We start from the raw sequence: 53881 nt of genomic DNA on the forward strand, positions 1-53881 counted from the left end.
GCCCAGTGCGGCCGCCATCCCCACCTCACCAGATCCGCCCGCAGGCCTGCGTCATCCATTCGCAGCACGGCTACCTGCGAGCTGGGCGCCACGTTGTAGCACTCCATGGCTTGGTCGCCAATGGTGTTGCGCCAAACCCCAGGCATGCTCAGCGTGTCGACGAAGTCGTGTATGCCACGGTACTGGCTGAGCCTTCCGCACATCTGACTTCCCTCCCGGTTAGGCAATAAGCATAGCCTTCTGCTCAACCTGCCCGATCTCTCGCCTCGCTGTCTTCGCGGGTCAAGGGTTTAGCCGTCCTGGTCAGGCCTATGCTTTACGGGCACCGCAGTGGGTGAATTAGCGTTTCGTCGTCGCAGCTCCTATCATCGCCAACGCTTTACGCAGGGATGATCCTCACTGGCTTGAAGGGATTGCTTAAATGGAAAGAAGCTATTTTGTCACGATGCTTGCGCTCATCCTTCATCAGATAGATGCCGCGTACTGGCAGGAATGGGAGATGTTTTTCCTGCCTGGCGGGGTGCAGGGCTTTTTGCTGTTCAATAGCTTGGCAATCCCCGTATTGCTGGTTGGCTATCGAAATGTTTTGCTGGGTACGGCCAACGCCATGGTCTTCGCTAAAGTGTGTGCCGGCCTGGGCCTGCTGACGGTCCTTATCCATACCGGTTTCGGCTTGGCTGGCTTTCATCAGTTTCACCTGCCTGCTTCGATCTGCATTCTCATTCTGTGTTTGGCCAGCGCTATATGGCTGATGGCCAGAATACGATCCGCATTGCAATGAAGGCCGGCGCTTGCCTCCCTGGCGTTTTCGCGGGAAACCCCACACAGGATGTGGCTCGAACAGGCAAAAAAAGCCCGCCAAGGAGGCGGGCAATAGGGGCTTGGGAGCAACGCACAACAAATTCGGTCAAGCCAGCAGGCTTGCGGCCTGCAAACGCTCGGCAAGGGCCTGGGCGGTGGCACGGGAGGTCAGCGGACCGCTGACGGTCTCGCCATTGCGGATCAGGTACCAGCAGGCCAGTAATCCTTGTTCACGCAAGGTGGCCGGGACGGCGCTGCCGATGACGGACATGATCTGGATAGTGGCCATTTGAGAACCTCCTGTGTGACATGGGGCTACCTTATCGGGCATCCGGCGCGGCTTGAAATCAACTTCCTCAATAGTGCTAATCAGTTATATCAACGTTAACTCGGGTGCGAGGCAGTCCCTCTGTTACGCTACGTAAACGATTCAGCCTAGGAGAGCGGGGCAATGACGATTCCACCGAGCAGAGACACCGTGTTGTGCATTTCCCTGGCCGGGCGCCCCGGCACGTTCGGGGTACGCTTTCACAACCACCTCTACCGGCAGTTGGGGCTGGACTACTACTACAAGGCCATGACCACCCAAGATCTGCCCGCCGCGGTCGCAGGGATCCGCGCCCTGGGCATTCGTGGTTGTGGTGTGTCGATGCCTTACAAGGAAGCGTGCATGGCCCTGGTCGATGAAATCGATCCTTCGGCGGCGGCTATCGAGTCGGTCAATACCCTGGTCAACGAAGGCGGGTATTTGAAGGCTTACAACACCGATTACCTGGCGGTGCGTCAATTGCTCCAACGCCATCAGGTCGACCCCAGCACTGCGTTCGCCCTGCGCGGCAGCGGTGGCATGGCCAAGGCGGTGGCCAGTGCCTTGCGCGATGCCGGATTCGCCGAAGGCATCATCGTGGCGCGCAACGAGCAGGCCGGGCGGCAACTGGCGGATGTGTGCGGTTATCGCTGGCTGCCACAGCTGGGCGACCTGTGCCCGCCGATGCTGGTGAACGTGACGCCAATCGGCATGGCCGGTGGGCCCGAGGCAGAGGAATTGGCATTTAGCCCGGATGCCATCGCTGCAGCGCAGCAAGTGTTCGATGTGGTCGCGATGCCGGCGCGCACGCCGTTGATCCGCCATGCCGAGGCGCTGGGCAAGCCCGTGATAACTGGGTTGGAGGTGATCGCGTTGCAGGCGCTGGAGCAGTTCGTGCTGTATACCGGCGTACGTCCGACGGACGCGCAGGTGGCGGCGGCGGTGGAGTATGCGCGGCAGGCTTAGGGCCGTGCAGACGTTGTGGGAGCGGATTTTGCCCGCGAAAGCGGTAGTGGATCAGTCGACGTTTGGCGGATAAACCCGCTCCCATCGGTGCAGCAGCCTTCGAACCGTCAGAACACCTGGCGGTCACCGTCGAGCTGTTGATCGACCAGCCAGCGGCCATGGGCCAGCGCGGCGTGCTGGGCGTTCTCCAGGTCGGACAGGAAGGCCATCTTCATCGGCAGCGACAGGCGGCGGCTGGTGTGTCCTTGGGGATCGGTGATCAGGCAGCCGGCAGCGAACGGCAGCGGCGACCCAGGGTGGGTCATGACGCTCGCGGTGATGGTGTGGTCGCGGTATTCACAGTGAAGGGTTTGCATCGTCCTTTACCTCGCTGTGGCTTGGAAACGGTTTATTCCATATACCACAGCGAGGGGCCGGGAGTTCCCGGCCCGACGAGCGTGCCCTGGCGGGCGAGGCTTAGAACGTGGTCGGCTGGATCACTTCGACCCAGTAACCGTCCGGGTCCTTGATGAAGGCCAGGTGCTTCATGCGGCCGTCCGACAGGCGCTTCTGGAAGGGCACTTCCAGGGCTTCGAAACGCTCGCAGGCGGCGCGTACATCCGGCACCGAGATGCAGATGTGGCCAAAACCGCGCGGGTCGGTGTTGCCATCGTGATAGGCGAACTCGGGATCGTTCTCGGTGCCGTGGTTGTGGGTCAGCTCTAGAACGCCGGGGATCGACTTCATCCACTGGTGACGCTCGGCGTCATCGGCCGGGATCTGTGCCGGATCGACCAGTGCCAGGAAGTACAAGCTGAAGGCGGCTTCAGGGAAGTCGCGCTTGTCCACCAGGCTGAAGCCCAGCACGCGGGTGTAGAAGTCCAGCGACTTTTCGATGTCCTTGACCCGCAGCATGGTGTGGTTGAAGACGAAGTTGGCGGTGGCGGCATCCGGTGTGGCGGTGACGCCTGGCAGGGCGTGCAGATCGTGCAGGCTCATGGGTACTCCAGAAGAGAGGCCGGGACACAAGGCCCCAGCGGGAAAGACAGGTGAGCCATGATACGGCAGTGAGGCGTGAGCGCAAACGAAAGCGCCCTGCACGAGTGCAGGGCGCTGGAATTAGAGGCCCGCATGTGCGGGCGCGTGATGGGGTCGCTAGTCCTTTAGCTGGTTCGATACTGCGCGTGTCGATGTGAAAAAAGTGTGAAGTGGGTGTTGATGTTTCATGGGCGTACCCAACTTTCCACTGTCTTGGCGCCGTACTGCTCTTTCCAGGCCTTCAACCCGCGGTGGTTGCCACCTTTGGTCTCGATCAGCTCGCCGGTGTGCGGGTTCTCGTACACCTTCACCACACGGGGGCGGCGCTGCTGCTTGGGCGCCGTGGTCGGTGCCTTGGTCACTGCCTTCGGGTCGAGGATGGCGACGATGTCGCGCAGGCTCTTGTCATAGCTTTTCATCAGGCCGACTAGTTTCTGCTCGAATTCGATTTCGCGTTTTAGGCCGGCGTCCTTTTTCATCGCCTCCAGTTGCGCCATTTGTTCCTGGAGAGCTTTTTCGGCAGCACGAAACTCTGCAAGTCTGGACACTGTCATCACTCCTGTAAGTGTCGTGGCAGGGCGTGACGAACATACAAGAAGCAATAAACGCCGGCCACGGGGATGGGTACAGCTGTTCGCTGATATCGATTGTAGTCGTCGACCTCTACTGGGTAAACCGCAAACTTTTTATAAGTAATCGCGGAACTTTGTTAGTTTTTCGCGCCTTATTCGCAGCGCGTTGCAAACTGCTCTTCAGAGGTGCTTAGACTATCGTCCAATGGCTCATGCTAGAGCGGTTGCACGATAATTCAAGATGATGGCCGTCGTGTTTGTCGGCTGTTCCGTAGTGCCGGGGGCAATGCTGCCCCGGATCGTTTTTCGCCTTCTTCCTGGATGTTTCTTTCGCATGTTTCCCCCGTTTTCCCCAGCCCCCGGGCGCCGTTTTACCGGCTTGTTGTTCCTGTGTGTCGGTGCCCATGCCCAGGCCGCCGGTTTTCTTGAAGACAGCAGCGCCAAGGTCGAAGCGCGCACTGTCTACTTCAACCGGGATTTCCGTGATGGCCACAGCAGTTCAAGTCAAGGCGCATCCAAACGCGAAGAAACGGCTCAGGGTTTCATTCTGAATGTGCAGTCCGGTTATACCCAGGGACCGGTGGGGTTTGGTGTCGATGCACTGGGAATGGTCGGCTTCAAGCTCGATTCCAGCCCGGCCGATAGCAACAGTGGCTTGCTGCCCTCGTCGGGCCATGACCCGCGCGGTTCGGCCGATCAGTACGCCAAGCTTGGCCTGGCCGGCAAGGTCAAGGTGTCCGACACCGTGCTGCGCTACGGATCGATGATGCCGGATATGCCGCTGCTCAAGTACAACGATGGCCGTCTGCTGCCAACGATGTTCCATGGCGCGATGCTTACCTCCGAAGAAGTGCGTGACCTGAAGTTCACCTTGGCTCGCCTGAACCAGTACACCGCTCGGGACTCCACCGACCGCCAGGACATCCGCGTTCACTGCAAGAACAAGCGCTATGCCTGCAACATCGAGGCCGACCACTTCGACCTGGCCGGCCTTGACTACCGTTTCAATGATCGCCTCAGTGGCCAGTACCAGGTGTCGCGCCTGGAGAACATCTATCGCCAGCAGTTCCTGGGCCTGGTGGCCAGCCAGCCCCTGGCGGTGGGCAGCCTGTCGGCCGACCTGCGCCTGATCAAGAGCGACGATATCGGCAACGCCCGCGCGGGTGAAATCGACCACCGTGCCTTCAGCGGGATGCTCGGTTACAGCCTGGGTGGGCACAAGATCAGCGCCGGCTGGCAGCGCATGTATGGCCAGAGCGCCATGCCGTATCTGGATGGCAGCAACCCTTACTTGGTCAACTACGCCCAGGTCAATGACTTTGCCGCCGCTCAAGAGCGCTCCTGGCAACTGCGTTATGACTACGACTTCAAGGCCCTTGGCGTACCGGGCCTGACATTCTTCACTCGCTACATCAACGGCGACCATATCAAGGTTCCCGGCAGCAGCGCCGAAGGCAAAGAGTGGGAGCGCGATACCGAGCTCAAGTACCAAGTGCAGAGCGGCACCTTCAAGGACGTGAGCGTGCGCCTGCGTAACTCCACCTACCGCAGCAACTATGAAAAATGGGCGCGGGACATGGACGAGACGCGGGTGATCGTGAGCTACAACTTCTCGATCCTCTAGCGTTTTGCCAAATGCCGCCGGCCGCTCGACAATGGCGGCTGGTTGGCAGGAGGACAGGGCGATGAAACGTGTGCTGCTGATAGGCATCGGTCCGGGCGACCCACGCCAGATCACCTATGAAGCGGTGGATGCGCTGCGGCGCGCCACGGTGTTCTTCGTCCTCGACAAAGGCGACGACAAGGATGAACTGGTGCAGTTGCGCAGGGACATCCTGGCGCGCTACGTGCCACAAGGCGGTTATCGCCTGGTGCAATTGAGCGACCCGCGGCGCGATAGCCAGGCACTGGATTATCTCGGCGCGGTGCAGCACTGGCATCGCCAGCGCGCGGCCTTGTATGGCCAGTGGCTGCAGGACGAGCTGGGCCCTGACGATGTCGGCGCCTTCCTGCTCTGGGGCGAGCCGGGGTTGTACGACAGCACGTTGCGTGTGCTCGACCTTGTTCGCCAACAGGGCATGGCCTTGATGCTGGAGGTCATCCCCGGCATCAGCAGCGTGCAGGCCCTGGCCGCGCGCCATCAGATTCCCCTCAATCGTATCGGCGAGCCTCTGACTGTTCTGCCGGGCCGGCGCCTGGCCGAGCAGACACTCATCGACAACGTGGTGGTGATGCTCGATGGGCAGTGCGCCTTCGCTGCATTGGAGGATGCACACCTGATGATTTATTGGGGCGCCTACCTGGGGACCAAGGATGAGGTGCTGGTCGCTGGGCCGCTGCAAGAGGTCAAGGCACAGATTCTCGAGTCGCGGGAGCGATTGCGGCGACGCAAGGGATGGATCATGGATACCTACTTGCTGCGGCGCGAATGCTGAGGTGGGACAGATCGGGAATCGGGGTCGCTTTGCGTCCCCGGTTTCAACGCCGACGCAACATGGCCCCAGTGAAGTTGTACAGACGCTGTTCATCCAGATGCGCCAGGCTGTGCTCGATCCGCTCGGTCAGGGCCCAGGCGTGGCGGTTGCGGTCGTAGCGGGTCTTGAGCAGGGGGGCGCAGGCCGCCTGGGCTTGTTGCCACGCCGCTTGGTCGCTGTAGAGCCGCACGCAGGCTTTCGCCAGTGCCTCGGCGGTCCCGGCGACGGCGCCAGGCCAGGGCAGGGCGCCGTGCATGGCCTCGGCGCCGATGGGGGTGGTGACGCTGGGGGTACCACAGAGCATGGCGTCGGCCAGCTTGCCCTTGATCCCGGCGCCAAAGCGCAGCGGCGCCAAACACAGGCGTGCGTTGCTCATCACCTGCAAGGCATCCTCGGCCCAGCCGAGCAGGTGGAAACCTTCGTCTGGGTTGTGCAATGCCAGGGCCTTGGGCGAGGCGTAGGCGCCGTAGATGTGCAATTGGGCTCCGGGCAAGTGGCGGCGGATCATCGGCCAGAGGTTGTGCTTCATCCACAGCACCGCGTCCCAGTTGGGTGCATGGCGGAAGTTGCCGATGGTCACGATGTGCTCGCGCTCGGCGAAGGGGCGCAACGTCTGGGCCGCAGGGTCGAGCATCAGCGGACACCAGTGTAGCAGGTAGTCCGGCACACCAAAGCCGTTGACCAGCAGGTCCGTTTCCACGTCCGAGATGATCAGCGACAGGTCGCAGCGGTAGATCGCGGCCAGCTCACGCTGGGCCAGCGCGCTCGGCGCCATCTGGCGGAACAGCTCGGGGCCGCTGGTGTTGAACAGGGCGCGGAAGTCGTTGGGGTCCAAGCCTTCGATCAGTCGCCGACGCAGCAATTGGTGGCGGGCCTCGCGCAGGCTTTGCAGGTCTGAGGTTTCCAGCACGCGCAGGGCGTTGGGGCAGTGCCGGGCCACGATGGTGCCGAATTGCTCTTCCATTTCGAATCGGTCGAACAGCACCAGGTCCGGCGCCTGTTCGGTGAGAAGGTGGGCAATGCTTGCGTGGTCGCCGGCGAGGGCCAGCTCGGTGATGCCCAGGGCGCTGAGGTCGGCCTTGTGCTCGGCAGGCTCGGTGGTGCTGGCAAAGGTGATGCGCCAGCTGCGGGCGAGAAAACTCTCGAGGATCTGCATCATGTGACCGCCGACGGCGGAGGAACGTGGTTCGGGCCAGGCTTGGCCGATGACCAGGACGTGGAGCATGGAGGAGGGCCTTGGGCTGGAAAAGGCGCTATTTAATCATGTCCGGGGGCATGGGGCCGCAACGCAGCCCCATGCCAGCCTTTAGAAGGTGTAATCCACCGTCGCAAAGTACGAGCGCGGTGCCCCCAACAGCCACTGGTCGCTGGTATAGACGTAGGACGCCGCGTACTCACGGTCGAACAGGTTGTTCACTTGCAAGCCCAGGCGCACATCCGGCAACACCTGCCAGCCCAGATTGGCATCGACCACCGTATAGCCAGGTACGCTGTTCTCATTGACCGCGCTGTCGTAGCGCTGGTCCACGTAACGCACACCCAGGCCGGCATCGACCTGTTGGCCAAACCCCTTGCTCAGCCACAGGTTGGCTGTGCGCCTTGGCACGTTGCCCGGTCTGTTGCCAGCGCGATCCACCACGCCGCTGCCGGTGTTCTCGAGGTAGTCATCGAACTTGGCGCGCACCACTGCAGCATTGGCCGAGACCTGCCACTGGTTGGCCAAGGCCAGTTCCACCGTCGCCTCCAGGCCATCGGAGGTCTGTTGGCCCGCTTGCTGTACGCCGTGATTCACGGGGTCGGCAACCAGCAGTTTCTTCTTGACGATGTGGTAGGCCGCCAGCGTCCACTCGCCACGGCCCTCCCAGAACCGTTGCTTGAGGCCCAGCTCGGTCTGCTTGGCTTCGGTCAGGTCGTAGCGTTGCTCCGGGCGCAGGGTCAACAAATCGCCTACGCCATCCTCGCTGGTCGAGTATTGCCCGTACAGCGACAAGTCGTCGTTGACGGCGAACACCAGTCCGGCGCGCCAGTTTCCGCCTGGCAGGCTGCGCTCGCTGCGGGTGTCGTTGACCAGATCGTTACGCTCGATGTGATTCTGGTCGCGGCGGAGACCAGTCACCAACGACAGGCGTTCGGTCAGCTCGGTGCGGTTCTCGGCGAACAGGGCAAAGGTGTGAGTGGTGGACAACGTCTGGGGGCGTGTCGGCGACAGGCTATGGAACCTGCCAGGGGCAGGATGCCAAGGGTCGAGCGGGTCCGTGATGCCATCGTCGTAGGGCGCGTTGCTGTCGACGTTGAAGCGGATCTTGTTGTATTCGGCGCCGACCAGCGTCGTGCTGGCCAGGCCAAACAGATCGTGGTCGAAGGTCAAGCTCTGGCGGTCGCCGATCTGCTCTTGGTTGTGCTTGATCTCCAGGAAACTGCCGCGCTCCAGCCGGTCTTGATCACCATTCCAGGCATAGGTTTCGGCATTGCGCCAATGCCGGCGGCTTTTGATGTAGTACAGCTGGTTGCTGGCCGACACGCTATCGCTGAGGGTCCAGTCGGTGTTCAGCCGGGTCCATTCGTCGTGGTAGCGCTGGACGTCGTTTTGGATGTTGTAGTTCTTCTTGCGCAGACTGCTGCGGTAATGCCCGTCGATCAGCGGCGTGCCGTAGTAATTGGCAGGTTCTGCATCGCCGCGCTCGTGGGCCAGGGTGAAGCTCAGGTCATCGGTGGCGTCGAAACGCAGCGCGGCGCTCAAGGCCAGGCTGCGCGAGTCGGTACGGTCGACCCAGCCGTTGCCGGCCTGCTGGTTGACCGTCATCCGGTAGCTCAGACGCTCGCTCAGGCTGCCGCCGCTGTCCAGGCCGAGCTGTTGACGGTCCCAGGACCCGTAGCCCAAGCGCAGCCGGTTGTGGACGTCGCCGGCGAAAGGTTTTTTCGGAATCACGTTCACCACCGCCCCGGTGGCGCCTTCGCCATACAGGACCGAGGCGGGCCCGCGGAGGATGTCGATGCGCTCGACCATCCACGGATCGACCGGGAAGGTCAGCGTACCGGCGCCGCTATACAGACGCGAGCCGTCGAACAGGGTCATCACCGAGCTATGGCCTTCGAAGCCCCGCGCCGAGAGGCCGGTGCCGCCGTCGCCGGGGCTGCCGGTGAAGCTGATGCCTGGCGAGCGGGTCACGGCGTCCTGAACGGTGAGGTTGTTGCGCCGCTCGATCTGTTCGGCGCTGAGGGTGCTGGTGCTGGCTGGGGTTTGCAGGGCACTCAGGTTCAGGCGCGATCCGGCATCGGTCGGGGTGGCCAGATCGATGGCCGGCGCGTCGTGGGTATCGGTGATGGTCGTCGAAGGCAGGGCCAGCACGGGATTGTGCTGTTCATCGGCCACTGCCGGGAGGGCAACGGCCAGGCAGGCCGCCAAGGTATGAAGCGTGTAGGTACGGGACATGTCGTTCCACTGCTGCAGGAATGAATGGATCCCGGTGGAAACAACGCAAAGACAAGCGAACGCGCACGCAAGGGGCGTGCGCGAAGACCGGCCTGCGCCCGCCCACCGCGGGTTTGCCAATGTTAAGTTCCAGGCCGGTCTCCGGGCTTGCGAGGGTCATGAAGCCTTCACCTTCCCATGCAGGCGCACAGTGGTCTGTCGAAGGATTCGCTCGCTTACCGTTGCGGGGGCAGCGCCGGACTTGTCGTAGGGACGACTCACCGGCTTCCCGTTTCACCCTGCGCGCGGCGGCGCAGGACACCTGAAACTGGCACGCATCTGACCATCGATCGGGTGGGCAGTCAATGCGCGGGGGAAAGGCGAGGGCTCAGCGACCGCGTCGGCGCGAGACCCGCGCCTCGATATTCTTGCGCCCGATCAGCAGTGCGGGCTTTTCCACCACCGGCTCGTCCGCCAGCCATTTGTACATCACCAGGCAGTCCACCAACCCCAGTTGGGCATGGCGGTACGCCTTGGGCAGCCGGCCGACGGTCTCGAAGCCGAGCTTGTGCCACAGCGCCACCGCCACTTCGTTGGTAGCCACCACCGAGTTGAACTGCAGCGCCAGGAAACCTTCCTGGCGGGCCAGCTTCTGTGAGTGTTCGCACATCAATCGGGCCACGCCACGGCCACGAGCGGCCTCGCTGACCATGTAGCCGCAGTTGCCCACATGGCTGCCAGGGCCGGCGGCGTTGGCCTTGAGGTAGTAGGACCCCAGCAACTCGCCGTCCTGCTCGGCCACCAGGGTGCGCAGGGGCAGATCCAGCCACAGCTGGCGGGCCTGCTCGAAGGTCAGTTCGGGGTCGAAGGCGTAGGTCTGGCGGGCCTGGACGATGGCCTGGAAGGTCGGCCAGAAACGGTCGAAGTCTTCCGGGGTCATGGGGCGGATCTGGATCATGGCGGCTCCTGCGGGCTGGACCGCCAAGTCTGGGTGGCTTGGCGCCGCCGCGCAAGGGCGACGACGCCGGTCGGGTTCAACTGCCGGCTTTGCCCACGGCGTCCATGGCGCGGGCCGAATAGACCAGCGCGGCGCCGGCGTTCATCGCCACGGCCACGCCGAGTGCCTCGGCGATCTCTTCACGGGTGGCGCCGTGCTTGACCGCCTGTTGGGAGTGCACGGCGATGCAGCCGTCGCAACGGGTGGTCACGGCGACGGCGAGGGAAATCAGCTCGCGGGTCTTGGCATCGAGGTGGTTGGTCTTGGCACCGGCGCCGCTGGCGGTCATGTAGCCGGCCACGGTGTCCGGAGACAACTGCTTGAGATCGCCGATGCCGGCCATCAACTGCTTACGGTAGGCGTCCCAGTCCATCATGCTCATCGTCTTCACCTTGGGAAGGTTGCGGAGTGGAGCTTTCAGGCTAGTCGAAGTTTTCCGCGAGGGACGGGCTTGTGTCGCGATGGGCCGCGAAGCGGCCCATTGGCGTTTCAGATGTAGATGAAGAACAGCACCAAGGCTGCGACCACCGCCCACTTTTCCAGGTAGTAGCGGGTGCGGTTGCGCTTTTTCAGCGCTTTGCCGCGCTCGCGGATCTTGTAGATACGGGTGAACAGGCGATTGATGCCGCCGGTCTTGTCATTGGCGTCGTTGGGCGCGGCGGCGGCGGCCATGACGTTGCGGCTGAACCAGCGGTTGAAGGCGGTCGCCCAGCGGTACTTGAGCGGGCGCTCGACGTCGCAGAACAGAATGATGCGATTGTGCTCGGTGGTGTTGGCGGCGTAGTGGATGTAAGTCTCGTCGAACACCACCGCTTCGCCGTCGCGCCAAGCGTACTTTTCGCCATCCACATCGATGTAGCAGCCGTCGTCGTTCGGCGTGTCCAGGCCCAGGTGGTAGCGATAGGAGCCGGCATACGGATCGCGGTGACGCACGAGCTTGGCGCCTGGCGGCAGGGTGGCGAACATGGCGGCCTTGACCGTGCCGATACCCTGCAGCAGCTCGGTGGTGCGGGGGCACAGCTTCATCGCAGAAGGATGGCTCTCGCCGTACCACTTCAGGTAGAAGCGCTTCCAGCCGGTCTTGAAGAACGAGTTGAAACCGACATCGTCATAGTTGTCGGATTTCTTGATCTCGCCGACGTGCAGTAACTGCTGGGCTTCTTCGCGGATTTCCTGCCAGTGGTCCTTGAGCGGTTGCAGCTCAGGGAAGGCCTCCACCGGCAAGTAGGGCTTGGCCGGGTGTTTGGAGAACAGGTAAAGGAAGGCGTTGACCGGCGCCAGGAAACTGGAGTGATCGCCCAGCTGGCGGGTCAACTTATGGCGAACCCGACCGCGCAGGTGGACATAGGCGATCGAGAGGACGAATAGAAGTACTAATGCAATTTTCATGGACGGCTGCTTGTCAAGATGGCCATGCTTCGTGGCTTGAGCCCGCCAGCATAAACAATCATGCGTCGGCTTTATAGAATTAATCTCACATTGCCAGGCAGACATTCGTACGATAAGCCCCGTTCGTGCCGTGTGCCCCGGCCTAGACCTTTTCCAGGAGGGAATGACCAATGGCATTCGTCGAACGCGACAAGGGCCAGCCCTTCAAGCGCCTGTTCTTCGCCCTGACGGTCAGCGATGCCCAGCGCCGCGCCATTGCCCAATGGCGGCGCGCGCTGGCGCTGCGCAGTGGCAAGCCGGTGCCGGCGCAGAACTTTCACCTGACATTGTTGTTTTTGGGCGATGTGGATGTTGCCCAGGTGCCCGCCCTGTGCGCCGCCGTGGATCAGCTCAAGCGTCCAGAGGCGCCGATACGTCTGGTGCTGGATCGTCTGCAGGTGTGGCATCGCGCCAGTGTCTTGGTCCTTGAGCCCCAGCAGACGCCTCCGGCCTTGCGCCAGTTGGTCTACGCCCTGCAACAGGCGGCCTTGCCGTTGGGCGTCGCCGAGCAGACCCGCGAGTACCGGCCACACCTGACGCTGTCCCGCGATTTTCGCGCCCAGGTGCCGGAGTCTCCCACGGCGCCGGAGTTTTTCCTTGCCGCGCGCTCGTTCGTGCTCTACGAGTCGCGCAAGGGCGCCTATTGGCCACTGGCCGAGTGGCCTTTGGAAGGCTGAGGCCAGCACATGCTTCATGGTTGTGAGACAGGGGCTTGACGCGTACCATGCCGAGCATTCCTTTCAATAACAAACCGCACGGCACTGGCCAGCATCGGCACGTGGCGTGTGGCTTTTCGTCTTGCCTGCGGAGATCAACAACCCATCCATGAACGGACCTACTCCAAGCGTCTTGCCCACCACCGCGCAAAGCGGCAGCTGGCTCAGTGTCATCGCCCTGGCGCTGGCGGCCTTCATCTTCAATACCACCGAGTTCGTACCGGTGGCGCTGCTCAGCGACATTGGCCACAGCTTTGACATGAGCACCGCCCAGGTCGGTCTGATGCTGACCATCTATGCCTGGGTCGTGGCGCTGGCCTCGTTGCCCATGATGCTGATCACCCGCAACATCGAGCGTCGGCGCCTGCTGTTGTTCGTCTTTTTGGTGTTCATCGTCAGCCACCTGTTGTCGTGGCTATCCCAGAGCTTCGCCATGCTGCTGGTCAGCCGTATCGGCATCGCCCTATCCCATGCGGTGTTCTGGGCCATCACCGCGTCGCTGGCGGTGCGCGTGGCCCCCCCAGGCCAGCAGGCCAAGGCCCTGGGCCTGTTGGCCACCGGGACCACCTTGGCCATGGTCATGGGCATTCCGCTGGGACGCGTGGTGGGCGAGGCTTTGGGCTGGCGGGTGACCTTCCTCAGCATCGCCGGTGTGGCGTTGGCCACCCTGCTGTGCCTGGTGAAGTCGCTGCCGCTGCTGCCGAGCCAGAACTCCGGTTCCCTGCGCAGCCTGCCGATCCTGTTCAAACGCCCGGCACTGGTGATCACCTACCTGCTGGTGACGCTGGTGATCACCGCGCAGTTCACTGCCTACAGCTACATCGAGCCGTTTGCCTTGCACGTGGCGCAGATCGGCGGCGAGCGCACGACGCTGTTGCTGCTGCTGTTCGGCGGGGCCGGGGTGTTCGGGTCGCTGCTGTTCAGCCGCTACAGCGACCGCTTCCCCCATGGGTTCCTGGTGGCGGCCATCGCATCCCTGGCCGCGTGCCTGCTGCTGTTGCTGCCGCTGTCGGGCAATTTCTATGTGTTCGCGGCCTTGAGCATGGTCTGGGGCGTGGCGATCCTGAGCTTCAGCCTGTCGTTGCAATCGAAGACGCTGAAGCTGGCGTCGGACGCCACCGATGTGGCCATGGCGCTGTTCTCGGGGATCTACAACATCGGCATCGGCGGTGGTGCCCTGCTGGGCAGTATCGTCAGCAGCCAACTGGATGTGGCGTACATCGGCGTGGTCGGTGGCAGCGTCGCGGTGGTGGGTCTGGTGCTGGCGGCGGCGAGTACGGCGCGGTTTCGTCAGGCGTTAGGCAAGTAGACGCAGGCGCTCTTGAATCCGGCGGCGAAGCAGACGGAGCTGAGCAGGCTGATCGCATCAATGGTCGTCGGGCTGTAACGCCGCGAAGCGCTCGCGTAGCCATAGATGCAACTGCGAAACCGCAGGCGACAATTGCTTGCGGTGGGGGCACACCAGGGTCACGGGTGTGAGCTCGCCGGGGTGTTCGGGCATCAGGATTTCCAGCTCGCCCGCCGCCACGTTGGCACTCACATCCAGCCAGGACTTGTAGACGATCCCTTCACCCTCCAGGGCCCAGCGCCGGACCACGTCGGCATCATCGCTGAACAGTGGGCCGCGTACCTGCACGGTGCGGCTGCCCAGGCGCCATTTGTCGTAGACCCGCCCCAGTTGCAAGTAGAGCAGGCAGGCATGCTGCTGGAGCTCCTCGGGCGTGCGCGGACGGCCGTGGCGGGCCAGGTAGTCAGGAGAGGCCACCAGTACCCGACGGTTCCAGGGCGCCAGGGGCAGGGCAATGTAGTTGGCCTCGGCGTTCAGGCCGTAGCGAATAGCCACATCCACCGGATCGCGGGAAAAGTCGGCGACCTGGTCGGAGAGAAAGAACCGCAGGCTCAGTTCTGGGTGTTCGCGGCGAAACGCACTGAGCCAGGGCAGCAGGATGTTGCGCCCAAGGTCCGAAGGCGCCGACACCTGCAGCACGCCACGCAGGCTGCTGTGGGCGCCGTGCAGGTTGTCGCGCCCTTGGCGCAGGGTGTCCAGCACGCTCTGGGCGGTGGGCAGGTACAGCTCGCCCTCGGCGGTCAGGCGCAGGCTGCGGGTGGTTCGGGCGAACAGGCGCACATCCAGCTCGCGCTCCAGGCGCTTGATCGCTGCCGCCACTTGTCCCGGCAGCAGACCCGCTTCATGGGCGGCGGCGGTGAAGCTGCCCAAGGCGCTGCTACGCACGAACAGTTCGAGATCGGTAAGACGCAGCATTTTCACTCCAGCGATGAAAGTGTTGCTGCATTGTGCGGGTTTTTCTTTTTAACGGGAAAGATAAGATGCGCGACACATCCGTTCTCTTGAGGAGTTGTCATGATGGATACCGTTGCCCTGGCCAAGCGCCGCTACACCACCAAAGCCTACGATGCCGCTCGCCGCATTCCCCAGGCCACTGTCGATGCGCTGCTCGAACAATTGCGCCACAGCCCGTCGTCGGTCAACTCGCAGCCCTGGCACTTCGTCGTCGCCGACAGCGCCGAGGGCAAGGCGCGCCTGGCGAAGGCCGCTGATGGGCGTTTTGCCTACAACTCGCCAAAAATCCTCGACGCCTCCCATGTGATCGTGTTCTGCACCCGCACCGACATGACCGAAGCGCACCTGAATGCCTTGCTCGAGCAGGAACAGGCCGATGGACGATTCCGCGACGAGCAGGCCCGTGCCGGGCAAGATGCCAGCCGACGTGGCTATGTGAATCTGCACCGCTTCGACCAGAAGGATCTGCAGCACTGGATGGAGAAGCAGACCTACCTGGCCTTGGGCACCGCGTTGCTCGGCGCCGCTGCCCATGGCCTGGACGCAACGCCTATCGAAGGGTTCGACAGCAAGGTGCTGGATGCGGAACTGGGCCTGCGCGAGCAGGGTTTCACCAGTGTGGTGGTGCTCGTCCTGGGCTATCGCAGCGAGCAGGACTTCAATGCTGGGCTCAACAAGTCGCGACTGCCGGCTTCCACGGTGTTCACCTTCCTCTGAGCCGAGGGGCTAGTCGTCAGGCTCCTGTGACAGGGGCCTGGCCACATGCTCCAGCGCGCGGCGTTCGGCGGCGATGCCCCAGCGTGCTTGCACCAGCGCGGCGATGATCATCAGGCTGGCGCCGATCAGGTAGCCGTACAGCACGTTGATGCGCTCGCCAGTCTCGATCAATGCACCGAACAACGCAGGTCCGATCAAACCGCCCAGCCCGGTGCCGAAGGCATAGAACACGGCGATGGCCAAGGCACGGATTTCCAGGGGAAAGGTCTCGGACACGGTGAGATAGGCGGAGCTGGCGGCGGCGGAGGCGAAAAAGAAAATCACCATCCAGGCCGCCGTTTGCTCCGTGACATCGAGCAGGCCTTGCTCGAACCCATACCCGCTGATGGCCAGCAGCACACCGGATACCAGATAAGTGGTGCTGATCATCACTCGCCGGCCCAGCACATCGAACAGTCGCCCCAGCAGCAACGGCCCGCAGAAATTGCCCAGGGCGAACGGCAGCACGTACCAGCCGATACGCTCGGACGGCACGCCATAGAAATCGGTGAGCACCAGTGCATAGGTGAAGAAAATCGCGTTGTAGAAGAACGCCTGGGCACTGAGCAACGTCAGGCCGACCAAGGCCCGGCGCCGATGGACGACGAACAGGCTGTGCATGACCTCGCCCAAGGGCGTGTGGTCGCGTGTGCGCAGGCGCAAGGGCGGGGTGTCGATGGATGGCAGTACGGCGCCGCATCCGTGCAGCTGATGTTCGATGTCGCTGACGATGCGTTCGGCGCGCTCGGGTTGGCCGTGGACCATCAACCAGCGCGGGCTCTCCGGGATCCATAGGCGCATCAGCAGAATCGCCAGGCCCAGCAGCGCACCAATACCGAAGCACAGTCGCCAGCCCAGATCGCCGCCGATCCAGGCCGGATCGAGCAGAATCACCGCGCCGATCGCACCCAAGGCAGCCCCCAGCCAGAAGGTGCCGTTGATCACCAGGTCTACCCAGCCGCGATAGCGCCCGGGGGTGAACTCCTGGATGGTCGAGTTGATGGCGGTGTACTCGCCGCCGATGCCGGCCCCGGTGAGAAACCGGAACAGTAGGAAACTTGCCAGGTTCCACGAAAACGCCGTGGCCGCTGTAGCGCCGATGTACAGCGCCAGGGTGACGAAGAACAGCCTGCGCCGGCCCAGGCGGTCGGTCAGCCAGCCGAAGAGCAGGGCTCCGAGCACGGCGCCGGCGATGTAGGCGGCGCCAGCCAGACCGATATCGGTGTTGCTCATGTGCAACGCCGGGCTGTCTTTGAGGGCTCCTGACACCGAGCCTGCCAGGGTGACCTCCAGCCCGTCCAGCAACCAGGTGATGCCCAGCGCCATCACCAGCAGTGTATGGAAGCGGGTCCAGGGCAGGCGGTCGAGACGGGCGGGAATATCGGTATGGTAAAGGCGCCCGGTCGAAGAGCAGGGCGAGCGTTGGGTCACCAGGAGGGGCTCCGAGGCTGGCGGTGTGTGCCTGGCAGTGGAGCCCTTTTCAGGGGGCGGAGTTCATTTCAGTTCGCGGATAAACTCGCCCCACCTGGTCCGCTGTGCCTTTGGGAGCGGGTTTACCCGCGAACAGGTCGGGACTGTCACCACAGGGCGACAGATGCAGCGTTCACCACCCGCCCGAACACCTCGATGGCCTTGTCCACCTCGGCCTCGCAGGTGAAGCGCCCAAGGCTGATCCGCACGCTGTTGCGTGCCTGGGCTTCGTCCAGACCCAGGCTCAGCAGGACGTGGGAAGCGGCATTGCTCGCCGAGTTGCACGCCGAAGTCGAGGACAGGGCCAGCTCGCTGGCCAATGCCGCGCTGTTGAACCCCTTGGCGTCGATGGACAGGTTCAAGGTATGGGGAATGCGTTGTTGCGGGCAGCCATTGAGGCTCACCCCGGGCAGTGCGAGCAGGCCACGGCGCAGGCGTTCGCTGAGCTGGGCGATGCGTTGGTGTTCGCTGTCGCCGGGCCCGCCGGCAAGGGCGAAGGCGCTGCCCATGCCGACGATCTGATGGGTCGCCAGGGTGCCCGAGCGCAGGCCGCGCTCATGGCCGCCGCCGTGCATCTGGGCGCGCAGCACCGGGCGTGCGCGCGCGCCGACGTACAGTGCGCCGATACCCTTGGGTCCATAGACCTTATGCGCCGAGAACGACATCAGATCGACTGCCTGACGCGCGAGGTCGAGGGCGACCTTGCCTACTGCCTGGGCGGCATCCACGTGCAACAGGGCCCCATGGGCGCGCACGTGTTCGCCGATGGCGGCGAAATCGGTAAGGGTGCCCAGTTCATTGTTCACCGCCATCAGCGACACCAGGCGGGTGTCGTTGCGAAGCGCCGCCTGCACTGCCTGGGGGTGGATCAGGCCGCGTGCATCCGGTGCCAGGCGCGTGACCGCCCAACCGAGACGTTCGAGCTCGGCCACGGTATCGAGCACCGCTTTGTGCTCCAGTTCGCTGGTAATCAGGTGGCCTGGTTGGCCGACGCCTTGGGCAATGCCCTTGAGCGCCAGATTGTTGGATTCGGTGGCGCCGGAGGTCCAGACCAGGTCGGTCGGGTCTGCGCCTACGCGCTCGGCTACCTGGCGGCGAGCCTGTTCCACGAGCTCGCGGGCGGCCTGGCCATAGGCATGGCCGCTGGATGCTGGGTTGCCGAAATGCGCTTGGTGGCCAAGGCAGGTGATCATGGCCTCGATGACGCGGGCATCGACAGGAGTGGTGGCGGCGTAGTCGAAGTAGAGGGGGGCGCTGGGCATGATGGGCGGGTCCGTGCAAGTTGCCGTGAAGTGGCGATCGATGTCCCATCGTACCCAGCGGGCGGAGATGCTTTTTGCCTTGTTGGCCGATTGTGCTCTGGCTTGAGGATCAATTTTTCTCCGGAGTCGATTCGTGTAGGAAAAATTTCTCCAAGTACCGGGCAGGTGGCCTTGCGGGCAGGGCTTCAGGCCGAGAGAGGCTGCTTTTCTTCTTCCATCGTCACCCGCTCGCACAAGTCGATGATCTGCTCGCGCATCCAGCGGTTGGCCGGGTCCTGGTCGGTGCTTTCGTGCCAGTACAAGTGGGTTTCCAGCGGCGGCACTTCGACCGGCAGCGGCAAGTGGCGCAATTGATGGCGGCGGGCGAAGCGCTCGGGGACGGTCATCACCATGTCGGTCTGTTGCAATACCTGCGAAGCCATCAAGTAATGCTGTGAGCGCAGGGCGATCTTGCGCTGCAGGCCCATCTTGCCCAGGGCCAGGTCCACATAGCCCAGGCCGTTGCGGCGGCTGGAGATGTGGATGTGGGTCAGGGCAAGGTAGCTGTCGAGCGTGAGCTTGCCTTCGGTCAATGGGTGGCCGGGGCGCATTGCGCAAACGAAGCGATCTTGCATGAGCTTGACGTGGCGCACCTGCGGGTCGATGTTCAGCGGGGCGTCCACGGCGAAATCCAGGTGACCGGCGGCCAGTTCCTTGGTGGTCTCGCGCCGTTTGCACAGGAAACTTTCGATCACCAGCGCCGGGGCCAGGCGCCGCAGGCGCTGGAACAACGGCGGCAGGATCACCGCCTCGGTGAGGTCGGTCATGCTGATGCGGAAGGTCTTGTTGGCCAGCTGCGGGTTGAAGGTACGGCTTTCCTGCACCGAGGTGCGCAGCAAGGCCAGGGCGTTGCGCACCGGGCCGATGATGTTCTGCGCCATTGGCGTGGGCACCATGCCTTGGGCCGTGCGCACGAACAGCGGGTCGTTGAAGGTTTCGCGCAGGCGCGAGAGGGCGTTGGACACGGCAGGCTGGGTAATGCCGACGATCTGCCCGGCACGGGTCAGGTTGGCTTCGGTGTAGATGGCATCGAAGACGATGAACAGGTTGAGGTCGACCTTGCTGAGGTTCATGGCGCTGCTCTTTATAGGAATTATCGGCCGATCATATATTGCTTATGAATGTTAATACACGCGGAAAATAGACTAGGTGGATAGCGCCTCGGTGCTCTAGGCTCTGGCTCATGTTCTCAAGCCTGTGAAGGTAGCCCTGATGGATTTCGCCTATTCGCCCAAGGTCCAGGCATTGCGTGAGCGTGTCACTGCATTCATGGACGCCTATGTCTATCCAGCGGAGCCGGTGTTCGAACGCCAGGTCGCCGAGGGCGATCGCTGGCAGCCCACCGCGATCATGGAAGAACTCAAGGCCAAGGCCCGCGCCGAGGGCCTGTGGAACCTCTTCTTACCCGAGTCGGAGTACGGTGCAGGCCTGTCCAACCTCGAATACGCCCCCCTGGCCGAGATCATGGGGCGCTCGCTGCTGGGGCCGGAACCGTTCAATTGCTCGGCGCCCGATACCGGCAATATGGAGGTGCTGGTGCGCTATGGCAGCGAGGCGCAAAAGCGCCAATGGCTGGAGCCGTTGCTGCGCGGCGAGATCCGTTCGGCGTTCGCCATGACCGAGCCGGACGTTGCGTCCTCCGACGCCACCAATATGGCCGCCACGGCCGTGCGCGAAGGTGACCAGTGGGTGATCAACGGGCGCAAGTGGTGGACCTCAGGTGCCTGCGACCCGCGCTGCAAAGTGATGATCTTCATGGGCTTGTCCGACCCGCAAGGGCCGCGTCATCAGCAGCACTCGATGATCTTGGTGCCTACCGACACGCCGGGTGTGAAGATCGTCCGCCCGTTGCCGGTGTTCGGTTACGACGATGCGCCCCATGGCCATGCCGAGGTGCTGTTCGAGAACGTACGGGTGCCCTATGAGAATGTGATCCTGGGCGAGGGCCGTGGCTTCGAGATCGCCCAGGGTCGCCTGGGCCCTGGGCGCATCCACCACTGCATGCGCTCGATCGGCATGGCCGAGCGGGCCCTGGAGCTGATGTGCAAGCGCGCCGTCGAGCGCACGGCGTTCGGCAGACCGCTGGCTCGGTTGGGGGGCAATGTCGACAAGATCGCCGATTCGCGCATGGAGATCGACATGGCGCGGCTGCTGACCCTCAAGGCCGCCTACATGATGGACACCGTCGGTAACAAGGTCGCGCGCAGCGAGATCGCCCAGATCAAGGTGGTGGCGCCGAACGTGGCGTTGAAGGTGATCGACCGGGCGATCCAGATCCACGGCGGGGCCGGTGTCAGTGGCGACTTCCCGCTGGCCTACATGTACGCCATGCAGCGCACCCTGCGCCTGGCCGACGGGCCGGACGAAGTGCATCGGGCAGCGGTGGGCAAGTACGAGATCGGCAAGCATGTGCCCAAGGAGCTACTGCGTAGCGGTCACTGAACTGGGGCCGCTTACGCGGCCCCGAGGCGGGTTATGGACCAGATGGGGGTGAACCGGCGCGTTCGTTCTTTTCTGCAAGGTCCCGGTGGTCTTGCGCCGGGTCGTGATGTCGGTCGCGGGTCTTGAACAGTGACAACAGCACCCCGCCGAGCAGCAAGCCGAACGTCACGCCCAGCGACAGCAAGGCGGGCACCTTGCCCACCAGGCCGTGGTAGAAGATCTTGCAGCCGATGAACACGAGCACCAGCGCCAGGGCGTACTTGAGGTAGACGAAGCGGTGCATCAGCGCCGCCAGGGCGAAGTACAGCGAGCGCAGGCCGAGGATGGCGAAGATGTTCGAGGTGTAGACGATGAACGGGTCTTGGGTAATGGCGAAGATCGCCGGGACGCTGTCGACGGCGAACACCAGGTCGGCCAACTCGATCAGTACCAGTGCCAGGAACAGCGGCGTCGCATGGCGCACGGCGGTGTGCTGCCCGGGTGGGGTGAGGCGCACGAAAAAGTGTGCGCCGTGGATCTGGTCGGTGACCCGCATGTGCCGACGCACGAAGCGCAGCACCGGGTTGTTGGCAAGGTCTGGGTGGCTCTCCTGCCGAGCCAAAGCCATCTTCACCCCGGTGAACAGCAGGAAGGCGCCGAACAGGTAGAGCACCCAGGCAAAGTGCTGCACCAGCGCCGCACCCACGCCGATCATGATCGCCCTCAGGAACACCACGCCGAGAATGCCCCAGAACAGCACCCGGTGCTGGTAACGGCGGGGAATGGCGAAGAACCCGAAGATCATGGCCATGACGAACACGTTGTCCATCGACAGCGATTGCTCGACCAGGAAACCCGTGTAGAACTCCAGCGCCGACTGCGCACCCAGCTCGTACCAGACCCACGCGCCGAACAACACGCCGACGCTGAAATAGCCGGCGTACAGCAGCAGGCTCTCGCGCATTTCGATCTCGCGGTTCTCGCGGTGGAGCACGCCAAGGTCCAAGACCAGCAGGCCGATGACGATAGCGATGAAGACCAGCCACAGCCAGGCGCTGGTTCCGAGGAACGGGGTGGTGAGGAATGTGTGCAGAGCCATCATGAGCCCCTCCTTTAATGTCGACGTTGCATGGCAACAGTGATCCGACATGGCGGCTGGGTAGCCGTCAGAGGGGCCCGGTATCACATAGGCTTGAGCGTAGTCCCGATCGGTGAGCCTGCCGAATGGCGCGCTGTTACATTTCTTTGCGAGGCTGCCCAGTCCTTCAGTACACCCACACTTCCACCCGTCGATTGCGCAACCGCCCTTGTTCCTGGTCGTTGTCGGCCACTGGCAGTTCGTCGCCCATGCCAGTCACTTCCTTGATTTCCACGCCATCGCGGGCGAGCTCGCGGCGCACCGCCATGGCCCGCAGGCGCGAGAGCAGGGCGGCGCGGCCCTGGGTTTCCTTGGGATCGCCAAACCCCACCAGTACCACCTTGTGCTGCAGCTTGCCGGCCTGGCGCAGGTAGTCTGCGACCCGGCGTACGTCGCGCAACGCCTTGTTGTCCAGGTTGGCGCTGCCGGGCTGGAAGCGAAAGTTCACGGTCAGGCGCCGGGCCTCAGCGGCCAGGGTCCGATAGCGTGGCGGCATGTCGGCCTGGGCGGGTACGGGCAGGGCCTTGACCTGCTGGGCCACGAAGCCTTGGCGGGCGACGATGGCCTGCCCGGCGGGGGTTTGGGTGTACTCGGCCAGGGCGACCGCCAAAGGGGCGGCGCGAGCAGGCAGGTAGAAGAACAAGCGGCGCGACAGCGGATAATCCTCGCTGGCGACCAGCGTTGGAGTAGGCAGCATGGCCGGCGCGTCGCCTTCGGCGATGGCCAGCACCTTGGCGCCATGCACGGCGGCCAGGCTGCTGAAACCGATGGCCTGGCGGTCAGCCTTGACCCGCTCGGCCAGCGCTTCGCTGGATTCGAAACGTTGCGCCTGACCGGCCAGCGTCTGCTGGCGTGGCTCCAGCACCAGAGCCTTGAAGGTTTCGAAGGTGCCGGAGCGATCGTCACGGGCATACAGACGGATCTCCCCGCCGGGCACGCCGAGCTGTTCCCAGCGTCGTACCTGGCCGCAGAACACTTGGGCCAATTGCGCGGTGGTCAGTTGGGCCAGCGGATTGTCCGGGTGAACGATTACCGCCACTGCGTCCAGGCCGATGACCTGTTCGGCGCCTTTGCCGCGAAGATCGCCTAGCGCCCGAAGACGTCGGGCTTCGTCGTCGGTGATGGGGCGGGACGCGGCCGCCAGGTCCGCTTGGCCATCGCCCAGGGCTGTGAAGCCGGTGCTCGAGCCGTGGGCGGCGATGGTGATGCGCAAAGGCTGGCCCTGGGCATCGAGTGCGTTGATTTCGGTTTCGTTGGCTTGGCGGCTCGGGGTCTGGGTGACCGCAGTGGCACCTTGGGCCGCTAACAGGCCTTGGATGAGCGCGGGTGTCAGGGCGGCGCCGATGGTATTGGAGCCCTGGATGCGCAGTTGCGCGGGCCCTGCGAGGGCCCACAAGGGGAACAGACAGCACAGCAAGGCGAACAGGCGAGGCATGCCGGAGACCTGTGGCATAAAGATGCGCTGCAGATTACGACAGTGGCGTGACCGGGAGATGACAGGGCGCGAGGCTGAGAAAAGGGGCCCCATCAGAATGTCGGCGGCGTGATCACCCAGATCACCACGGCATCCACTTCTCCGGGATTGCCATAACGATGGGGCTCTTGGCTCGAGAAACTGAAGCTGTCCCCTTCGTTGAGTTGGAAATACCGCTCGCCGACCCACAGCTCGAAGCTACCGGACAGCAAATAGCCGGCTTCCTCGCCCTCGTGGCTGTAGCTCTGCTGGCTGTAGGTGCCCGGGGGAAAGCGCGAATGGAGGATTTCGAGCTGCCGGTTGGGCTGGGGGGTGAGCAACTGATCGACGATACCGTCCTCGTAATGCACGCTCAGGCGGCTGTTGCGCCGCACCACGTAGCCCTGGTCCTCAGGGGCGGTGCTGGCCTCGCTGGCGAAGAACCACTGGATGGTCACGCCCAGGCTGCGGGCAATGTTGAACAGCGCCGGGATCGAGGGATAGGAGAGATTGCGCTCCAGTTGGCTGATGTAGCCGGCGGTCAGTTCGCTTTGCTTGGCCAGCTCGGCGAGGGTCATGCCGCGGCGCTTGCGCAGGCCGCGGATGCGGGTGCCGAGAAACTGCGGGGCCGCGCCGCCGTCTTCGGCGGCGGGCGGCGGCGTCTGGGGTTGCTGGCTCATGCGCGTCGGTCCATCGGGAAAGCCAGAAGTATGACCAGCCTCAGAGTGCCCAGGCAACCGTCAGGCCGTCGTGGATCGCTTCTTCGACGGTGCGCGGCGCCAGGCAGTCGCCGATGCGCCGCACCTCGACCAGGCCGGCCAGTTCCTCGGCCAACGTGTCCACCGGTTGATGGCCCAGGCACAGGACCAGAGTGTCGATCTCTTCGAAGATCATCGGTTCGCCACTGGCGGTGTGCAGCAGGTAGACGGTGTTGTCGTCGCAGCCGTACAGCCTGGCATAGGGGGTGATGGGGATGCCCAGGCGGTGCAGCTCGCCGGCCATCTGGTCGCGCACGTACAGCGGCAGGCTCTCGCCACAGTGGGTGCCGTTGACTGCCAGCTGCACTTGATGGCCTTCGCGCACCAGGCGTTCGGCGATGCCGGGGCCGATCCAGTCGCTGCGCCAGTCCACCACCAGCACCGAGCGCCCCAGGGTGGCCTGGTTGCGCAGCACCTGCCAGGCATCGACCACCTGCAGGTCGCCACTGCGTTCGAATTCGGGCCAGTACGGTCGGGCGCCGGTGGCGGCGATCACCACATCGGGGCGTTCGCGTTCGACCAAGGCCCGGTCGACGCGGGTGTTGCGCACCACGCGCACGCCGGCCAGTTCCATCTCCCGTTGCAGGTTGGTGCTGGCGCCGCCGAACTCGCTGCGACGCGGCAGCAGCTGGGCCAATTGCACCTGGCCGCCCAACTGCGGGCCGGCCTCGTACAAGGTCACGTCATGACCGCGCGCCGCTGCGACTGCTGCGGCTTTCATGCCGGCCGGGCCGCCCCCTGCGATCATCACGCGCTTGGGCGCCTGGGTGGGGGTGAGCGTGCCGTATTGCAGTTCGCGGCCGGTCTCCGGACGCTGGATGCAAGAGATCGGCAGGCCGCGATGGAAGTGGCCGATACAGGCTTGGTTGCAGGCGATGCAGGCGCGCACGTCCTCGACCTGACCACGTTCGGTCTTCGATGGCATCTGCGGGTCGCAGATCAGCGCGCGGGTCATGCCGCAGACGTCGGCCTGACCGCGGGCCAGGATCAACTCGGCCTCCTGGGGCTGGTTGATGCGTCCGGTGACGAACAGCGGGATGTTAAGGCGCGCCTTGAACGAGCCGGCTTCGCGGGCGAGATACGCAGGCTCGATGGCCATGGGCGGAACGATATGCACCGCACCGCCTTGGGAGGCGGAGGTGCCGGCGACGATGTGCAGGTAGTCGATCTCGCCCTGCAGGGCCTGGGCAGCCACCAGGGATTCGTCCTCGGTCAGGCCTTCGGGGTCGCGCTCGTCGGCGCTGATGCGCAGGCCTACGATGAATTGCTCGTCGGTGGCTGCGCGCACGGCGCTCAGCACTTCACGCACAAAGCGCAGGCGTTGCTCGAGGCCGCCGTTGTAGGCGTCGGTGCGGCGATTGACTCGCGGATTGAGGAACTGCGCTGGTAGGTAGCCGTGACTGGCTACCACTTCCACGCCGTCGAGACCGGCCTGATGCAGGCGGCGAGCGGCACTGGCGTAGCCCTGGATGATCTCGTCGATCATCGTCTGGTCCAGCGCCCGTGGCATCACCCGAAAACGCTCGTTGGGCACCGCCGAGGCCGAGTAGGCCACTGCCAGCAGGCCATCGGCGGTTTCCATGATCTCGCGCCCGGGGTGGAACAATTGCGACAGCACGACGGTGCCGTGGGCGTGGCAGGCCTCGGCCAGACGGCGATAGCCGTCGATGCAGGCATCGTCGGTGGCCATCAGCACATGGGAGGTGTAGCGGGCGCTGTCGTGAACTCCCGCCACCTGCAGCACGATCAGGCCGGCGCCGCCTTCGGCGCGGGCGCGCTGGTAGGCAATGAGCTTGTCGTTGACCAAGTTGTCGGTGGGCAGGCAGGTGTCATGTCCGGTGGACATGATGCGGTTCTTCAGGCGTTTGCCACGGATCTGCAGCGGTTCGAACAGGTGGGGGAAGGCGGTCGACATGCGCGCAGCTCCGGTCGGTTGTCGTTCTTGTTTTTTCCATGAAAGTGTAGCGCCAGTAAAAAATCAACTTGTTTTTTTACTGGTTGGCGTCTAGCGTTCCCTCGACCCCTCGCTCAGGGGCATCCCTCACAACAACAAGAAAGCGGAGCCTGCGCTGCACCGGCCAGGCACCGGCAGGAGGAACCACCGATGCAAGCATTTCCCCGCAGGACCGGATTGTGCGCAGTGCTTCTAGCCTTTGGCCTGGGCAGTGCGCAGGCGGCGCCGCAGATGGTCGTGGTCGGCTATGGCGGCGCGGGCCAGAAAGCCCAGGACGTGGCGATCTTCCAGCCTTTCAGCGCCCAGGATGGCAGCAAGCTGATCCAGAGCGAGTACAACGGCGAGATGGCCCGGATCCAGGTGATGGCCGATACCGGGAATGTCGATTGGGACGTGGTGCAAATCGAAGGCCCGGACCTCATGCGCGGCTGTGACGAAGGCATCTACGAGCGCTTGGACTGGCAACAGATGGGCCATGCCGCCGAGCTGATCCCGGACGCGGCCCAGGCGTGCGGTTCGGCGGCGCTGGTGTGGAGCGTGGCGATTGCCTATGACCGCGAAAAGCTGGCCAAGGCGCCCACCTCCTGGGCGGACTTCTGGGATGTGAAGACGTTTCCCGGCAAGCGCGGGCTGCGCAAACGTGCGGTCTACAACCTGGAGTTCGCGCTGCTGGCCGACGGTGTGAAGGTCGAGGACGTCTACAAAGTGCTGTCTACCCCGGCAGGTGTCGAGCGCGCCTTCGCCAAGCTCACCGAACTCAAGCCTTACATCCAATGGTGGGATGCCGGCGCCCAGCCCGCGCAGTGGCTGACCGCAGGCGATGTGGTGATGACCTCCACCTACAGCGGCCGCATCGCCGTCGCTGCCCAGCAGGGCAGTCCGCTGGCGGTGGTGTGGCCGGGTAGTCTGTATGGCATGGATTACTGGGCGATCATCAAGGGCTCCCAGCATGTCGATCAGGCGCGGCGTCTGATTGCCTATGCCAACCAGCCAGACACCCAAGTGCGGTATGTGCAGCAGATCCCCTATGGCCCGACCAACACCCAGGCCGCGGCCAAGCTCGATCCCGCGTTGGCCAGCTGGGTGCCGACTTCGCCGGAAAACCTCAAGGGCGCGCTGGCGATGAATGTCGAGTTCTGGGTTGACCATGGCGAGGAGTTGGAGCAGCGCTTCAACGCATGGGCCAGCAAGTGAGGTAGATTCAATCCCCAAGGCCGCTTTGCGGCCTTCGTGGGTAAATCGGAGCGCCGAACAGACGTCGGCCTCGCACATTCTCGAACCAGGACAACAACAATGACCCCCTCCGAACGGACCCTGCGCCAGGAACTGGCCGCCTGCTACCGGCTGATCGCGCACTTTCGCATGACCGATCTGATCTTCACCCACATCTCCGTGCGCTTGCCGGGCCCTGAGCATCATTTTCTGATCAACCCCTACGGCTTGCTGTTCGATGAGATCACGGCCTCGAAACTGGTGAAGATCGATTTGCAGGGCAATCCAGTGGAGCCGACGCCCTACCCGGTGAACCCGGCCGGTTTCGTCATCCACAGCGCCATTCACGGCGCCCGCGAGGACGCCCAGTGCGTGTTGCACACCCACACCCGGGCTGGCTGCGCAGTGGCGGCGCTCGAATGCGGCTTGCTGCCGCTCAACCAGATTTCCATGGAGTTCTACGGCCGGGTTGGCTACCACGCCTATGAAGGCATCGCCCTGGACATGGACGAGCAGCAGCGCCTGGTGGCGGACCTGGGCGAACACTCGGTGATGATCCTGCGCAACCATGGTTTGTTGACCGTCGGCAGCAGCGTGGCCGAGGCCTTCATGCGCATGTACTACCTGGAGAAAGCCTGCGAAATCCAGTTGGCGGCCTTGCAGGCCGGGCAGGTGATCGTGCCGCCGCACGAGGTGTGCGTGCATACCGAGCGCCAGTTCAATGCCCCGGCGCGGCCGTTGAAAGCAGGGGAGTTGTCTGACCCAGACGGCAATGCGTTGGCCTGGCAGGCCTTGCTGCGGTTGCTGGAGCGGGTGGCGCCGGATTATCGCGACTGAGACGCCAGCGCCGGCTACCAGGGTAGCGCGTCGTTGTAGAGCCGGCGAAGCCTGCAATGGGCTGCAAAGCAGCCCAAGGGACGAAGGCGCCGGTGTCAGCGAGCGTCCGGCACGATGATGTGGGCCGGTGCCTGCGCCGCGCGGCTACGGGCGACCCAGTAGTACAGCACGCTCGGCACGACCAGGCCAATCAGCCAGGAGACATCCACGCCGCCCAGGTGGGCGACCATGGGGCCGGTGTACAGCTTGGTGTCGATGAACGGCATCTGCACCAACACACCGACGGTGTAGACGATGATCCCAGGCCAGTTCCAGCGGCCATAGCGCCCTTCAGGGTCGGCCAGGGCGGGGATGTCGTAGCGCTCTTTGGTGATGAAGTAGTAGTCCACCAGGTTCACCGCGCTCCAGGGCACGAAGAAGGTCAGCAGGAACAGGATGAACGACTTGAACGCGCTCAGGAACGAATGCTGGCCGAGCAGCGCGACCAAGGTCGCGGCACCGACGATGGCCAGGACGAACACCAGGCGCTGCGCTCGGCTGATCTGCAGATGACCACGGAACCCGCTGATGATGGTGGCGATGCACATGAAGCTGCCATAGGAGTTCAGCGTCGAGATGGTCACCTTGCCGAAGGCGATGCTGAAGTACAGCAGGGCCGCGGTAGTGCCTGCGCCGCCCAGGCCGACGATATAGGCCACTTCGTGCCCGGTGAACTGGCCGCCGGCGATGGCGGCGGCGAACACACCGAGGATCATCGAGGCTTGAGCGCCGATCACTGAACCCAGGCCGGCGGCGAGGAAGGTCTTGACCGGCGAAGTGCTGCTGGGCAGGTAGCGTGAGTAATCCGCCACATACGGGCCGAAGGCGATCTGCCAGGAGGCGGCGAGCGAAACGGCCAGCAGGAACGACGCTCAGGAGAAGTGGCGGTTGTCCAGCAACTGGCCGATGTCGGCCAGCATCAGGATGCGGCTGAATAGGTAGATGAAGGCGATGATCCCCAACACGCTGGCCACGCGCCCGATCCAATGGATCACCCGGTAGCCGGCGAGAGTGGCCAGCACGATCACGCTGGCGAAGATCAGGATGCCGGTGCTGTCGCTGACGCTCATCAATTGGCCGATGGCCTGGCCGGAGAGCACCGTGCCGGTGGCGGTGAAGCCCAGGTACATCAGGCACACCAGCACCATGGGGATGGCCGCGCCATAGACCCCGAACTGCACACGACTGGAAATCATCTGCGGCAGGCCCAGGCGCGGGCCTTGGGCGGCGTGCAACGCCATCACCGTGCCACCGACCAATTGCCCGATCAACAGGCCGATAAGCGACCAGAACACATCACCGCCGAGCACCACGGCCAGGGCGCCGGTCACGATGGCGGTAATCTGCAGGTTGGCTCCCAGCCAGAGGGTGAACTGGCTGTACACGCGTCCATGGCGTTCAGCTTCGGGGATGTAGTCGATCGAGCGCCGTTCGATCACGGGTTTGTTGGACATGGGCACTCCGCGTATTTGTTTTTGTGGGGGGCGGGCGAGCCATCGGCAAAGACTGGCTGTCACGAGATATGAGCATGTATAGACAAGTTCGGTCAAGTGAAGCTTGACAGGTAACGAGTGGCGGTTCACACGCTTGCCAGACGCTGCGCTTGATCGACTGTTGCGCAAGGACGGTGCCCAACTGTGCTGGTCGATGAAAAAAGAATGGCCTTATGCTGTAACGAAATATGTCTAGAACGCCTGAAGAAGGAAACCGCAATGCCGCTCAAGGACCTGCTGATCGCCCTGGTGGTGATCATCGCCTGGGGAGTCAATTTCGTTGTCATCAAGGTCGGCCTTGATGGCTTGCCGCCCATGTTGCTCGGTGCGTTGCGTTTCGCCCTGGTGGCGTTCCCGGCGATCCTGCTGGTCAAGCGACCGAAGCTTCCCTGGCGCTGGTTGATCGCCTACGGCGCGACCATTTCCTTGGGGCAGTTCGCGTTTCTGTTCCAGGCCATGTACAGCGGCATGCCACCGGGGCTGGCCTCGTTGGTGCTGCAGTCCCAGGCGTTCTTCACCTTGGGTTTTGCCGCGCTGTTTTTGGGTGAGCGCCTGCGCTTGGCGAGTGTGCTGGGGTTGCTGGTGGCAGCGGGCGGGTTGGTGCTGATCGGCAGCGAAGATGGCAGCCATGTGCCGTTGCTGGCGCTACTGTTGACCCTGTGCGCGGGGGCCATGTGGGGGATGGGCAATATCATCACCCGGCGCTTTGGCTCGGTGGACCTGGTGGCCTTGGTGATCTGGGGCGGGCTGATCCCGCCGCTGCCGTTTCTGGCGTTGTCCTGGTGGCTCGAAGGTCCGGAGCGCATTGGCCATGCATTGGCCAACCTCGGCTTGAATTCGGTGTTGGCGCTGGCGTACTTGGCCTTCGTCGCCACCATGCTGGGCTATAGCCTCTGGAGCACGTTGTTGTCGCGCCATCCGGCGGGCAAGGTGGCGCCGTTCTCGTTGCTGGTGCCGGTGATTGGCTTGAGTTCGTCGGCCTGGCTGCTGGATGAGCGCTTGAGCGCGGTGCAAGGTTGGGGCGCGTTGCTGGTGATGGCGGGGCTGCTGATCAATGTGTTCGGGCCGCGGCTGGGACAGCGGTTGCGGGCGGCCACGGCACAATGAGTGAGGTCGGCGGTGGCGTGTTGGCGGGTAAGCCCGCTCCGACAACGATGACCGCCAACCCGGGTGCAATTGTTCTGCTGTTGGGACGATCATGGCCGTTTTTGCTATCTACCGAAGTATTGTTCTCATAGGTAGTGTTATACCCAGCTATCTGAGAGAGGAGACTTCTCATGAAAAAGATTCTGGGTGTTCATCGTAGTCCTCACGGCCATTGGGTCGGGGATGGCTTTCCGGTTCGCAGCCTGTTCACCTATGACAATCTGGCCCGTCACATCAGCCCGTTCCTGCTGCTGGACTACGCCGGCCCGCACGACTTCACCCCGACCACTGCGCGCCGCGGTGTCGGCCAGCATCCGCATCGCGGCTTCGAGACGGTGACCATCGTCTACCAGGGCGAGCTGGAGCATCGCGACTCCACCGGTGCCGGTGGCCTGATCGGCCCCGGGGACGTGCAGTGGATGACCGCTGCCAACGGCATCCTGCACGAGGAGTTTCACTCGCCGGCCTTCGCCCGCACGGGTGGCACCCTGGAAATGGTGCAGCTGTGGGTGAACCTCCCTGCCCGGGACAAGCGCGCTGCAGCGGGCTACCAGACGCTGCTGGCCGGTGACATCCCGGTGGTGAAGCTGCAAGACGATGCCGGTACCCTGCGCGTGATTGCCGGTGACTATCAAGGCCACAAGGGGCCTGCGCAGACCTTCACGCCCATGGATGTCTGGGACCTGCGCCTTGCGGCCGGTGCCAGCCTGCAACTGCCCATCGCCCAGGGGCGCAACGCTGCGTTGGTGGTCTTGCGGGGCAATGTGCGGGTCAACGGCGAACGTGAGGCAGGGCCGGCCAGCCTGGTGCTGCTTGAGCGCGATGGTGAGCATGTGCAGGTGCAGGCCTTGGAGGACGTGAGCCTGCTGCTGCTCAGCGGCGAGCCGATCGACGAGCCTATCGTTGGCTATGGCCCGTTCGTGATGAACAGCCAAGCGGAGATCGCCGAGTCGTTCGACGACTTCCAGGCCGGGCGGTTCGGGCAGATGGCGGGGGAGCAGGGCCCCCAGCATTGAGTCGATGAGCCACAGCGCGGCAGCCGATCAACCGGTCTGCCGCCACTGTACATCACTGATCCCGTAACGCTCGGCCACCGGCTTGCTGACTTTCTTGATCTTCTCGCGCCCGTAGCGTCCGATGCGGGCCACTCCCGCATCGCAACTGGCCCAGTGCCAGGCCTCGGCATTGTCCATCCGCTCGGCGCGGATCACGAACGACTTGTGCTGCCCGTGCAGTTCGTAGTCGATCACGAAAAGTTTGGCGTCGATCATCGGTCCCCATCCATTGCGCAGCCGCGCAGGCTGGCCACGTGCAAGACGTTCTGTGGCCTATCCGTGGGAAACTGTGACTCACCCAAAAGTTTGAAAAAATTCCCCCTCGCCCGACCAGCGGCAAAGGCAAGACCACTCGTCGCAAGCCTGCTGCATTGGATGGAACAGCCAGCGTAAAGCTGGGCTCTTCTTCTAAGGTGCCAGAGGATTCACCGGGCACTCATTGCTCCAGCAAATGGGTGACCGCTTGGACATGCGCAATATCAATTGGCACTGCGCCAGTTCAGGGCGTACTCACACACAACAGGCCATCCAGTACAGAGAGGGTCGAACCATGTCGTTGATAGGAGTTTCGCTATTGGAAATGCGCCAGCTGATCGAGCAGGCCTGTCTGCCCGACCGCTGCGAGGTCAGTTGCCCGGACGGCGTCAGCCTGACCATTCGTCTGGGCAACGAACAGGGGCTTGACGATTGCCTGACGGTCACCGGCATTCCCCTGGACAGCCTCAATAGCTGTCGTGATGTCCATGAACTGGTGAACCAGTTGCGCAAGGATCAGCGCCTGGGTCATCCGCACGTGGCCAGGGCCATCGCGTGAAAGACTCGGCGACCCGGTCAGCCAAGGCGGGCCGGGCGCACATACTCAGGCATCAGGCCGTTGAACCAGAACAGGATCATCGACACCAGGATGGTCACCAGCAACAGCAGTCCCACACCCCAAACACAGGTCGCGAACAGCAGGGCCTGTTCCTTGCGAAGTCGCAGAAACGTCTGCAAGCCGCCATAGAGCAATACCGTGGCATAGGCCGAGGCTGCCAGCAGGGCCAGCACGGCCAGCCAGCGCATCGGCACCAGGCCCACCACGCCCGCGACGAACCAGGGCGTGGCGCAATACGCGGCAAAGCCGACGCATTGGTTGAGGGTGGGCTGGGCGTCGAAACCTCGTGACATCCAGCGGATCATCACGCCCATCAACATGACGCCGACCACGGTCGTGGCGTACAGAAGGCCCGCCAACTGCGCAGCGCTGACCAGGCTCAGACGCACGCGTTCCTCCGCGGCCAGGCTCCAGCCGAACGTGGTGGTGCCGATGAACAGGCACACGGCCGGGATCAGCGCCAGTGCCAGCAGGCGTGGCAGGTATTGTTGCGGGTGGGCTTCCTCGGCACGGCGGATGTCCAGCCAGGCGGCACCCGGTTGAGTGAAGAGCTTGAGCAAGGGGCTGTTCATGGCAATCTCCTCGAGGGCAAGCGTGTCCTCTTTTTATGGAGAAGCCCCAGCGCCCAGGGTTCAGGTTATCTGTGGCCCGTTGATCGCTTCATTGCAACTCGAGCACCAGGTTCATGCCGCCATCGCCGCATTTGGCATGGTCACGCACCACGCCGTGGTAGCTGCGCCCGTCCCAGACGAACGCCACACTGTGGGCGCGGTCGAGTTTTTCCGGCAGCGGCGGGTCGATGTGCAGGCGCAGCGCCGGGCAGCCTTGCAAGTTGAGCGCGGCTAGCTGGACCTGGCATTCCACGCGATGAGCCACCGGGCCGAACAGCGTATCGCGGACGAAGTCCAGCTCCAGGCTGGCGCAGGGAGCGCGGTATTGGGCCTTCATGGCTGACACAGCGGACGTAGGGACATGACGGGCTCCTGGGAGGATCGCGGAGGTATCTATCATTCGAAACCTCTCCCGGGGTGTTGTTCAAATTATTTCTATTTCATCGAGCGTTTATTTTGGCGCTGTCAGGACGGGGCCTGGTTCGGCGGTGAACCCGCCCCTCAGGAGTTAGGGTGTTCCTTGCGGGAGCGGGTTTACCCGCGAATGCTCTTAGGGCTGACGCTCGGCCACGGCCTTCAATGTGCGTAAGGTGACCAGCGGCGCATCCACCACGAACTGATTGGCCAGCCATCCCGGCACGTCGCCCGCCGGGTCAGCCTGCAGTTGATAGCTCACTTCGGTTTCCTTTTCCCCCAGCGGGCGCATGGTCCATTCCCCGCGCAGCCGGCGTACGCGGATCAACCCTGGCGCTGCGGGCACCCTGCCAGGTTCGGCGTTCAGGTAGCGCACCAGGGTCCCGTCGTCCAGGCGCTCGGTGCGCACGCGCAGCACGATGTCCCTGGGGTGGGCCGGCCAGGGCAGGTCGGTTACCAGGTAGACCCAGGTACTGTCGCCCTCGACTTCCAGCAAGCGCATCTCAGCGCAGGCGTATAGCCATTTGCAGGCCACCCGCAGGTTCTCCTGCAGGTCGGTGAGGGTACGCATGCTTGCCTTGATGCGGGTCACGCCGCGAAACGCCTGGTAGGGCGAGCCTTCCACAGCGCTCAGGTAAACGTCGACGCCATCCTCCTGATGCGCCAGGCGCCAGTCGGCGGCCACCAGCAAGGGGGCTGGCAACAGGAGCAGCAGGGCGAGCAACAGGCGATACACCAGGGGCATGGACGCAGGTCCGCAAGCAGTGGGGTGCAAAAAGTATGGACACAAACGACAAGCCCGCCATGAAGGCGGGCTTGTGAGACATCAGCCTGGACTCAACGCTGTGGATTGAGCGTCAGGTGCACGTGGCGGTTGACGTCCTTGTACAGCAGGTAGCTGAACGGGCCAGGGCCGCCGGCATAGCAGGCTTGCGGGCAGAAGGCACGCAGCCACATGAAGTCACCGGCTTCGACTTCGACCCAGTCCTGGTTCAGGCGATACACCGCCTTGCCTTCCAGCACGTACAGGCCGTGTTCCATGACGTGGGTTTCAGCGAACGGAATCACGCCGCCTGGCTGGAAGGTCACGATGTTGACGTGCATGTCGTGGCGCATGTCGGCCATGTCGACGAAGCGGGTGGTGACCCAGCGGCCTTCGGTGCCCGGCATTTCGATGACGGTGGCGTCCTTGCGGTGGGTGACGAAGGATTCCGGAACAGCCAGGCCTTCGACCTTCTGGTAGTGCTTGCGCAGCCAGTGGAAGGTGACGTTGGACTTGCTGTTGTTGCGCAGGCTCCAGTCGGCGCCCGGGGCCAGGAAGGCGTAGCCGCCAGGGACCAGGGTGTGGTGCTTGCCTTCGACGGTGATGTCGATCTCGCCTTCGACCACGAACAGGACCGCTTCGGCGTTCGGGTCCAGCTCAGGACGCTCGCTGCCGCCTTCCGGGGCAACTTCGACGATGTACTGGGAGAAGGTTTCGGCGAAGCCGGTCAGCGGGCGGGCGATGACCCACATGCGCATCTTGTCCCAGAACGGCAGGTGGCTGGTGACGATGTCACGCATCACGCCCTTGGGGATGACAGCATAGGCTTCGGTGAACATGGCACGGTCAGTCAGCAGCTCAGTTTGGCCTGGGTGCCCACCGTGAGGGGCGAAGTACGAATGATTCGACATGGAGAGTCTCGACTTGTTGTTCTTTCCCCGTGCCGTTGAACCGCACCGGCCGGTGCGCCGCAGGGGATGCACGGACAGGATATGAGCCTTTCCGTGGCATCCACAAATTAAATGTTGAAATGTCCGGTATTTATTCAGTGAATGTCGACCAGGCGCCCGGCATGGGCTTCTGGCAGACGATCGCCCTGGCCGAACAGCTTGTGGCGCAGGGTCCCCTTTTCATAGGCCAAGGGATAGCGACCGCGGCGTTGCAGCTCGGGTATCAAGAGTTCGACCACATTGGCCAGATCGTCCGGTTGCACCGCATAGGTGAGGTTGAAACCGTCGATGCCGGTCTGGTCGAGCCAGGTTTCCAGCTGATCGGCGACTTCTTGCGCCGAGCCCACCAGCACCGGTCCCCGACCGCCAAGCCCCACGAACTGCGCCGCCTCGCGGACTGTCCAGCGCCGGTTGGGGTCGGCGGCGGTGAAGGCGGCCAGGGCCGCGCGGCCGGCGTCGTTCTCCACATATTCGATGGGCGCGTCGGGCTCCAGGCCTGCGAAGTCTATGCCGGTCCAGCCCGACAGCAGGGCCAGGGCCGCCTCCAGGTCGACATGGCGGCGGTAGTCGGCAAAGCGTGCCTGGGCTTGTTCGTGCGTCTGGCCAACGATCAGCAGGGCCTGGGCATAGATGAGCACTTCATCGCGGCCACGCCCGGCGACCTCGCTGGCCTGGCGGATGCCGTCGGCATAGCGGCGCAGCACGGTGGGTGTCGGGCCACTGATGAATACGCATTCGGCATGCCGCGCGGCGAACTGCTGGCCGCGCGCCGACGCTCCGGCCTGGAACAGCACCGGGGTACGCTGGGGCGAGGGCTGGCACAGGTGCATGCCGGGCACCTGGAAGTGCTCGCCGGCGTGGCCGATGGGGTGTACGCGCGACGGGTCGATGTAGCGGCCGGTCTCGCGCTCGAGCACCACGGCATCGTCGTCCCAGCTCTTTTCCCAGAGTTTGTAGAGCACCTCGAGGTATTCCTCGGCCAGGTCGTAGCGCTGGTCATGACCCAGTTGCCGGGCCAGGCCCAGATTGCGTGCGGCGCTGTCCAGGTAACCGGTGACGATGTTCCAACCGACTCGGCCGTTGCTCAGGTGATCGAGCGTCGACATGCGTCGGGCGAAGGGGTAGGGGTGTTCGTAGGTCAGCGAGAACGTTACGCCGAATCCCAGGTGTTCGGTCACCCCGGCCATGGCTGGCACCAGCAGCAAGGGGTCGTTGACCGGGACCTGCACGCCGCCACGCAGGGCCGCGTCCGGCCCGCCTTGGTAGACATCGTAGATGCCCAGCACATCGGCGATGAACAGGGCATCGAACAACCCGCGTTCGAGCAGGCTAGCCAGGTCGGTCCAGTAGTCCAGGCGGTTGAAATCCACGCTGGTGTTGCGCGGATGACGCCAGAGGCCCGGTGACTGGTGGCTGGCGGCGTTCATGCTGAAGGCGTTGAAGCGAATCGGGCGCGGCATGCGGAACTCCTTGGCGTCAGGGCAGGACGGAAGCCGGGTAGACCGCGTCGGCCACCTGCAGCTTGCGCGGAATCAGGCCCAAGCCCTGGAAGGTGTCGGCCAGCTTCTGCTGCTCGGCGACAATCTGTGGGGTAATGGCCACGGCGTTGTAGTTGCGCCGTTCACTGGCCACCTCCAGTACGTCGGCGCCGATGCCCAACTGCGGCGCCAGCAGGTTGGCGACCTCGGCAGGCTTGGCATTGGCCCACTGGCTGACTTTGGCCAGTTCGTTGAAGAAGGTCTTGAGCAGGTCGCGATGCTGGTCGGCGAAGGCGGCGGTGGAGAGGTAGAACGTCCGGTTGTTGGAAAGCCCGCTGCCATCGCGCAGGTTCTTCAGGCCCGGTTGCCGTTCGGCCGCGGCCAGGAACGGGTCCCATAGGGTGACAGCCTGCACGCTGCCCGACTGCAGGGCGGCCACGGCGTCGGCGGCGTTATTGACATAGGCGGGGGTGATGTCCTTGTAGCTCAGGCCTGCCTGCTCCAAGGCCACGGCCAGCAGGTACTGGGCGTTCCAGCCACGGCCGGTGGCCACGCGCTTGCCCTTGAGGTCTTCGACACGGGCAATGTGGTCTTGCTCGCGCACCACCAGCCCGATGCCGCGGGGGTAGGGTTGTTCGGCTGCCAGGTACACCACCGGTTTGCCGGCCGCCTGGGCGAACACCGACGGTGCGTCGGCAGCGTGGCCCAGGTCGATGGCGCCAGTGCTCAGGGCTTCGAGCAACTGTGGCCCGGCGGCGAATTCGTGCCAGGTGACTTTCACGCCTTGCGGCGCCAGCGCTTTTTCCAGGGCGCCGCTGCCTTTGAGGATGTTGATGCTGTTGAATTTCTGGTAGCCGATGCGCAAGGTCTTGGCGTCTTCAGCCAAGGCGTTGGACCAAGGAAGCAAGGCGCTGGCGACACTGGCCAGCAGGCCGCCAAGCAGCAGGCGGCGAAGGGGAGAGAAGGCACGGGCGGGCACGGGAAGATCTCCTGGAAAGGCTTGGATGGGGTGTTCTCCAGCCTAAGGAGGCGCGCGAGGGCTTTCAATTTTTTAATTCCATTTAGTTAGAATGTTTTGTTCTTTATATATCGTTTTGTTTTTTATAGGCGGCCGGCCGCGCAGGGCTGACAACATTTTTTTCACATCCTCTTGCTAGGATTTCGCCTCTTCCAAGGAGACGATCAATGGCACGAGCCCTACCCGTACGCGCTGTGAAAGTGTTGCTGGCCGGCACCGCCGGTGTGCTTGCCAGCGCGCTGGGGTTCTTTGCCTGGCAGAGTTTTTACCCCGTCCAGGCCGCCGATGGCTGGGGTGTTCAGGTACTTCACCGCTCGGTGGACAAGGCCGCCTCGCTGCTGCCCCAGGCCGACGGCAGTCTGTTGGTGAGCCGCGAGTTGGACGATGGCCGTGGCAGCATCCTGAAGATCACCGCCGAAGGCGATCGGGTAGTCATGATCGAGGGCTTGTCCAAGCCTGATGGCATGGTGGCTGCACAAGGCGGTTGGGTGTTCAGCCAGGAAGGCGGCAGAGCACCGGTCAGCCTTGCTCGGGATGGCCAGGTGACCCACCTGTTCGATGGCGAAAGCGTGCAGGGTTTGTGGAACGATGGCGATTACCTCTATGCCATCGAAGACCGCAAGGGCAATGGCCGCTTGATGCGCTACGACTGGCACAGCGGCCAGCTCGACATCCTGCGTTCAGGCCTGACCGAAACCGAGGGCCTGACCCGCTGCAGCGATGGCCGCCTGCTTTACACCGAAAAGGGCGCCGGGCAAATCCGTGCGCTGAGCGAGGATGGCCAGGACCCGGTGGTGGCCAGCGGCCTGCGCAACCCCACCTTCCTGTTCTGCGACCAGCGTGGCCTGTGGATCAGCGAAGATTCCACCCACCGCGCACGGTTGTTGCGCATCGACGCCCAGGGGCAGCGTCACACGGTGCTGACCTTCCTCAAGGCGCCACAGGCCATCGTTCCCGACGGCAAGGGCGGTTACCTGCTCGCCGAAGGCGGGCGTGACCGGGTGCTGCGCCTGACGCCACCGATCGATACCAACACCGCCCAGGCGCAGGATGTGGCCCCGGACGTGCCAGGGGCCTGATCAGCTGGGCAGGCGCTTGCCGCGCCCCGGCAGCAAGCCGAGCACCAGCATGCAGCCCAGCAGGATCACCCCACCGCCTACCATCTGCAGAAGGCTCAGGGCTTCGCCGAGGAACAGTGCGCCGATCAGCACGGCCACAAAGGTCACCACGAACTCCACGCTGATGGTGCGGGTAGCACCGATGCGCGCGACCAGGCCGAAGTACAGCACGTAAGTAGTGGCGCTCATCACCGCGCCGCTGATGGCCAGCAGCAGCCAGTCGCTGGCCTGGGGCACTGTCGGTACCGGCACCACCAGCAGCAAGGGCAACGTCAGCAGGCCGCCGGCAAGGAAGGCGCCGCCGGTGACTGTCCAAGGGTCCTGGCCCCTTAGGCGCAGGCTCGCGTAGTTGCTGCCAAACGCTGCGCACAGGCATCCGAATACCGAGGCGATGCAGCCGTGGATGAAGTCTTCGGTGACCGCCTGAGCCGGAAACCCCACCAACATGACGATGCCGAGCACGCCTAGAATCAGGCCGAACAGGCCCTGCGGGGTGATTTTCTCCAGGCCCCAGGCGCGGCCGATGATCATCGAGAACAGTGGAATGGTCGCCACCAGGATCGCCGACATGGCCGTGCCGATCCGCGGTGTGGCGTAGGAAAGACCGATCAGTTGCCCGGCCACCGTGGTGGCGCCCACGACTAGCAGCGGCTTGAGCAAGGGACGCAGGCGCAGCGCCCGCCCCAGCAGCGCCGCCAGTACGGCCAGCGTGCCGCCGGCGATCAGCGAGCGTAGGCTGACCGCGCCGACCCAGCCGAAGGCATGCACGACCTTGAGCACCACCAGAAAGGACAGCCCCCAGGTGATGGCCAGGAACGAATAGGCGGCAAGGTCGCGCGGTTGCATGGGGCAGGGTCCGTCCGGGAGAGGAAGGCAGGCTAGCGGGTGGGCGCGAAGGGGAGCAAGGGGACGGGGTGTGGTTGGCGCGCCTGGTGTGAATCCTGTCGCAACCAGGCGGATGTTCAGGGATCCAGTTGGGGGCGGGACAGGTCCAAGTTTACCCGCGAAAAGGACACTACAAGACTTGGCGTTGGGCAACCAGCACCAGCGACTGCGGTACCGGGCTTTGCGGGTGCTGCGGCTCCTGCAGGCTGACCAGGCGCAACCCGGCCATGTCCAAGGCATTCAACCAACTGGCGAGGGTGCGGAAGTACCAAGGCATCGGGGCCCACTGCCCGGCAAAACCGGCGAACGTCTCTTCGCGCCAGCCATCCTGGTAATCGCCATTGGCCATCGTCCAGGGATGCAGGGTCTGGATCACCAGTGCGCCGTCTGGGACGAGCAGGGCGCGCATGGCGTCTAGCAGCGGGATGATGTCCTGATGCAGCAAGGCGAAGTTGGCGCACACCAGGTCGTACTCCTGGCCGACGTCCACCTGCCTTTGCGCCAACTGCTCGTAGGTCGCCTGGTATACATGGCTCGCCCCGGCAGCCTGCGCGGCCTGGACCAGCGTTTCGTCACCATCCACGCCCGTCACCTCGATCCCGCGCTCGGCCAAGGCGCGCAACAACCAGCCCTCGCCACAACCCAGGTCCAGCACGCGCTCAGGCTGGCGGCCCAGCACCGCGAGCAGGATGGCCTGGTCGGTGACTTGCCGTCGGCTTTCGATGGCACCGCTGCGCACGGCGGCTATCCAGGCTTGGGCGTTGTGCTGCCAGCTTTGCAGCAGTGAAGCGTCGGGTGTGGGCATCGGGCGTCTCCGCTGAGGGGGTCAAGCACAAGGATAGGCCGGATCGCGCCACCCAAGGCGCAGGGCTTCTGGCATGATGCTCGGACTGCGTGTATTCGAAAGATGAATCTTGCCTATGACAGACAGTGCGAAACCCAATAGATCGATCTATGACCTGGATCTGCTGCGGGCCGTGGTGATGGTGGCCGATTGCGGCAGTTTCACCACAGCCGCTGCCAGGCTTCACTCTACCCAGTCGACTGTCAGCCAAAAGGTGCGGCGGTTGGAGGAGATGGTCGGGCATCAGTTGCTCGATCGCAGCAACCGGGAAGTGCATCCGACCGATGCCGGCGAGATGCTGTTGGGTTATGCGCGGCATTTGCTGGCCGTGAGCAACCAACTGAGCGAGGCGCTATCCGGCGGCGTGACGGTGACCGTGCGCATCGGCTTGCCGGACGATTTTGTCGCCGGCAAGACGATGGCGTCGCTGGCGGCGTTCAATCGCAAGCATCCCAAGGTGAAGCTCGAGATCACCGGCGGCCTGAGCCGAGACCTGATGGGCAGCTACGACCGTGGCGAGCTGGACCTGGTGCTGGTCAAGCAACGCCGTCACAGCCGTGAGGCCAATGCCTGCCAGCCGGAGCGCATCGAGTGGATCGACAGCGCGCAGTACCCGTGCTTTGCCCAGGACCCAATCCCCTTGGTGACCTTCCCGCCGCGGGGCCTGTATCGAGACGACATGATCAGCGCGGTCGAGGCCATGGGGCGTAGCTGGCGCATCGGGTTTACCAGCTCGAGCCTGGCAGGTATCCAGGCGGCGGTGGCCAATGGGCTGGGGGTCAGTCTGCTGCCGTCCCGGGTGGTCACGCCTGGGCATCGGGTCTTGGGCGCCGAGGAGGGTTTCAAGCCGATCAAGGTGTTCGAGGCGGCGATCTTCTACCGGCCCACGGCCGACCCGATGGTCAAGGCGCTGGCGGACATCCTGATCGGCATCCTGCGTGACGAAGCACCCGAGCCGGCCTGATTCCCTCCTGGGGCCGACTCAGCGGCGCATCTCACGACTGAACTGAGCAGCCTTGAGTTGCAAGATGGCGGGCCCGCCCCAGAACGCCCCATGGCGCACGATCAGTCGCTCGTGCAGGGCCGCCGCCACTGCCGCTGCCGCGTTCGGTGCCTTGAAGAGCACGAAGCTCGCCTCGTTGCCCACCTTCAGGCCGTAGTCGGTCTTGCCCATCACGGCGGCGCTGGCTTCGGTGGCCATGTCCAGCGCAACCCGCAACTCCTCGTCGGTATTGAACCCAGAGCGATAGCTGATCAGCATCGCGCGCTGCAGCATGTCGCCGTTGCCATAGGGCCACCAGGCATCCTGGATGTTGTCGTTGCCGGTGAACACCCGCACACCCCCTGCACGCAGGCGCAAGACCGGCGGAAAGGCATGCTCGCCAGGCGCATTGGTCATGATCGAGACACCTGCGTGGGCCAGTACCTGCGCGGTTCGGTCAACCACCTGCTCGGACACATCTCCCAACCCATAAGCATGGCTGACCGCAACCAGACCCTGCATGCCCAGGGCGCGGGTGCGCGCAGCGATGCGTTCGAGCTGGGCAATGCAGATCTCGCCCGGTTCATGGAGGTGGATATCGGCCTTCACTCCGTAACGCTCCGCGATGCCGAAGATTATGTCCAGCTGGGCTTCGGCATCGCCGTCCAGCGTCGTCGGGTCGATGCCGCCGACCACTTGCACACCTTCACGCACGGCAGCTTCGAGGGTTTCGGCGGTACCGGGGCAGGACACCACGCCCGCCTGGGGAAAGGCCACCAGCTCGATGTCGATCAGGTCCTTCCAGTTATCCCGCGCTTGGAGAATGGCGTTCAGATGGCTCAGCCCAGTCGTGGCATCCACGTCCACGTGGCAGCGCATGGCGATCGTGCCGTAGGCGGCGGCTTGGCGGATCAGCGCGTCGGCGCGGTCGAGGATCGGCGGGGCGCTGGCCAGTTCGCGTTTTTCCACCGCCAGGCGCTCGCGCAGGGTGGCGACGTTCTGGTGCGGGCGCCAGCGGTCGCCAACGAAGCTCTTGTCCAGGTGGATGTGGCCATCGACGAAGCCGGGCAGCGCCAGCAGGCCTTCCAGGTCGATGGTCTCGGCTGCGGCCACAGCCGCGCGCTGAGGGCCGATGTGGGTGATGCGTCCGTTCTTCACGGCGATGTTCAGGGGCAGGCCATCTGCGTCGATGGCATTGATGAACTCACGGTCGTTCATGGCTGGCCTTTTTTCATCGGGGCCGGTTCGACGAGGCGCACGGTGGCGGGCGATGGCCCCCTGGGTTGGATGTAGCGACACACGGTAGGGAATCTCCAGGGGCCTCACAAATTAAATATCGGCATCGATTGCAGTGCATTTCTGGATACAGGCAAGCGGTATCGGCGTGTATTAAAAAGCCCACTGGAGTCGATTCCGATATTTAACTTTCAAAGGCCTCAGGCAAGGCCCAGGATTGCATCCCAGAGCGGTCGAGCCACCGCTCACCTGGGTCTGCGAGGCGTCTATCGCGGCGTATGGGGCCCAGTCACCCAAACAATAAAAACAAACGCTGTGGGCAGGGTTACCTGATCTAGCAGGTGATGCTGCGCAGCGTGTCAGGGTCCATTCATGATCAAAGACTCCAAGCTACTGCGTGCTTCCCTCATCTTCATCGCCTGCACTTCATTCATCGTCTGCGGTGTACAACCAATCTTCATGGGGTTGGTCACCGAACAACTGAACTTGTCGCTCGATCAGCAGGGCTGGGTCGTCTCGGTGGAGATGATCGGCATGACCCTGGGCACATTGCTGTGCCCGATCGTGATGAAACGCCAGGGTGGGCGCAGCCTCTGTCTGTGGGTGGGGTTGCTGTGCGTGGCGCTGAGCATGGCCACGGCCTTTGCGCCGAGCAACGGCACGCTGCTGCTGGTACGCCTGGCGGCGGGCACGTGCGCCGGATTGGTCTATGCCTATGCGGTGTCCACGTTGGGTCGTTTGCCCAACCAGGACCGCTCGTTCGGCCTGATGCTGTTGCTGCAGACGCCTGAGTACTCGTTGTTTTCCGCCGCCTTACCCCTGCTTGCGGCCCAGAGCGGCACGGTGACGGCGCTGTGTTCCTTTGGCCTGTGGTACTTGCTGATTTGTGGCGCGAGCCTTGCGCTGCCACGCAAGCCCGCGGCGCTGATCGGTAGCGGCGAGGGAACGTGCGCCCAGGGCGGTTCGTCGCGCATGGGGCGCAGCGCGCTGGTGGGCATGCTGTTCATGCAGATCGCCATCTATTGCGTATGGGGCTTCATCGACCAATTGGCGCGTGACCAGGGCATCGACGGTGTCGATATCGGCTGGGCGTTTGGCCTTTCTGCGATCGGCGGCTTGCCAGGGGCAGGGCTGCCTAGCCTGTTGGGCGCGCGGGTCAACCGTCAGCTGATGATCGCCGTGGGCCTGGTGGCGATCTTCGTGTCGATCGCCATGCTGACGGGACACACCCGCACCCCGATGCAGCTGTTCGTGGCGCTGCTGTTGATCAACTTCGGCTGGGTATTGTCGTTGTCGTACTACATGGCGTTGATCACCACCAATGACCCGACCGGAAAACTCACGCCTCTGGTGAGCATCACCCTGATGGGCGCGGCGGCGGTGACCCCAGCCCTGATCGCCTTGCTGGTGGAGGGATCGAATCAGCAGTTGATCTTCCTGTTGGGCACCAGCGCGCTGGTGATCGCGTTTGCGGTGACGTGCCTGGGTGGACGCTCCAAAAGGGCTGGGGAGCGGTTGTCGGCTTCAGCTTGAGCCGCTCCCACAGGGACTGCGCCTCGATCTCAAGTCAGCTCAGTCCCTATGTATGTAAACAAAAACGTTAAATTATTCACATAACATGCTGATATATAACGTATTAGCGTTTGGCGATCGCATGCTGTACGCATTGCTCGTAGTACGTCTGCCTGATCGCTGCGGGCTTGAGCCGGGACTGGCTGTTGTAGGTCTGCTCGGTGATGCCGAAGGCGGTCATGCGCATCCAGGGCTTGGGGAATTTGCGCGTCTGCAGCTTCTTGCGCGTGGCATACAGCGTGACGCCGGAAAGCTTGGCCTGCTGTGCATCGGCGGCAATTTGCGAACCCCAGTGGCATACCTGACGATCGTTCTGGTTCAAGGCCTTGGCCTGGGCTGCGAAGGCGGCCGTGGCCATTACACAGCCGGCGATCGTTGCTAGAAATACCCGCATGATGCTGTCCTAAGCTTATGAAGGAAAAGGGAGTTTGCCTTCGCTTCACAGGGCTGGGGGCCAGCAATTTGCCGTCAGCTGCGTACCAGAAGCATCGTCAGCAGCACGCCGCCTAGCAATATCAGGTAGGCGCGGGCATGGAGCGTATCGTTGATGCGTCCGACCAACGGTGCAGCCAGCGCCATCCCCAGCCAGGCGCCCGCTACCAATGCCGTCGCGGCATACAGATTGACCAGGCCCAGATAGCCCGCCCCCAGCGTCAGTTGCGCCTGAGGCAACAGGGCGTAGGTCAGCGTGGCCACCAGTGCCATAGGCAACGACAGCGGATTGGCCATGGCCGTGGCGGTCAGCATGCTCGCGCCGCGCCGGCGCATCAGCGGCACGGTCATGACGCTGCCACCAACACCCAACAACGCCGCCACCGCACCAATCGGCACGCCGATCAGGGTCGAGCGCCCTGGGCCCAACGGGTGGCGCTGCGAGTGTGTCTTCGCGACGAAGCCTGGGCGAAGCCAGCCATCGAGCAGGCTTGCCAGCACGTAGGCGACGAACAGCCAGCGCAGCCAGTCGCTGTCCAGCCAGAGCGCGGCGATGGCGCCGAGCAGCGCACCAAGACCGATGCCCGGCACCAGCAGCCGCACCAGTGCCCAGTCCAGGCTCCGGGCGCGATGATGACGCCAGCTAGCCAGGGCACTGCTGACGATCATCACCGCGGCGGAAGTGGCTACGGCGATCTGCATCGCATGCTGGCTGATCACCGAGCCGGCATCATGACTGGCCAGCAGCAGTGCATAGAGCAAGGGCACCGCGAAGAACCCGCCGCCAAAGCCGAACAACAACGTGGTGACGCCTGCGCACAGGCCGAACGCGACGAGCAACGCGTAGAACATGCAACGCCCTCCAGAGCGGATGAAGGCTGCACGATAATGGGCCTTGGGCCTGGCCGGCTTGCGCGTGTTGGCCAATAATCGTTGTTTTTCGGCCAAGGCGATCGGCATGCGCAACATTCCTTTGCACACCGTGGACGCAACGCCCCGCCCCGTGCTTGCCATCGGCACCGACTACCCACCTGGCACGCTGCTGGCGGCGCACAGCCATCGACGGGCGCAGTTTCTCTACGGCATGAGCGGTTTGATGGATGTGCTGACCGATGACGGTGCCTGGGTGGTGCCGCCGTATAACGGCGTCTGGATACCGCCCGGTAAGCGCCATCAGGTGCGTATGCGGGGTGTCAGCACACGCAGCCTCTACATCGAACCCGAAGCGGTGCCAAGGTTGGGTGAGCAGTGCGAGGCCTTGCTGGTCAGCCCCTTGCTCCATGAACTGCTGCTGGCCAGTGCCGACGTCCCGGCGTTGTACGACACCCAGGGGCGCGACGGTTTACTGGTCGCCTTGATGCTTGCAGAACTGAGCCGTGCCCGGCCGCTGCCACTGTTTGCGCCGATTCCGCAGGAGCCACGCGTTGCGCAGTTGTGCCTGGCGTTTCTGGCTCAGCCGGATATCCGCATCACGCCCCAGGATTGGGCGCATCGGCTCAATTGGAGTCTTCGCACCTTCACCCGGCGCTTTCGAACGCTCACGGGGTTGTCGTTCGTCCAGTGGCGGCAGCAGGCGTGCCTGATGGCCGCGGTGACGCGTCTGGCGGCGGGGGAATCGGTGACACGGGTAGCGCTGGATCTGGGCTACGAGAGCCCGAGTGCGTTTTCCAGCATGTATAGACGGATGATGGGGGAGACACCGTCGGCGCTACGGCACTGCGCGGTGTGAGGCAAAAAACGATCGCGGAGACAGGCACAAGCCAGCCGCCCGCTTCCACGGGAAGTGTTCTGGGACCAGCAGAGGGTGACCGGGGAAGCGGGGGCGACATTGCGCCGCCCCGCGATCAAAACTAACGAAGAAGAATCAGGCAGCCTGGTTGCGCTTGCCCTGGGACTTGCGCACCTGGGTGCGGCAGGCGTCGCCGAAGGCTTCGAAGATCTTGATCGAGTCAGGGTTCTTCGCGGCTTGCCATTCCGGGTGCCACTGCACGGCGAACAGGAACGGCGAGAGGCTCGGGGCGTGGATCGCTTCGACCAGGCCGTCTTCGGCGTGGGCGATCGGCTCGATGCCTTTGCCCAGCTTGTTCAGGCCTTGGCCATGCAGGGAGTTGACGCGGATCTCGTCGGTGCCGAGCTTCTCGCGCAGCCAGCTGCCTGGTTGGACCTTGACGCTGTGCACGGCCTGGTACTGGACCTCGACCGGATCTTCCGGGTTCTCCCGGTGATCGTTGAAGCCTGGCTCGGCATAGACCTTCTGGTAGATGTCACCGCCCAGGGCCACGTTGATTTCCTGCATCCCACGGCAGATACCGAAGATCGGCAGGCCACGGGCGATGGCCATTTTCACCAGAGGGATGTCGAACAGGTCGCGATCTTTGTCCTGGGCCTTGCCCGGGGTCTGGTTTTCCTGGCCATAGAGGGCTGGGTCGATGTTGCTGCCCGCGCCGGTCAGGTAGACACCGTCGGCCATGTCCAGGTAGGTCTCGAGGTCTTCGACGCCACAGCAGGTGGGCACGAGGACCGGGACGCAACCGGCGAATTCGACCAGCGGAGTGATGTATTTGTGGGTCATGACCTGATAGTCATGGCCTTTGCGCTCTTGGCTGCCCATGGTCATCAGGACGACGGGTTTGCGCAGGGAGGGTTGCTTGTTGCCAATGTTGCTGTTGGACATATGTCACCTTGGGACAGGTTCATCCTGTCGTTGTTGTGCAGGCGCACGGGCTCGGCCTTGAGTACGTCCTGAAACCCCGAGCACTGCCGGCTCGCCTGGCAGGCGATTCCGGTCGGGGCTTGTTCATAGCTTGCCAGAGCCGTTCGATATGTCAAACGAGTGGCGAGGGGTGAAGGCGCCGTTTTTCGGGGGGTTGAGGGCTTGGAGCCCTGCGGTGACAAGGGTTTGGCGGGGGGTTAGGTCAATAATATTTAACGATGCAGTTGGGTCTTTGCATGGGTGCAATGAGTGCCGGCGGGTACAGGGGGTTGGTGGTTTGCAATACCCACACGAGGGGGCCTTCCCGTTCCCATCTCACTAAAAACCAGCCAGCTCCATCCGGGCGCCAAAAACGCGGTGGGAGCAGGTTTACCCACGAATACGACGGTGCATTCACTATCGCATTGGCGGGTGAACCCGCTCCCACAGGGGCGGTGCTTATCCAGAAAGGGAGCGCTGATGCGCGCTAGTGCAGGATTTGTTTGAGGAACGCTTGTGCCCGTTGGGTTTTCGGGTGATTGAAGAACACCTCCGGAGGGCTGTCCTCGATGATCTGTCCGCCCTCCAGGAACAGCACGCGTTCGGCCACCTGGCGGGCGAAGCCCATTTCATGAGTGACGCAGAGCATGGTCATGCCGGTGCCGGCCAGTTGCACCAGCACATCCAGCACTTCGGCGACCATCTCCGGGTCCAGCGCCGAGGTGGGTTCGTCGAACAGCATGATGCGCGGCTTCATGCACAGCGCCCGTGCGATGGCCACCCGCTGCTGCTGGCCGCCGGACAGCTGGCTGGGGTACTTATGCGCCTGGCTCTCGATGCCGACCTTGCTCAGGTACATGCGCGCCCGTTCCTCGGCGTCCTTTCGCGACAGGCCGCGCACGCTGGTGGGGGCTAGCAGGCAGTTGTCCAGCACGCTCATGTGCGGGAACAGATTGAAGTGCTGGAACACCATGCCGATCTCGCTGCGCACCTGGGCGGCCTGGCGGCTGGTGGCGGCCAGGTCCGTGCCGGCTACGTGGATGCTGCCCTGTTCGGCGATCTCCAGACGGTTGATGCAGCGAATCAACGTCGACTTGCCCGAGCCTGAGGGGCCGCAGAGTACGATGCGCTCGCCTTCGCAGACCTGCAGGTCGATGTCGTGCAGCACATGGAAGGCGCCGTAGTGCTTGTTCAGGCCCTCGATGCGGATCAGCACCGGGCGCGGGTCGGGTTCGGGGGTGACGCTGGCAAGGCTCAGAGAGGCGGCGGTCATCTTGTTGTTCTCCCGCGTGGATGTTTAGTCGAAGCGTGCGGCGCTGTAGGGCGACGGGTCGGTGAACGGCGCCTGGCCTGTGACCAGTTCGGCCAGCAGGCGGCCAGTGACCGGGCCCAGGGTCAGGCCGTGGTGGGCATGGCCGAAGTTGAACCACAGGTTCTTGTGCCGTGGCGCCGGGCCAATCACCGGACGCATGTCCGGCAGGCAGGGGCGTCGGCCGAGCCACGGACGGTCGTCCAGGCGCTCGCCCAGGGCCGGGAACAGCTTGCGGGCCAGGGCTTCGCAGCGCCCCAGCTGGATCTCGTTGCCGGGGGCATCGTGGGCGGCGAACTCGATCCCGGTGGTCAGGCGTACGCCACGCGCCATCGGAGCCAGAACGTAGCCACCTTGGGTGTCGCAGACCGCGTGGGCCAGTTCGGCGCCGTCCCGGGTGCTGTAGTGCATGTGATAACCGCGCTTGATCGCCAGCGGGAAGCGATAGCCCAGGGGCTCGAACAGGTCGGCCGACTGCGGACCCAGGCAGGCCACCACCTCGTCGGCAATGACCGGGCCGCGGCGGCTGTTCACCTGCCACTGGGTGCCGACCTGACGCAGGCTGCGGGCATCGCCATGGATGAACTGCCCGCCGCGCTGGATGAACAGGGCGGCATAGCCGCGCGTCAGGCCGCCGGGGTTGTTGACGGTCTTCGGGTCCAGCCAGTGAATGCCGCCGATCACATCACCCTCGAGCTGTTGCTCCCGGGCTTGCAGTTGGTCGCGTTCGAGAATCTCGTACTTCAGGTTGTAGCGGGCAAGGCCGTGCAGGTCGGCCTTGGCCTGGGCGAACAGGGCAGGGTCGCGGTAGACCTCGATCCAGCCCTTGGCCTGCACCAGTGCGCCAAGGCCTGCGGCGTCGATCAGGGCGTCGTGCTCTTCGACGCAGCGTTGCACCAGCGGCAGCATGTCGGCGGCGGCACTGGCCAGGCGGCCCGGCGCGGACTGCTGCCAATAGCGCAGCAGCCAGGGGGCGGCCTTGGGCAGGTGCAGGAAGCTGTAGCGCACGTCGGGTTGGCGGTTAAGTCCGTAGCGCAGCAAGGCGCTCAGGTTGCGTGGAAACGCGTAGGGGATGACGCTGGAGCGCTCGATCAACCCGGCGTTGCCATGGCTGGTGCCGCTGCCCGGCTCGTCGCGGTCGATCAGGATGACCTGGCGGCCTCGTGCCTGAAGGTGCAGGGCGGTACTGACGCCGACGATACCGGCGCCCAGAACGATGGTTTGGCAATGCATGGAGCGTATCCTTCGGTCAGTTCAGGTGGCGGCCCAGGCGGGCTTCCAGGTGTTTCAGGGCGCGGCGGACGATCTCCACGATCACCAGGTAGAGCACTGCAGCCCACAGGTAGATCTGGAAGTCGAAGCTGCGCGAGAACGCCAGCTTGGTCACGCCCATCAAGTCGTAGATGGTCACCAGCGAGGCGATGGCGCTGGCCTTGATCATCAGGATCAGTTCGTTGCCCAACGGGCCGATGGCCACCAGTAGCGATTGCGGCAGGATGACCTTGAAGAAGGTGGTCGAGCGCTTGAGGCTCAAGGCCCGCGCCGCTTCGTATTGGCCGGGGGCCACGGCCATCAGGCTGCCGCGGAAGATCTCCGCCTGATAGGCGGCGGTGTTCAAGGTGAAGGCCAGCAGCGTGCAGTACCAGGCTTCGCGGAAGAACCACCACAGGCCCATGTCCTGCCAGAAGCCCTTGAGCGAGCCCAGGCCGTAGTACAGCAAGAACAGCTGCGCGAGCAGGGGCGAGCCGCGGAAGAAGTACACGTAGCCCGCCGACAGGCGCTGCAGCACGCGGCTTTGGGACATGCGCGCCAGGGCCAGCAGCAGCCCGAGCACCGCGCCCAGGCTGAAGGAGATCGCCACCAGCTTGGCGGTCACCAGCAGGCCGTCGATGAAGCGCGCGCCGTAGCGTTCGAGCAGGTCGGGGTCGAGCACCATGGCCAGCAGTTGTTCGAAGCTCATGCCCGGGCTCCTTGCAGGTGACGGTTGCAGCGTCGTTCGATGAAGGCAAAGACCCGCCCCGACAGTGCCGAGAACAGCAGGTAGCCCAAGCAGGCGACGCCATAGATGAACATCGGTTCCTTGGTGACGCTGACCGCCAGGTTGGTCTGGCGCATCAGGTCGACCAGCGAGATGGTCGACACCAGCGAGGTATCCTTGAGCAGAGACAGCCAGTTGTTCGACAGCCCAGGCAGGGCGATGCGGGTCAGTTGTGGCAGCACCACCTTGAAGAATCCGGTGCGTTTGCTCAGGCCCAGGGCCGAGCAGGCCTCCAGCTGGCCTTTGGGCAGCGTCTTGAAGGCGGCCAGCCAGATTTCGCTGGAAAACGCGGCGAACACCAGGCTGAAGGCGATCATCGCGGCGAGGAAGGTGTTGATCAGCACTTCGCCTTCATAGCCCATCGCCGCCAGCAGCTTCTGTGCGGCGATCTGGCAGCCGTAATAGATGATCAGCAGTGTCAACAGCTCCGGCAGGCCGCGAAACACCGTGGAGAAACTGGTGGCCCAGGCGCGTGCGGCGCGCTTGCGCGAGCGCGCGGCGAGGGCCACGAGCAGGCCCAGAGGCAGACCGATGGGCAGGCAGGCCAGGGCCAGCGACAGGGTCACCAGGGCGCCGGCGAGCAGCGCCTGGCCCCAGCCACCGCTGGCGAACGACAGCAAAGACAGTTGATCGAGCATGGAGGAGACTCCTCAGCGACATCGATATCGAAAGGCAACAGCGATCCTGTGGGAGCGGGCTTGCCCGCGAATACGTCGGTGAGTCCACTGCCGTATCCGCAGGTAAACCCGCTCCCGCAGGCGTCAGGTCAGTTGTAGATGTCGAAGGCGAAGTACTTGCTGGCGATCTTTTGGTAGGTGCCGTTGGCGACGATCTCGGCCAGCGCCTTGTTCAGACGCTCGCGCAGGGCGTCGTCGTCCTTGCGCACGGCGATGGCAGCGTCGGCCTTGGTGCCGTTGACGTCGCCCAGGACCTTGCAGCAGTCCTGGCCGTTCTTGTTCATCCACTCGTGCAGCGGGAACTTGTCGGCGATTACCCCGTCCAGGCGGCCGGCGGCCAAGTCGGCGTTGGCTTCGTCCATGGTCGGGTAGAGCTTCACGTCGGCGCCGGCCTTGGCGTAGACGTCTTCGGCGTAGATGGCCTGGGTGGAGGACGACTGGGCCCCGACGGTGTAGCCCTTGAAGTCGGCCTGGGCATCCTTGATCGGGCTGTCCTTGGCCACTGCGACGGTCAACGGGGTGCGGTAGTAGTGGTTGGTGAAGGCGATCTTCTTGCGTCGCTCCTCGGTGTCGATCATCGAGGCGACCACAGCGTCGTATTTGCGGGCCATCAGGGCCGGGATGATGCCTTCCCAGTCTTGAGCCACCAGGGTGCAATCGACTTTCATCTGCGCGCACAGGGCGTTGGTGATGTCGATGTCGAAGCCATGCAGCTTGTTATCGGCATCGACATAGTTGAAGGGCGGATAGGCGCCCTCGGTCGCAAAGCGCAGGGTCTCGGCGCTGGCTGCGCCAGTCAGTAACAGGGCGCACACACCCACCACGGACAGGGTCTTTTTCATCTAACACCTCTGGACTTTCACTCTTGCTATTGTTGTTTTCCCGTTGGCCACGAGGTGTAGCCGACGAATGCGTTATGTAGAGCGGCAGTTGCTTCCAAGCGTCTTTCAACATCAGGTCCCAGCTTCCTGCAGACCTCGTTGACCATCAGGTGTACCCACGACAGCATTGCCGAGGTGGACTCCCAGAAGAGGTTGAATTCGGTGGGAATGCGGAACACCTCGTCGGCGTTGGCATCGGCCCAGTCACAGAAGGTGTCGGTCACCAGGGTGACCGGAATGCCCGCTTCGCGTGCTTTGCTGCACAGCAGCAGGGCATGGCGGGAGTAACGGCGCGCCTCGAACACCACCAGGGCACTGTCCTGGGCAGGGCCCAGCAGCACGTCGCCGAAATGCCCGGCGCTGCCATCGACCAGCTGCACGCCATCACGCAGGTATTGCAGCAAATGGCTCATGCACATGGCCACGCCGCGCTCGGTCTGGAAACCTGCGATAAACACGCGGCGCTTGCTCGCCAAGCGCTGGGCGACCTGTTGCCAGGCCTGGCTGCGGCGGTACTCATGCACGCGCACCAATGCAGCGATTTCAAGATCAAGACTGCCGGAGCTCTCGCTGTCGTCCTCGCCTTGGCGATACTCTTGCAGGCGATCTCCCACCAGCCAAGGGCCGTCACCCAGGTCGTTCTGCAGGTCTTGCTTGAGCGCCTTGAGGTGGGCATAACCCAGGGAGCGACAGAAACGCCCGACACTGGATTCGCTGACGCCGAGCTTGGTCGCGATGCTGGCCGACGTCTGGAACGGCAACTCGTGCAGGTTGGCGAGCATGTAGCTGGCGATCTTGCGGCCCGAGGCTGCGGCGCTTTGCAGGCTGCTCTCGAGGCGTTGCTTGATCGGTTGGCTCATGGTCGACTCCGGGATGGGGTGAGGCTTGCGATAGAAAATGGATGTTTTCTGTCATCAAGTCAACAATTGACAGATAGCTGTCATTCGCGGGATAAGTTTTGCCATTGCTTGCGCTGTAGCCATTCCACGTCCAAGAAGTACAAGAACAGGAGCTCCAGATGTCCGCACCTTCCGTAAGCCCCGTCGTGCGCGTGCCTTTCGCCGATCTGCAGGCGTTGTTGC

General features: G+C 63.7%; 55 protein-coding genes, 1 pseudogene and 1 riboswitch (1 of these 57 cut by a window edge). Of the genes and pseudogenes, 18 read left to right on the top strand and 38 right to left on the bottom strand.

The genetic code is table 11. The annotated features are described in order from the left end of the window. A partial coding sequence (locus tag HMPREF3173_RS24785; protein WP_256543754.1) for an SOS response-associated peptidase family protein occupies positions 1 to 203 on the bottom strand: 203 nt, incomplete at its 3' end. Positions 204 to 421: 218 nt separating this feature from the next. On the opposite strand from HMPREF3173_RS24785, the gene HMPREF3173_RS02000 reads away from it, so the two are divergent. Beyond that, positions 422 to 781, top strand: a complete 360-nt coding sequence (locus tag HMPREF3173_RS02000; protein WP_070571332.1) for a DUF6713 family protein — start codon at positions 422 to 424, stop codon at positions 779 to 781. Positions 782 to 907: 126 nt separating this feature from the next. Here the strand turns inward: HMPREF3173_RS02000 and HMPREF3173_RS02005 are convergent, their stop codons facing one another. Next, complete coding sequence (locus HMPREF3173_RS02005) at positions 908 to 1090, bottom strand: hypothetical protein (protein ID WP_043211600.1); 183 nt, start codon at positions 1088 to 1090, stop codon at positions 908 to 910. A 162-nt stretch (positions 1091 to 1252) separates the two neighbouring features. Here HMPREF3173_RS02005 and HMPREF3173_RS02010 point away from each other — a divergent pair, with 162 nt between their 5' ends. Next, complete coding sequence (locus HMPREF3173_RS02010; protein WP_043211601.1) at positions 1253 to 2074, top strand: shikimate 5-dehydrogenase; 822 nt, start codon at positions 1253 to 1255, stop codon at positions 2072 to 2074. A gap of 107 nt (positions 2075 to 2181) precedes the next feature. On the opposite strand, the gene HMPREF3173_RS02015 is transcribed toward HMPREF3173_RS02010, so the two are convergent. From HMPREF3173_RS02015 to HMPREF3173_RS02025, 3 genes are all read right to left on the bottom strand, one after another. Beyond that, positions 2182 to 2430, bottom strand: a complete 249-nt coding sequence (locus HMPREF3173_RS02015; protein WP_070571333.1) for a hypothetical protein — start codon at positions 2428 to 2430, stop codon at positions 2182 to 2184. 100 nt (positions 2431 to 2530) lie between these two features. Further along, complete coding sequence (gloA, locus tag HMPREF3173_RS02020) at positions 2531 to 3052, bottom strand: lactoylglutathione lyase (RefSeq protein WP_070571334.1); 522 nt, start codon at positions 3050 to 3052, stop codon at positions 2531 to 2533. Between the two features lie 224 nt (positions 3053 to 3276). Beyond that, entirely contained in the window at positions 3277 to 3639 is a 363-nt protein-coding gene (locus HMPREF3173_RS02025; RefSeq protein ID WP_043211606.1) for a histone-like nucleoid-structuring protein, MvaT/MvaU family, read from the bottom strand. A gap of 358 nt (positions 3640 to 3997) precedes the next feature. On the opposite strand from HMPREF3173_RS02025, the gene HMPREF3173_RS02030 reads away from it, so the two are divergent. Further along, positions 3998 to 5287 (top strand): OprD family porin, encoded by a 1290-nt coding sequence (locus HMPREF3173_RS02030; protein WP_070571335.1) that lies wholly within the window; start codon positions 3998 to 4000, stop codon positions 5285 to 5287. 61 nt (positions 5288 to 5348) lie between these two features. Further along, the gene (gene cobF / locus HMPREF3173_RS02035) at positions 5349 to 6098 is read left to right on the top strand and encodes a precorrin-6A synthase (deacetylating) (RefSeq protein ID WP_070571336.1); all 750 of its coding nucleotides are present in this window, start codon (positions 5349 to 5351) and stop codon (positions 6096 to 6098) included. 43 nt (positions 6099 to 6141) lie between these two features. Here cobF and HMPREF3173_RS02040 read toward each other — a convergent pair whose 3' ends face one another. From HMPREF3173_RS02040 to lpxO, 5 genes are all read right to left on the bottom strand, one after another. Further along, positions 6142 to 7362, bottom strand: coding sequence for a glycosyltransferase (locus tag HMPREF3173_RS02040; RefSeq protein WP_070571337.1), 1221 nt, complete (start codon positions 7360 to 7362; stop codon positions 6142 to 6144). Positions 7363 to 7443: 81 nt separating this feature from the next. Further along, positions 7444 to 9570 carry a TonB-dependent receptor gene (locus tag HMPREF3173_RS02045; RefSeq protein ID WP_070571338.1) on the bottom strand — a complete coding sequence of 709 codons (2127 nt, stop codon included), beginning with the start codon at positions 9568 to 9570 and terminating at the stop codon, positions 7444 to 7446. A gap of 114 nt (positions 9571 to 9684) precedes the next feature. Continuing rightward, positions 9685 to 9890, bottom strand: a riboswitch (cobalamin riboswitch). 47 nt (positions 9891 to 9937) lie between these two features. After that, positions 9938 to 10507 carry a GNAT family N-acetyltransferase gene (locus HMPREF3173_RS02050; protein WP_070571339.1) on the bottom strand — a complete coding sequence of 190 codons (570 nt, stop codon included), beginning with the start codon at positions 10505 to 10507 and terminating at the stop codon, positions 9938 to 9940. A 76-nt stretch (positions 10508 to 10583) separates the two neighbouring features. Then, entirely contained in the window at positions 10584 to 10928 is a 345-nt protein-coding gene (locus HMPREF3173_RS02055) for a carboxymuconolactone decarboxylase family protein (RefSeq protein WP_070571340.1), read from the bottom strand. Between the two features lie 107 nt (positions 10929 to 11035). Continuing rightward, a complete protein-coding gene (lpxO, locus tag HMPREF3173_RS02060; RefSeq protein ID WP_043211619.1) occupies positions 11036 to 11935 on the bottom strand; it encodes a lipid A hydroxylase LpxO in 900 nt (299 codons plus the stop codon). Between the two features lie 170 nt (positions 11936 to 12105). Between lpxO and thpR the strand changes: the two genes are divergently transcribed. Together thpR and HMPREF3173_RS02070 are read left to right on the top strand one after the other, a co-directional pair. Next, positions 12106 to 12651: an RNA 2',3'-cyclic phosphodiesterase gene (thpR, locus tag HMPREF3173_RS02065; RefSeq protein WP_070571341.1), complete on the top strand. Its 546-nt coding sequence runs from the start codon at positions 12106 to 12108 to the stop codon at positions 12649 to 12651. Positions 12652 to 12799: 148 nt separating this feature from the next. Continuing rightward, a complete protein-coding gene (locus tag HMPREF3173_RS02070) occupies positions 12800 to 13999 on the top strand; it encodes a sugar transporter (RefSeq protein ID WP_070571403.1) in 1200 nt (399 codons plus the stop codon). Positions 14000 to 14056: 57 nt separating this feature from the next. Here the strand turns inward: HMPREF3173_RS02070 and HMPREF3173_RS02075 are convergent, their stop codons facing one another. After that, positions 14057 to 14953 (bottom strand): LysR family transcriptional regulator, encoded by an 897-nt coding sequence (locus tag HMPREF3173_RS02075; protein ID WP_070571342.1) that lies wholly within the window; start codon positions 14951 to 14953, stop codon positions 14057 to 14059. 102 nt (positions 14954 to 15055) lie between these two features. Here HMPREF3173_RS02075 and nfsB point away from each other — a divergent pair, with 102 nt between their 5' ends. Next, the gene (gene nfsB, locus HMPREF3173_RS02080; RefSeq protein WP_070571404.1) at positions 15056 to 15709 is read left to right on the top strand and encodes an oxygen-insensitive NAD(P)H nitroreductase; all 654 of its coding nucleotides are present in this window, start codon (positions 15056 to 15058) and stop codon (positions 15707 to 15709) included. Positions 15710 to 15718: 9 nt separating this feature from the next. Here nfsB and HMPREF3173_RS02085 read toward each other — a convergent pair whose 3' ends face one another. The 3 genes from HMPREF3173_RS02085 to HMPREF3173_RS02095 all read right to left on the bottom strand — a co-directional run bounded on the left by HMPREF3173_RS02085 (position 15719) and on the right by HMPREF3173_RS02095 (position 19592). Beyond that, positions 15719 to 17179, bottom strand: a complete 1461-nt coding sequence (locus HMPREF3173_RS02085; RefSeq protein ID WP_139146801.1) for an MFS transporter — start codon at positions 17177 to 17179, stop codon at positions 15719 to 15721. Positions 17180 to 17325: 146 nt separating this feature from the next. Further along, positions 17326 to 18480, bottom strand: coding sequence for a cysteine desulfurase family protein (locus HMPREF3173_RS02090; RefSeq protein WP_070571344.1), 1155 nt, complete (start codon positions 18478 to 18480; stop codon positions 17326 to 17328). A 185-nt stretch (positions 18481 to 18665) separates the two neighbouring features. After that, positions 18666 to 19592 carry a LysR family transcriptional regulator gene (locus tag HMPREF3173_RS02095; RefSeq protein ID WP_070571345.1) on the bottom strand — a complete coding sequence of 309 codons (927 nt, stop codon included), beginning with the start codon at positions 19590 to 19592 and terminating at the stop codon, positions 18666 to 18668. Positions 19593 to 19731: 139 nt separating this feature from the next. On the opposite strand from HMPREF3173_RS02095, the gene HMPREF3173_RS02100 reads away from it, so the two are divergent. Continuing rightward, a complete protein-coding gene (locus HMPREF3173_RS02100) occupies positions 19732 to 20961 on the top strand; it encodes an acyl-CoA dehydrogenase (protein ID WP_043211633.1) in 1230 nt (409 codons plus the stop codon). A 31-nt stretch (positions 20962 to 20992) separates the two neighbouring features. Here the strand turns inward: HMPREF3173_RS02100 and HMPREF3173_RS02105 are convergent, their stop codons facing one another. The 4 genes from HMPREF3173_RS02105 to HMPREF3173_RS02120 all read right to left on the bottom strand — a co-directional run bounded on the left by HMPREF3173_RS02105 (position 20993) and on the right by HMPREF3173_RS02120 (position 26204). Then, the gene (locus HMPREF3173_RS02105; protein WP_083299905.1) at positions 20993 to 22042 is read right to left on the bottom strand and encodes a TerC family protein; all 1050 of its coding nucleotides are present in this window, start codon (positions 22040 to 22042) and stop codon (positions 20993 to 20995) included. A 163-nt stretch (positions 22043 to 22205) separates the two neighbouring features. Next, entirely contained in the window at positions 22206 to 23513 is a 1308-nt protein-coding gene (locus HMPREF3173_RS02110) for a phosphate ABC transporter substrate-binding/OmpA family protein (protein ID WP_070571347.1), read from the bottom strand. A 92-nt stretch (positions 23514 to 23605) separates the two neighbouring features. Continuing rightward, positions 23606 to 24211 carry a helix-turn-helix domain-containing protein gene (locus HMPREF3173_RS02115; protein WP_070571348.1) on the bottom strand — a complete coding sequence of 202 codons (606 nt, stop codon included), beginning with the start codon at positions 24209 to 24211 and terminating at the stop codon, positions 23606 to 23608. 40 nt (positions 24212 to 24251) lie between these two features. Further along, on the bottom strand, positions 24252 to 26204 hold the full coding sequence (locus HMPREF3173_RS02120) for an oxidoreductase (protein WP_070571349.1): 1953 nt from the start codon (positions 26202 to 26204) through the stop codon (positions 24252 to 24254). Between the two features lie 189 nt (positions 26205 to 26393). Between HMPREF3173_RS02120 and HMPREF3173_RS02125 the strand changes: the two genes are divergently transcribed. Both HMPREF3173_RS02125 and HMPREF3173_RS02130 read left to right on the top strand, forming a co-directional pair. Next, the gene (locus HMPREF3173_RS02125) at positions 26394 to 27437 is read left to right on the top strand and encodes an ABC transporter substrate-binding protein (protein ID WP_070571350.1); all 1044 of its coding nucleotides are present in this window, start codon (positions 26394 to 26396) and stop codon (positions 27435 to 27437) included. A gap of 36 nt (positions 27438 to 27473) precedes the next feature. After that, complete coding sequence (locus HMPREF3173_RS02130; protein ID WP_256543775.1) at positions 27474 to 28292, top strand: class II aldolase/adducin family protein; 819 nt, start codon at positions 27474 to 27476, stop codon at positions 28290 to 28292. 95 nt (positions 28293 to 28387) lie between these two features. On the opposite strand, the pseudogene HMPREF3173_RS02135 reads toward HMPREF3173_RS02130, so the two are convergent. Further along, a pseudogene (locus HMPREF3173_RS02135) lies at positions 28388 to 29785 on the bottom strand (cytosine permease). Between the two features lie 258 nt (positions 29786 to 30043). Between HMPREF3173_RS02135 and HMPREF3173_RS02140 the strand changes: the two are divergent. Together HMPREF3173_RS02140 and HMPREF3173_RS02145 are read left to right on the top strand one after the other, a co-directional pair. Then, the gene (locus HMPREF3173_RS02140) at positions 30044 to 30931 is read left to right on the top strand and encodes an EamA family transporter (protein WP_043211640.1); all 888 of its coding nucleotides are present in this window, start codon (positions 30044 to 30046) and stop codon (positions 30929 to 30931) included. Between the two features lie 170 nt (positions 30932 to 31101). Next, complete coding sequence (locus HMPREF3173_RS02145; RefSeq protein ID WP_070571352.1) at positions 31102 to 31986, top strand: pirin family protein; 885 nt, start codon at positions 31102 to 31104, stop codon at positions 31984 to 31986. A gap of 27 nt (positions 31987 to 32013) precedes the next feature. Here the strand turns inward: HMPREF3173_RS02145 and HMPREF3173_RS02150 are convergent, their stop codons facing one another. Next, entirely contained in the window at positions 32014 to 32241 is a 228-nt protein-coding gene (locus HMPREF3173_RS02150) for a DUF6555 family protein (protein WP_043211645.1), read from the bottom strand. 334 nt (positions 32242 to 32575) lie between these two features. On the opposite strand from HMPREF3173_RS02150, the gene HMPREF3173_RS02155 reads away from it, so the two are divergent. Then, positions 32576 to 32839 (top strand): DUF1652 domain-containing protein, encoded by a 264-nt coding sequence (locus tag HMPREF3173_RS02155; protein ID WP_043211647.1) that lies wholly within the window; start codon positions 32576 to 32578, stop codon positions 32837 to 32839. A 17-nt stretch (positions 32840 to 32856) separates the two neighbouring features. On the opposite strand, the gene HMPREF3173_RS02160 is transcribed toward HMPREF3173_RS02155, so the two are convergent. The 6 genes from HMPREF3173_RS02160 to HMPREF3173_RS02185 form a co-directional block, all read right to left on the bottom strand. Further along, positions 32857 to 33471, bottom strand: coding sequence for a Yip1 family protein (locus tag HMPREF3173_RS02160; protein ID WP_070571353.1), 615 nt, complete (start codon positions 33469 to 33471; stop codon positions 32857 to 32859). Between the two features lie 88 nt (positions 33472 to 33559). Beyond that, complete coding sequence (locus HMPREF3173_RS02165) at positions 33560 to 33847, bottom strand: hypothetical protein (protein WP_070571354.1); 288 nt, start codon at positions 33845 to 33847, stop codon at positions 33560 to 33562. Positions 33848 to 34060: 213 nt separating this feature from the next. Beyond that, positions 34061 to 34660, bottom strand: coding sequence for an START domain-containing protein (locus HMPREF3173_RS02170; RefSeq protein WP_070571405.1), 600 nt, complete (start codon positions 34658 to 34660; stop codon positions 34061 to 34063). Positions 34661 to 34761: 101 nt separating this feature from the next. Further along, positions 34762 to 35598, bottom strand: a complete 837-nt coding sequence (locus HMPREF3173_RS02175) for a bifunctional allantoicase/(S)-ureidoglycine aminohydrolase (protein ID WP_043211653.1) — start codon at positions 35596 to 35598, stop codon at positions 34762 to 34764. A 134-nt stretch (positions 35599 to 35732) separates the two neighbouring features. Then, the gene (locus HMPREF3173_RS02180) at positions 35733 to 37097 is read right to left on the bottom strand and encodes an LLM class flavin-dependent oxidoreductase (protein ID WP_070571355.1); all 1365 of its coding nucleotides are present in this window, start codon (positions 37095 to 37097) and stop codon (positions 35733 to 35735) included. Positions 37098 to 37113: 16 nt separating this feature from the next. Continuing rightward, positions 37114 to 38094 carry an aliphatic sulfonate ABC transporter substrate-binding protein gene (locus HMPREF3173_RS02185; RefSeq protein ID WP_070571356.1) on the bottom strand — a complete coding sequence of 327 codons (981 nt, stop codon included), beginning with the start codon at positions 38092 to 38094 and terminating at the stop codon, positions 37114 to 37116. A gap of 206 nt (positions 38095 to 38300) precedes the next feature. On the opposite strand from HMPREF3173_RS02185, the gene HMPREF3173_RS02190 reads away from it, so the two are divergent. Next, positions 38301 to 39212, top strand: coding sequence for an NHL repeat-containing protein (locus HMPREF3173_RS02190; RefSeq protein ID WP_070571357.1), 912 nt, complete (start codon positions 38301 to 38303; stop codon positions 39210 to 39212). Here the strand turns inward: HMPREF3173_RS02190 and HMPREF3173_RS02195 are convergent, their stop codons facing one another. Together HMPREF3173_RS02195 and HMPREF3173_RS02200 are read right to left on the bottom strand one after the other, a co-directional pair. Further along, the gene (locus HMPREF3173_RS02195) at positions 39213 to 40097 is read right to left on the bottom strand and encodes a DMT family transporter (RefSeq protein WP_070571358.1); all 885 of its coding nucleotides are present in this window, start codon (positions 40095 to 40097) and stop codon (positions 39213 to 39215) included. Positions 40098 to 40266: 169 nt separating this feature from the next. Then, positions 40267 to 40941, bottom strand: coding sequence for a class I SAM-dependent methyltransferase (locus HMPREF3173_RS02200; RefSeq protein ID WP_070571359.1), 675 nt, complete (start codon positions 40939 to 40941; stop codon positions 40267 to 40269). A 115-nt stretch (positions 40942 to 41056) separates the two neighbouring features. On the opposite strand from HMPREF3173_RS02200, the gene HMPREF3173_RS02205 reads away from it, so the two are divergent. Beyond that, positions 41057 to 41944 (top strand): LysR substrate-binding domain-containing protein, encoded by an 888-nt coding sequence (locus tag HMPREF3173_RS02205; protein WP_043214218.1) that lies wholly within the window; start codon positions 41057 to 41059, stop codon positions 41942 to 41944. A gap of 18 nt (positions 41945 to 41962) precedes the next feature. Here the strand turns inward: HMPREF3173_RS02205 and HMPREF3173_RS02210 are convergent, their stop codons facing one another. Beyond that, positions 41963 to 43180: an amidohydrolase family protein gene (locus tag HMPREF3173_RS02210; RefSeq protein ID WP_070571360.1), complete on the bottom strand. Its 1218-nt coding sequence runs from the start codon at positions 43178 to 43180 to the stop codon at positions 41963 to 41965. A gap of 390 nt (positions 43181 to 43570) precedes the next feature. Here HMPREF3173_RS02210 and HMPREF3173_RS02215 point away from each other — a divergent pair, with 390 nt between their 5' ends. Next, entirely contained in the window at positions 43571 to 44731 is a 1161-nt protein-coding gene (locus tag HMPREF3173_RS02215) for an MFS transporter (RefSeq protein WP_070571361.1), read from the top strand. A gap of 103 nt (positions 44732 to 44834) precedes the next feature. On the opposite strand, the gene HMPREF3173_RS02220 is transcribed toward HMPREF3173_RS02215, so the two are convergent. Together HMPREF3173_RS02220 and HMPREF3173_RS02225 are read right to left on the bottom strand one after the other, a co-directional pair. Further along, positions 44835 to 45164: a hypothetical protein gene (locus tag HMPREF3173_RS02220; RefSeq protein ID WP_043214223.1), complete on the bottom strand. Its 330-nt coding sequence runs from the start codon at positions 45162 to 45164 to the stop codon at positions 44835 to 44837. Positions 45165 to 45238: 74 nt separating this feature from the next. Next, positions 45239 to 46054, bottom strand: a complete 816-nt coding sequence (locus tag HMPREF3173_RS02225; RefSeq protein ID WP_070571406.1) for a sulfite exporter TauE/SafE family protein — start codon at positions 46052 to 46054, stop codon at positions 45239 to 45241. Positions 46055 to 46160: 106 nt separating this feature from the next. Here HMPREF3173_RS02225 and HMPREF3173_RS02230 point away from each other — a divergent pair, with 106 nt between their 5' ends. Next, positions 46161 to 46931 carry an AraC family transcriptional regulator gene (locus tag HMPREF3173_RS02230; protein ID WP_070571362.1) on the top strand — a complete coding sequence of 257 codons (771 nt, stop codon included), beginning with the start codon at positions 46161 to 46163 and terminating at the stop codon, positions 46929 to 46931. Between the two features lie 135 nt (positions 46932 to 47066). Here the strand turns inward: HMPREF3173_RS02230 and HMPREF3173_RS02235 are convergent, their stop codons facing one another. The 7 genes from HMPREF3173_RS02235 to HMPREF3173_RS02265 all read right to left on the bottom strand — a co-directional run bounded on the left by HMPREF3173_RS02235 (position 47067) and on the right by HMPREF3173_RS02265 (position 53659). Then, positions 47067 to 47876, bottom strand: a complete 810-nt coding sequence (locus tag HMPREF3173_RS02235) for a gamma-glutamyl-gamma-aminobutyrate hydrolase family protein (protein WP_070571363.1) — start codon at positions 47874 to 47876, stop codon at positions 47067 to 47069. 505 nt (positions 47877 to 48381) lie between these two features. Next, complete coding sequence (locus HMPREF3173_RS02240) at positions 48382 to 49167, bottom strand: amino acid ABC transporter ATP-binding protein (protein ID WP_070571364.1); 786 nt, start codon at positions 49165 to 49167, stop codon at positions 48382 to 48384. Positions 49168 to 49191: 24 nt separating this feature from the next. After that, positions 49192 to 50436, bottom strand: a complete 1245-nt coding sequence (locus HMPREF3173_RS02245) for an NAD(P)/FAD-dependent oxidoreductase (protein WP_070571365.1) — start codon at positions 50434 to 50436, stop codon at positions 49192 to 49194. Positions 50437 to 50452: 16 nt separating this feature from the next. Next, positions 50453 to 51163 (bottom strand): ABC transporter permease, encoded by a 711-nt coding sequence (locus HMPREF3173_RS02250; RefSeq protein ID WP_070571366.1) that lies wholly within the window; start codon positions 51161 to 51163, stop codon positions 50453 to 50455. Continuing rightward, complete coding sequence (locus tag HMPREF3173_RS02255; protein ID WP_070571367.1) at positions 51160 to 51879, bottom strand: ABC transporter permease; 720 nt, start codon at positions 51877 to 51879, stop codon at positions 51160 to 51162. The genes HMPREF3173_RS02250 and HMPREF3173_RS02255 overlap by 4 nt, the downstream gene beginning before the upstream one ends. A gap of 128 nt (positions 51880 to 52007) precedes the next feature. Beyond that, positions 52008 to 52760: a transporter substrate-binding domain-containing protein gene (locus HMPREF3173_RS02260; RefSeq protein WP_070571368.1), complete on the bottom strand. Its 753-nt coding sequence runs from the start codon at positions 52758 to 52760 to the stop codon at positions 52008 to 52010. A 26-nt stretch (positions 52761 to 52786) separates the two neighbouring features. Continuing rightward, complete coding sequence (locus HMPREF3173_RS02265; RefSeq protein WP_043214236.1) at positions 52787 to 53659, bottom strand: MurR/RpiR family transcriptional regulator; 873 nt, start codon at positions 53657 to 53659, stop codon at positions 52787 to 52789. A gap of 158 nt (positions 53660 to 53817) precedes the next feature. Here HMPREF3173_RS02265 and HMPREF3173_RS02270 point away from each other — a divergent pair, with 158 nt between their 5' ends. Further along, positions 53818 to 53881, top strand: partial view of an Ldh family oxidoreductase gene (locus tag HMPREF3173_RS02270; RefSeq protein WP_070571369.1) — the beginning only. Its footprint extends 962 nt past the window's final position; only the first 64 of its 1026 coding nucleotides appear in the window; it begins with the start codon at positions 53818 to 53820; the stop codon falls past the right edge of the window.

The organism is Pseudomonas sp. HMSC08G10 (genome assembly GCF_001808425.1).
In the GTDB taxonomy this organism is placed as follows: Bacteria; Pseudomonadota; Gammaproteobacteria; order Pseudomonadales; family Pseudomonadaceae; genus Aquipseudomonas; species Aquipseudomonas guariconensis.

What these genes read in the sequence shown, in the direction of transcription:
- HMPREF3173_RS02000 (WP_070571332.1), top strand. Translation starts at nt 422, where the DNA reads ATGGAAAGAAGCTATTTTGTCACGATGCTTGCGCTCATCCTTCATCAG.
- HMPREF3173_RS02005 (WP_043211600.1), bottom strand. Translation starts at nt 1,090, where the DNA reads ATGGCCACTATCCAGATCATGTCCGTCATCGGCAGCGCCGTCCCGGCC.
- HMPREF3173_RS02010 (WP_043211601.1), top strand. Translation starts at nt 1,253, where the DNA reads ATGACGATTCCACCGAGCAGAGACACCGTGTTGTGCATTTCCCTGGCC.
- HMPREF3173_RS02015 (WP_070571333.1), bottom strand. Translation starts at nt 2,430, where the DNA reads ATGCAAACCCTTCACTGTGAATACCGCGACCACACCATCACCGCGAGC.
- gloA (WP_070571334.1), bottom strand. Translation starts at nt 3,052, where the DNA reads ATGAGCCTGCACGATCTGCACGCCCTGCCAGGCGTCACCGCCACACCG.
- HMPREF3173_RS02030 (WP_070571335.1), top strand. Translation starts at nt 3,998, where the DNA reads ATGTTTCCCCCGTTTTCCCCAGCCCCCGGGCGCCGTTTTACCGGCTTG.
- cobF (WP_070571336.1), top strand. Translation starts at nt 5,349, where the DNA reads ATGAAACGTGTGCTGCTGATAGGCATCGGTCCGGGCGACCCACGCCAG.
- HMPREF3173_RS02040 (WP_070571337.1), bottom strand. Translation starts at nt 7,362, where the DNA reads ATGCTCCACGTCCTGGTCATCGGCCAAGCCTGGCCCGAACCACGTTCC.
- HMPREF3173_RS02045 (WP_070571338.1), bottom strand. Translation starts at nt 9,570, where the DNA reads ATGTCCCGTACCTACACGCTTCATACCTTGGCGGCCTGCCTGGCCGTT.
- HMPREF3173_RS02050 (WP_070571339.1), bottom strand. Translation starts at nt 10,507, where the DNA reads ATGATCCAGATCCGCCCCATGACCCCGGAAGACTTCGACCGTTTCTGG.
- HMPREF3173_RS02055 (WP_070571340.1), bottom strand. Translation starts at nt 10,928, where the DNA reads ATGAGCATGATGGACTGGGACGCCTACCGTAAGCAGTTGATGGCCGGC.
- lpxO (WP_043211619.1), bottom strand. Translation starts at nt 11,935, where the DNA reads ATGAAAATTGCATTAGTACTTCTATTCGTCCTCTCGATCGCCTATGTC.
- thpR (WP_070571341.1), top strand. Translation starts at nt 12,106, where the DNA reads ATGGCATTCGTCGAACGCGACAAGGGCCAGCCCTTCAAGCGCCTGTTC.
- HMPREF3173_RS02070 (WP_070571403.1), top strand. Translation starts at nt 12,800, where the DNA reads ATGAACGGACCTACTCCAAGCGTCTTGCCCACCACCGCGCAAAGCGGC.
- HMPREF3173_RS02075 (WP_070571342.1), bottom strand. Translation starts at nt 14,953, where the DNA reads ATGCTGCGTCTTACCGATCTCGAACTGTTCGTGCGTAGCAGCGCCTTG.
- nfsB (WP_070571404.1), top strand. Translation starts at nt 15,056, where the DNA reads ATGGATACCGTTGCCCTGGCCAAGCGCCGCTACACCACCAAAGCCTAC.
- HMPREF3173_RS02090 (WP_070571344.1), bottom strand. Translation starts at nt 18,480, where the DNA reads ATGCCCAGCGCCCCCCTCTACTTCGACTACGCCGCCACCACTCCTGTC.
- HMPREF3173_RS02095 (WP_070571345.1), bottom strand. Translation starts at nt 19,592, where the DNA reads ATGAACCTCAGCAAGGTCGACCTCAACCTGTTCATCGTCTTCGATGCC.
- HMPREF3173_RS02100 (WP_043211633.1), top strand. Translation starts at nt 19,732, where the DNA reads ATGGATTTCGCCTATTCGCCCAAGGTCCAGGCATTGCGTGAGCGTGTC.
- HMPREF3173_RS02105 (WP_083299905.1), bottom strand. Translation starts at nt 22,042, where the DNA reads ATGATGGCTCTGCACACATTCCTCACCACCCCGTTCCTCGGAACCAGC.
- HMPREF3173_RS02110 (WP_070571347.1), bottom strand. Translation starts at nt 23,513, where the DNA reads ATGCCTCGCCTGTTCGCCTTGCTGTGCTGTCTGTTCCCCTTGTGGGCC.
- HMPREF3173_RS02115 (WP_070571348.1), bottom strand. Translation starts at nt 24,211, where the DNA reads ATGAGCCAGCAACCCCAGACGCCGCCGCCCGCCGCCGAAGACGGCGGC.
- HMPREF3173_RS02120 (WP_070571349.1), bottom strand. Translation starts at nt 26,204, where the DNA reads ATGTCGACCGCCTTCCCCCACCTGTTCGAACCGCTGCAGATCCGTGGC.
- HMPREF3173_RS02125 (WP_070571350.1), top strand. Translation starts at nt 26,394, where the DNA reads ATGCAAGCATTTCCCCGCAGGACCGGATTGTGCGCAGTGCTTCTAGCC.
- HMPREF3173_RS02140 (WP_043211640.1), top strand. Translation starts at nt 30,044, where the DNA reads ATGCCGCTCAAGGACCTGCTGATCGCCCTGGTGGTGATCATCGCCTGG.
- HMPREF3173_RS02145 (WP_070571352.1), top strand. Translation starts at nt 31,102, where the DNA reads ATGAAAAAGATTCTGGGTGTTCATCGTAGTCCTCACGGCCATTGGGTC.
- HMPREF3173_RS02150 (WP_043211645.1), bottom strand. Translation starts at nt 32,241, where the DNA reads ATGATCGACGCCAAACTTTTCGTGATCGACTACGAACTGCACGGGCAG.
- HMPREF3173_RS02155 (WP_043211647.1), top strand. Translation starts at nt 32,576, where the DNA reads ATGTCGTTGATAGGAGTTTCGCTATTGGAAATGCGCCAGCTGATCGAG.
- HMPREF3173_RS02160 (WP_070571353.1), bottom strand. Translation starts at nt 33,471, where the DNA reads ATGAACAGCCCCTTGCTCAAGCTCTTCACTCAACCGGGTGCCGCCTGG.
- HMPREF3173_RS02165 (WP_070571354.1), bottom strand. Translation starts at nt 33,847, where the DNA reads ATGAAGGCCCAATACCGCGCTCCCTGCGCCAGCCTGGAGCTGGACTTC.
- HMPREF3173_RS02175 (WP_043211653.1), bottom strand. Translation starts at nt 35,598, where the DNA reads ATGTCGAATCATTCGTACTTCGCCCCTCACGGTGGGCACCCAGGCCAA.
- HMPREF3173_RS02180 (WP_070571355.1), bottom strand. Translation starts at nt 37,097, where the DNA reads ATGCCGCGCCCGATTCGCTTCAACGCCTTCAGCATGAACGCCGCCAGC.
- HMPREF3173_RS02190 (WP_070571357.1), top strand. Translation starts at nt 38,301, where the DNA reads ATGGCACGAGCCCTACCCGTACGCGCTGTGAAAGTGTTGCTGGCCGGC.
- HMPREF3173_RS02195 (WP_070571358.1), bottom strand. Translation starts at nt 40,097, where the DNA reads ATGCAACCGCGCGACCTTGCCGCCTATTCGTTCCTGGCCATCACCTGG.
- HMPREF3173_RS02200 (WP_070571359.1), bottom strand. Translation starts at nt 40,941, where the DNA reads ATGCCCACACCCGACGCTTCACTGCTGCAAAGCTGGCAGCACAACGCC.
- HMPREF3173_RS02205 (WP_043214218.1), top strand. Translation starts at nt 41,057, where the DNA reads ATGACAGACAGTGCGAAACCCAATAGATCGATCTATGACCTGGATCTG.
- HMPREF3173_RS02210 (WP_070571360.1), bottom strand. Translation starts at nt 43,180, where the DNA reads ATGAACGACCGTGAGTTCATCAATGCCATCGACGCAGATGGCCTGCCC.
- HMPREF3173_RS02215 (WP_070571361.1), top strand. Translation starts at nt 43,571, where the DNA reads ATGATCAAAGACTCCAAGCTACTGCGTGCTTCCCTCATCTTCATCGCC.
- HMPREF3173_RS02220 (WP_043214223.1), bottom strand. Translation starts at nt 45,164, where the DNA reads ATGCGGGTATTTCTAGCAACGATCGCCGGCTGTGTAATGGCCACGGCC.
- HMPREF3173_RS02225 (WP_070571406.1), bottom strand. Translation starts at nt 46,054, where the DNA reads ATGTTCTACGCGTTGCTCGTCGCGTTCGGCCTGTGCGCAGGCGTCACC.
- HMPREF3173_RS02230 (WP_070571362.1), top strand. Translation starts at nt 46,161, where the DNA reads ATGCGCAACATTCCTTTGCACACCGTGGACGCAACGCCCCGCCCCGTG.
- HMPREF3173_RS02235 (WP_070571363.1), bottom strand. Translation starts at nt 47,876, where the DNA reads ATGTCCAACAGCAACATTGGCAACAAGCAACCCTCCCTGCGCAAACCC.
- HMPREF3173_RS02240 (WP_070571364.1), bottom strand. Translation starts at nt 49,167, where the DNA reads ATGACCGCCGCCTCTCTGAGCCTTGCCAGCGTCACCCCCGAACCCGAC.
- HMPREF3173_RS02245 (WP_070571365.1), bottom strand. Translation starts at nt 50,436, where the DNA reads ATGCATTGCCAAACCATCGTTCTGGGCGCCGGTATCGTCGGCGTCAGT.
- HMPREF3173_RS02250 (WP_070571366.1), bottom strand. Translation starts at nt 51,163, where the DNA reads ATGAGCTTCGAACAACTGCTGGCCATGGTGCTCGACCCCGACCTGCTC.
- HMPREF3173_RS02255 (WP_070571367.1), bottom strand. Translation starts at nt 51,879, where the DNA reads ATGCTCGATCAACTGTCTTTGCTGTCGTTCGCCAGCGGTGGCTGGGGC.
- HMPREF3173_RS02260 (WP_070571368.1), bottom strand. Translation starts at nt 52,760, where the DNA reads ATGAAAAAGACCCTGTCCGTGGTGGGTGTGTGCGCCCTGTTACTGACT.
- HMPREF3173_RS02265 (WP_043214236.1), bottom strand. Translation starts at nt 53,659, where the DNA reads ATGAGCCAACCGATCAAGCAACGCCTCGAGAGCAGCCTGCAAAGCGCC.